Consider the following 56935-nt stretch of genomic DNA (forward strand, 5'->3'; position numbering starts at 1 on the left):
CCTGTTGCAAGCGAACCCGCGCGACCATCTGGTGGCGGCGGCCATGGGCCGCATGCACCTGAGCCTGAACGAACCCCAAGCGGCGCGCCAGTACTTCGAGCAAGCCGTGTGGGCGCACCCGACGGATGGCACGGCCTGGCTGGGCATCGCCGCTGCGGCGCTGCTGCGCGGCGGCGACGAGCGCGATGCCGTGAACCTGGTGGCGCTGGCGCACCTGACGGCTTACCGCTACGCCGTGGAGCATGCCTTGCCGGCCGAGCCGGGCAGACCGGCCGACAATGGCGTCGCGCGCATGGCGCAGCGCATGGACCTGGCCGCCAAGGTGCTGCGCCTGGCCCAGCCCGGCGCCTACCAGAAGCGCTGGGACAAGGTGCTGGCCGAAGGCGCGCTGCTGGCAGTCAAACTCAAGGCCATGCCGCCCTTGCGGGACCAGGTCGCCAGTGTGCAGCGCGAAACGATGACGACGGTTGCCTATGGCGTGCTTGATGAAAAGCACGCAACGGGTGAAAACCGCTTGACCTTGACCATTACCGCCGACGGCACCCTGAGCTATGCGGCGGCCGAATTGCCGATGGAAGCGATGCTGAACAAGGTACTGCTCGATAGCGTCAAGCGCTGGACCTACTTGCCGGCCGTGCAGCACGGTCAATTGCTGGAGTCGAAGGTGGTGGTGCTCGTGCGCTACCGCGATGGCCGGGTCAGCTTTGTGCCGGGCGGCGTGGCCGTCACGGCGGAAAATTAGAGGAATATCATGAAAATCAAGATCTTATGCGCCGTGGTGGGCGCGTCCTCATTGTGGCCCGGGATGGCCCAGGCGGAGATCGTGCAGCGCCAGGTGGTGACAGCCATCGCCAGCGAGCAAGATAGCGAAGGCGCCGACGTGCTGACCGTGGCTGCGAACACGGCTTGCGGCGGCCGCCAAGTGCGCATGGATGCGCGCTCGGTCGATCTGGACGATGGGCCGTACGAAGCGATGAAAGTCCGGCTGGCCAAGCAGATCCGCAGCAAGACGCCCGTGCTCGTCACCGTGAAAAAATGCCCGGACGATGCGAGCGTGCCCATCGTGCGCCAGATCGCGGCATGCACGCCAGCGGCCTGCGCCGATGGCCGGGCGCGGCTGTACCTGCACGAGCGTTTCTTCCCCATCGAGCAGGAAAAGGCGCCGAACGTGCTGGTCTTGCCTTTGCCAAAAGGCAAGCTGCCGGGCACGTGGAAGGTGGAGATTTATAGCGTGGCCGGCCACAAGCTGCGCCTTTCGGGCCAGGTCAACCACGCCGATTATGCGCAGGGCGAGCTGGTGGGCGGCTATGTCACGTATTACCCCGACGGCAAGACCGAGCAGGAAGTGGCGCAGGATGGACAGGGCCGGCAGCACGGCGTCATCAGTCTGTATCGTGCCGATGGCACGCTGGATCTGCGTGGCAGCTGGCGCCATGGCTTGCCAGGAGGGAAGCACCAGCAATATCACCCCACGGGCAAGCTGCGCGAAGCCAGCGTGTACCGCGACGGCAAGCAGCTCGACGGTCCCGTGCAGACGTTTGACGCGAATGGCAAGCTGAGCACCAGTTTTGTGCTGCGCGGCGGCGTCATGGAAGGTGAATTGCTCGCGTATTTCCCTGACGGAAAAGTGGCGAATCGCACGCAAGTGCAGAAGGGCAAGTTCAATGGCAGCAGCACGAATTACTACCCCGATGGCGCCGTGCCAGCCAGCATGACGCAGCGCGACGATCTCCCCTCGGGCGAAGCGCTGGAATTTTATCCGGACGGCAAGGTGCAAACCCGCCAGCAGTATGGAGACAACGGTGGCTTGCTCAGCGTCCAGCGCTACAGTGCCCAGGGCGTGCTGGTGCTGGAAAGAAAGTGGGATGCGCAACTGCGCGAGCAGGGCACGTCGCGCTCGTGGTACGAGAACGGCAAGCCCGAGCATGCGATCGAGTATGTGAACGACCGGCGCGACGGCTGGAGCCGCAGCTGGGGCCAGGATGGCAGCTTGAAGAGTGAATGTAAGTATGCGGCCGGCAAGGTCCAGGGGGAATGTGGCGAAGCGCCGCCAGCGCCGGCACTGTTGCGCAAAGAGCAAACATGGCGCGCACTGTGAAGCATGTCCTACTCGCCATGCTGCTGTGGCCGGCGCTGGCCCATGCCGAGATCGAACAGCGGCAAGTGGTCAGTGCCATCAAGGCGACGCGCGGCGGCGATGTGCTGACCCTGGCCAGCGACAGTGGCTGCGGCGGGCGGCAAGTGCGCATGGATGCCATGTCCATGGGCCTGGACGCGCAGCAATACGCGGCCATGAAGCAGCAACTGGCCAAGCTGATACGCGACAAAACGCCCTTGTTGATGCGTATTAAATCCTGCCCTGCGCCAGGCAAGGTTGGGGCGCTCGCCATGCCCGATGTCGGCAAGCTGGGCGGCTGCGAGCAGCAAGCCTGTGCCGATGGCAAGGCGCGCTTGTACCTGAATCACAATCTGACGCGCGGCGAAGTCAAGGAACATGCGCGCTATGCGCTGGTCGTCCCGCTGCCGCCAGGCAAGACACCGGGTACCTGGCAAGTCGAGGTGGTGCACGCGCGCGAAGGCGAGCCGAAGCGGCTGATAGGCCAGGTCAACGATCCCGATTATTTGCGCGGCAAGCTGGTGGGCAACTACAGCATGTACTACCCGCATGGCCAGTTGGAAATGCAGGTGGAGCAGGATGGGCGCGGCGTGCAAGAGGGTGTGCAGACCGTATATCGCCCCGACGGCCAGATTTCCATGCGCAACACGTGGCGCAATGGCGTGCAGGAAGGCGAACAGCGGACCTATCACGATACGGGCAAGCTGAACGAGGTCAGCCAGTACAAGAATGGCGCCCGCGCCGATGGCCTGGTGGAAACGTTCGATCAGGATGGCAAGCTGCGCACGCGCATGACCTTATTGAAAGGCCAGACGGATGGCGAGTTGTTGCTGTTCTATCCCGATGGCAAGGTGGAAAGCCGCAGCGTGTATGTGAACGGCATCCAGACGGGACCGAGCACTGCGTATTTCCCGGATGGCAAGGTGCAGCGCACTGCCAACTACGTTGACGGCAAGCCTGTCGGCGACAGCATCGAATATTATCCGGACGGCAAGGTGGCCAGCAAGCGCACGCATAGTGGCCATTATGTGTTGCGCAGCGAACAGCGTTTCAGCCATGCCGGCGTATTGATGGTGCAGAAACAGTGGAACGCGGGCGGGCGCGAGGAGGGCGCGTTGCGTTCCTGGTTTGCGAATGGCAAGCCGCGCCAGCTGATCGAGTATGTCGATGGCGAGCGCCAGGGCTGGACGCGGCACTGGCGGGAAGATGGCAGTGTGGAAAGCGAATGCCGCTATGTGGCGGATGTGGTGCAGGGGGAGTGCACGGGGGCGTCCGCGAAGATGTCGTACACGGAGGATGGGATTGAGTTCGAGATGCCGGAGCAGTGAAGCATGTCAATTAACCCAAGACAAGGACTGGGGTCAGACCCGTCGGGTCTGACCCCGGCTCTTTGCCTGAGGGTTCGGTGATGCTATCGGCTTACAAATAGTCTAGGACTGAGGCGTAACATTAGCGGTGCGGCGGCGTCAGCACGCTGGCAATCGCCTTCGGCAACGTTTCCGGATAATCGCGGCTGAAGTGCAGGCCGCGGCTTTCGCGGCGGGACAGGGCGCTGTTGACGATCATCGAGGCCACGTCGACGAGATTGCGCAGTTCCAGCAAATCGTGCGTGATGCGGAAGTTGCGGTAGTACTCGTCGATTTCCTCTTTCAGCAGGGCGATGCGGTGCTGGGCCCGTTCCAGGCGCTTGGTCGTGCGCACGATGCCCACGTAATTCCACATGAAGCGGCGCAGCTCGTCCCAGTTGTGGGAAATCACCACTTCTTCATCCGCATCCGTGACCCGGCTTTCATCCCAGTCGGGCAGATACGGCGTGCCCAGCTTTTCCTTGCTTTCGATGTCTTGCGCGCAGGCGCGGCCGATGACGATGCATTCCAGCAAAGAGTTCGACGCCAGGCGGTTCGCGCCATGCAGGCCCGTGCATGCCGTTTCGCCGACCGCATACAGGCCAGGCAAGTCGGCGCGGCCCGACAAATCCGTCACGACGCCGCCGCATGTGTAGTGGGCGGCGGGGACGATAGGGATAGGCTGCTTGGTGATGTCGATGCCCAGTTCCAGACAGCGGGCGTAGATGGTGGGGAAGTGTTCGATGAGGAATTCGGCCGGCTTGTGGCTGATGTCCAGGTGCACGTAATCGAGGCCCCGTTTCTTGATCTCGAAGTCGATGGCGCGCGCCACCACGTCGCGCGGCGCCAGTTCGGCCCGCTCGTCGTGGGCCAGCATGAAGCGGGTTCCCGCTGCCGCGCCCGCTTCAGGCGGCAGTTTCAGCAAGCCGCCTTCGCCACGGATGGCTTCGGTGATCAGGAACGATTTCGCATACGGGTGGTACAGGCAGGTCGGGTGGAACTGGATGAATTCCATGTTCGACACGCGGCAACCGGCGCGCCAGGCCATGGCGATGCCGTCGCCGCTGGCCGTGTCGGGATTCGTTGTATATAAGTATACTTTTCCGGCGCCGCCCGTGGCCAGCACGGTGTGCTCGGCGGCAAACGTCAGTACTTTACCGGTTTGCTCATCCTGCACGTACAGGCCATGGCAATGCGGTTGGGCATTGCGCTGGGTCGGCTTCATGCCCAGCTTGTCGGAAGTGATCAGATCGATGGCGCAATGGTGTTCGAACAGGCTGATGTTCGGGTGGGCGCGGACTTTTTCTTCCAGGGTCACTTGTACGGCGTGCCCGGTGGCATCGGCCGCGTGGATGATGCGGCGCTGGCTGTGTCCGCCTTCGCGGGTCAGGTGGAAACCCAGTTCGGCCGTGGCGTCGCGTGTAAACGGCACGCCTTGCTCGATCAGCCATTCGATCGCTTCGCGGCCGTGCTCGACGATGTAGCGCGTGGCGCTCTCGTCGCACAGGCCGCCGCCCGCGATCAGGGTGTCTTCGATGTGCTGCTCGTGGCTGTCGCCCGAGTCCAGCACGGCCGCGATCCCGCCTTGCGCCCAGTTGCTGGCGCCATCGAGCAGCGCGCGTTTGGAAATGATCGCGACGGTGCGCGTCTCAGCTAAATGCAGTGCAACCGATAAACCCGCCAGGCCACTGCCGACAATCGCTACATCAAATTTCATGACATTTATCTTTTTTTAGGGGAAGCATACTATATGCCATTTCCCCTCATTCGGTAATGTATTGAGATAAATTCTGCCAGCGAAAGATAGCTGGGGCTGTAGCTTGTGGCGCATCAATGTCTTCTTGGAACAGTTCGCCATGATGGCAAGACCAGCAGCGGGCCGCCTTGCGCGCGGCCTGATGCTTTTTGCCGCAGGGGGAACCATGATCCGCATCTTCAGCCACTATGTCTCGAAAACAGCGTTTATCCTGCTGTTGCTGGAAATCCTGATCCTGCTGCTGTCGGCCACCCTGACGTCCTTGCTGTGGCTGGCGGATGGCAGCCACCTGGTGCGGGCGAGCGAGGTCTACCTGTCGTCCTCTATCTTTGCGCTGGTCATCGTCTTGAGCATGAGCGCGCTGGGCATGTACCAGCACCGTTCGCACGAAGACATCCGCAACACTTTATTACGCATCCTGCCCTCGTTCGCGCTGGGTTTTGCCGTACTCAGCGTGTTGATACGCTTCATTCCAGCCTTGCATTTCGGACGCGGCAGCGTGCTGATCTTCGGCCTGGGCGCCATCGGCGTGCTGCTGGCACGTCTGCTGGTATTCAAATCCTCGCAATCGGCGCTGATGAAAGGCCGGCTGATCCTGGTGGGCGGCGGGGCGCTGGCGCGCGAGTGCATGGACTTGGCGGCCAGCAAGATCGGTTTCCACCAGTTTACGGTCGTCGGCTGCATCGATGTGGCGGGCGAGCAATGCTGCGTGCCGGCCTCGGCCTTGCTGCCGACCGGCCTTTCCTTGCTGGCCACTGCCCAGCGCCATGCCGCGCATGAAATCGTCGTGTCCGTCAGCGACCGGCGCAATGGCGCGTTTCCTGCCAAGCAACTGTTGGAATGTGCGCTGGGCGGCGTCAAGGTGATCGACGCGGCCACGTTTTTCGAGCGTGAAGCGTGCCAGATTCGCATCGACTCATTGCAACCGAGCTATCTGATCTATGGCGGCGGCTTTGATCAGAGTTTTTTCCGTGCCACGTCGAAGCGTTTGTTCGACCTGGCGGCCAGCGGGGTCATCTGCCTGGCGTCGCTGCCCGTGATGCTGGTAACCGCCCTGTGCATCCGTCTGGAAGACGGCGGCCCCGTGTTCTATCAGCAAGAACGGGTGGGGCGCGACGGCCAGCCATTCAAGGTGCTGAAATTTCGCAGCATGCGCTGCGACGCCGAGCGAGACGGCACGCCCATCTGGGCGCTGGCCAACGATGCGCGCATCACGCGCGTGGGCAATCTGATCCGCAAGCTGCGCATCGACGAACTGCCGCAAATGCTCAATGTGTTTCGCGGTGAGATGAGTTTCGTCGGCCCCCGCCCCGAGCGCGCGTATTTTGTCGAGCAGTTGAAGGAGCAGGTGCCGTACTACAACATTCGTCACAGCATCAAGCCTGGCATCACGGGCCTGGCGCAGGTGCGCTACCAGTATGGCGCTTCCGTCGACGATGCCGTCAAGAAGCTGCAATACGATTTGTATTATGTGAAAAACAATAGCCTGTTCCTCGACTTGCTGATCCTGCTCGACACGGTGCAGGTGGTGCTGTTTGGCAAGGGCAGCCGATGATGCGGGACCAGTCGGACTGGCTGGCGGCGCCCGACGCGGCGGCTCTCAGCCATGGCCTGGCGTCGCTGGCCTTCTTCGTGCTGGCGCTGCTATTGATCAGCAACTGGCGCGCGCGGCAAAACGTGCGCGCCTTGCTGGTAGCGTGCCTGGCGACGGGCGGCTGGGCGACGGGCACGGTGGTGCTGGTGCTGCTGGGACAGCGCATCGCGCTGGCCGGCGACGCGCTGGAATTGCTGCGCACCCTGGCCTGGCTGGTGTTTTTGCTGCTGTTGATTGAACCGTCGCGGCCCCGCTTGCGCCTCGTGCTGGCCGGCATCGTCCTTACGGCGCTGGCACCGTGGCTGCTCTCCATGGCCTCATCCTGGCTGGCGCTGCCTTTGCCGGCGCGCATCATCGCCAGTGTCTGCCGTTTGCTGCTGGCCGTGCTGGGCATGTTGCTGGTGGAACAGTGGTACCGCAACACGCCGCCCTTGAAACGCTGGGGCATCAAGTTTGCGTGCCTGGGCGTGGGCGGGCTGTTCGCCTATGATTTCTATCTGTACAGCGACGCCTTGCTGTTTCGGGCGGTCAATGACGACATCTGGGCCGCGCGCGGCATCGTCGACGCCCTGTGCGCGCCGCTGCTGGCCGTCTCGGCCGCGCGCAATCCGGGCTGGGCGCTGGGCTTGTCCGTCTCGCGCCAGATGCTGTACCGCTCGGCTGCCTTGCTGGGCTCGGCCATCTATTTGCTGGCCATGGCGGCCAGTGCCTATTATTTGCGCTATTTCGGTGGCACCTGGGGTTCATTGATGCAGATGGCTTACCTGGGCGGCGCGGCCTTGCTGCTGGCGGGCGTGCTGTTTTCCGGCAGCCTGCGCGCCAAGCTCAAGGTGTATATCAATAAACATTTTTACAATGCCATCTTCGATTACCGCGAGGAATGGCTGAGATTTACGCGCGCGCTGTCGGAAGATGGTCCGGCCCTGGGCGAACGCACGATACAGGCGATGGCGCAGCTGGTGGAAAGCCGCGCCGGCGCGCTGTGGATATTGCGCGAACAGGGGCAGTTTGCCCCGGCCGCCAGCTGGAACTGGCCGCCGGGCACGTGGAGCGAGCCGGCGCTTGGCCCCCTGTGCCAGTTCCTGGAGGCACGGCAGTGGGTGATTGACGTGCCCGATTGCCGGCACAATCCGCGGCAGTACGGCGGCTTGCGCTTGCCGCCCGCGCTGCTGGCGCTGCCCGATGTGTGGCTGCTGGTGCCCTTGATGCTGCATGGCCAGCTGTTCGCCTTTGTCGCACTGGCGCGGCCCCGCACGCACATCAGCTTGAACTGGGAAATCCTCGACGTGTTGAAAATTGCCGGCAGCCAAGCCGCCAGCTACCTGGCGCATCGCGAATCGCTCGATACCCTGACGGTGGCGCGCCAGTTCGACTCGTTCAACCGCATGTCCACCTTCATCGTGCACGACCTCAAAAACCTCGTGTTCCAGCTGTCGCTGCTACTGAGTAATGCTGAAAAGCACCGCGCCAATCCGGCTTTCCAGGAAGACATGCTGGGCACCTTGGATCATTCCGTGCAGAAAATGAAGACCTTGCTGCAGAAACTGGCGCGCGGCGAAGCGCCGGAAGCGCCCGCGCCGCTGCTGCTCGACGGCTTGCTGCGCCAGGCCGTGGCCGCCAAGGCCAGCCTGGCGCCGGCGCCCCGGCTGGAAATCGTCGATGGCGAGCTGACGGTGCTGGCCAACCGCGCGCGCCTGGAACGGGTGCTGGGTCATTTGATCCAGAACGCCATCGAAGCGACAGCCAGCGATGGCAAGGTGGCCGTGCGGCTGCGGCGCGAGCAGCACATGGCCGTCGTCGAGCTCGACGATACGGGGCAGGGCATGAGCGAACAGTTCATCCGCGAACGCCTGTTCAAACCGTTCGATACGACCAAGACGGCGGGCATGGGCATCGGCGTGTTCGAAAGCCGCGAATACCTGCGCGAAGTGGGCGGCAGCCTGGAAGTGCGCAGCGAGCCGCAGGTGGGCACGACGTTTCGCGTGGTCCTGCCGCTGCACGCGGCATAGGGGTGCAGTACTATGGCAAAACAAAAACTGCTGGTCATCGAAGACGATCCTGGCCTGCAAAAGCAGCTGCACTGGAGTTTTGACGGCTATGAAGTCTTGCTGGCGGGCGAGCGCGAGGCGGCGCTGGCGCTCGTGCGGCGACACCAGCCGGCCGTGGTGACGATGGACCTGGGCTTGCCGCCCGACCCGGACGGCGCCACGGAAGGCCTGGCCACCCTGCGGCAAATCCTCGCGCTGGCGCCGGACACGAAAGTCATCATCCTCTCCGGCAACCAGGAACGTGCGCATGCCTTGAAAGCCATCGCCCTGGGCGCCTACGATTTTCACCAGAAACCGTTCGAGGCCGACATGCTGGGCCTGGTCATCGCCCGCGCGTTTTATCTGCACGCGATGCAGCAGGAAAACCGCCGCATGTTGCAGACCCAGGCGGATTCGCCCCTGGCCGGCATCGTCAGCCGCGACCCGGGCATGTTGAAGCTGTGCCGCAGCGTGGAAAAAGTGGCGCCCTCGTCGGCCAGCGTGATGCTGCTGGGCGACTCGGGCAGCGGCAAGGAACTGATCGCGCGGGGCTTGCACGCGCTGTCGAGTCGCCATGCGCAACGCTTCGTTGCCATCAATTGCGCGGCCATCCCCGAAAACCTGCTCGAGAGCGAGCTGTTCGGCTATGAGCGGGGAGCGTTTACGGGCGCGGCCCGGCAAACCCTGGGCAAGATCGAACTGGCCCACGGCGGCACTTTCTTTCTCGATGAAATCGGCGACATGCCGATGGGGCTGCAGGCGAAACTGCTGCGTTTCCTGCAGGAGCGGGTCATCGAGCGCGTCGGCGGCCGCGCCGAGATCGCCGTCGACGTACGCATCGTCTGCGCCACGCACCAGGATTTGAAGGTGCTGGCAGAGCAGGGGCGTTTCCGCGAAGACCTATTTTACCGCCTCAGCGAAATCGTCCTGCGCATTCCGCCGCTGCGCGAGCGGGCCGGCGACGCGGCCTTGCTGGCCCACCATTTCAAGAACAAGTTCTGCGCCAGCGAAGGCCGCAGCAACCTGCATTTCAGCACCGGCGCGCTGCAGCTGATCGAAAGCTACGGCTGGCCCGGCAATGTGCGCGAAGTGGAAAACTGCATCAAGCGGGCCGTCATCATGAGCGACGGGCCGCAGATCGCCGCCGACGACCTGGGCTTGCCCGCCAGCGCCCAGGCTGCGCCCCAGGATGAACCGCTGAACCTGCGCCAGGCCCGCGACGGGGCCGAATACAAGGTGATGGTGCGCGCGCTGGCGCGGGCCGACGGCAATATCGCCAAGGCGGCCGAACTGCTGGGCGTGAGCCGGCCCACCTTGTACGACCTGATGGGTCATCACGGCATCAAGTCGCAGGTGAATAGCTGAGTGTATTAAAAATCAAGATTGTGTAAGGCGTCGCACATACGCTGGCGCCGCCATGGCGCATCCTTGCCTCATCTACAACAAGGAGGCGCCATGAACGCGATCAATCTATTGATGCAGGACCATAAGGCCGTGAAGGCCCTGTTTGCCCAATATGAAGGCTTGAGCGACCGCTCATTTGCCACCAAGAAAAAGCTGGCCGACCAGATCTGCCAGGAACTTACCGTGCACACGCAGCTGGAAGAAGAAATCTTCTACCCGGCCGTGCGCCGCCCCATCCACGACGGCGACCTGATGGATGAAGCCCTCGTCGAGCACGCGAGCGCCAAGGAGCTTATCGCGCAAATCGCCGCCATGGACCCGGCCGACGACCTGTACGACGCCAAGGTCAAGGTGCTGTCCGAGCAGATCGAGCATCACGTCAAGGAAGAGGAGGGCGACATGTTTCCCAAGGTGCGCGAGACGGCCGTCGACCTCGACGCGCTGGGCCAGGAAATGGCCGCGCGCAAGGAACAGCTGACGGGCGTGGCCGTCTGAACGGCTTAAAAAATCAACAACCAAGGGAGTATTCCATGCAAGCTACACAATTGTCCGTGTCGGACCTGAACAATCCGGGCGTCTCCTGGGGCGCCGTGCTGGCGGGCGCGGCCGCTGCGGCCGCCTTGTCCTTCATCCTGCTGATCCTCGGCGTGGGCCTGGGCCTGTCGTCCGTGTCGCCATGGTCGTTCAACGCGACCGCCATCGGTGTGTCGACCATCGCCTGGCTGGCCTTCATGCAACTGGCCGCGTCCGGCATCGGCGGCTACATGGCGGGCCGGTTGCGCGTGAAATGGAGTGCCATCCACACGGATGAAGTGCATTTCCGCGATACGGCGCACGGCTTGCTGGCCTGGGCCGTGGCCACCCTGATCACCGTGGCCGTGATGGCCGGCGGTACGCGCGCCGTACTGAGCGGCGCCATCGATGCGGGCAGCGGCGTGGCGGCGGCCATTGCACCCGCGGCGGCAGCGGGCGCAGGTGCTGCCGGTGCTGCAGGCGCTAATGCAGGCGAGGGCGGCGGGGCCAATCCGCTCGACTATTTCTCGGACATGCTGCTGCGCGCACCTGCCGTGCCTGCTACCACCCCTGCCGTGCCTGCTACCACCACCACCGGCACCCTGGCGGTACCTACGGCCAATGCCAGCACGGCCGACCAGCGCATGGAAACCGGCAGGATCTTCGCGACAAGCCTGTCCGCAGGCAGCCTGGCCGCCGATGACCGCGCCTACCTGGGCCAGGTCGTGGCCAGCCGCACGGGCTTGACGCAGGCCGAAGCGGAAGCGCGGGTCGACGCCGTCTACGGCCGCGCAGCCAAGGCCGCCGCCGATGCCAAGGCGCGTGCCCAGCAGGCGGCCGACACGGCCCGCAAGGCCGGTGCCCACACGGCACTGTGGATGTTCGTCGCCTTGCTGCTCGGCGCTTTCGTGGCCAGCCTGGCGGCAACGTTTGGCGGCCGCCAGCGCGACCATGAGCGCGTGCTGCGCCACGTCACCATCTGAACCCTGTCTCTATAAACTATATAAATCAAGGAGTCCTCCATGCGTTCCATCCTCTTGCTGCTGCTGGGCATTCCATTGCCCATCGTCATACTGATCGCCCTGTTCGTCCGCTGACAAGGCCAACACAAGAACCGGCGCCCGCTGCAAGGTGGGCGCCGGTTTTTGCGTGAAAGCGGGCGCATGTGTAAGATGGCGCCATCTTTCCACCGAGACCATCCATGAACGTGACCTCCATCCGTCCCTTGCTGAAAACCGCCGCCATCGCTGCCTTTGCCTGCACTGTGCTGGCCGCGTGCTCCACCCTGATCGGCCCGCGCGATGTGAATGTGTCGCTGAGCAAGATGCAGCAAGGCCTGGAGCGCCGCTTTCCCATCGACAAGCGCGTGCTGTCCGTGCTGGACGTCAAGCTGACCCACCCGCAACTGTCCTTGCAGCCCGAGCGCGAACGAGTGGCTCTCAGCGTGGACGCCAGCGTCCTGCCGCCGTTCATCCGCCAAAGCTGGCGCGGCAGCCTGGCCATGTCGGGCCGCCTCGTGCTGGACGCCCAGCGCAACGCGGTCTACCTGAGCGAAGCGAGCGTGGACAAGGTGACCATCGACGGCATGGATGAAGCCCAGCAGCGCCAGTTCGCCAAGGTGGCCAGCCTGGTAGCCGACCAGCTCATGCATGAAACGCCGATCTACACGTTCAAGCCCGACGAATTGCGCTATGCGGGCGTGCAATTCGTGCCCACGCAGCTCAGGACCACCAGCAATGGATTGACGGTGACGTTCGAGCCGGTGAAGTAAAAAGGCAGAGCCGAACAGAGACAGCCCCGTGGATTCGCCTGGCCGGCATGGACATATATTGTGCTATAGTAACATTTACTTAAATAGTAACATTTACTTAACTTGGGGCGGGCGATGATGAATATCAGCACGGTGGGAATCCAGCCTGGGGCATTATCGGTCGCGCAAGGCAACAAGACATCATCGGACAAGACATCGTCGGACCAGGCCCATACCACCCGGGCACCGGCCGGCGCTGGCGCCGTGACCGACGACGTCGTGATTTCCACCCTGGCCGGGCGCCTGTCGAAGGCCGCGACGGCCACCAGCGCCACCGTCCAGGGCTACGATCATGCGGCGCTGGGTGCGTGGGTGAAGGACAATACGACGGAGATTCTCTATCCACTGGACGCGGAACACAAGGCGGCCGCCGCCAGGCAGGTGCCGGAGCCGAATGACGCGGCCTCGGCAAAGTCGGCCGCTGCCGCTACCGCCTTTGTCGACAGGAAGGGGCCCAATCCCTTTGCCGGCTTGTCGCGCGAGCAATTGTCCACCATTTCGAACGATGACAGCGGGACCTTTACCATCGACGAGCGGCGTGCGGCCTTTACGCAGGCATACGATGAAGAACAGGCCTGGCGCACCCAAGTCGTGGCGCAAGCCATGCAGGAATACAATAGCACCGGCAAGATGACCAATTTCTTCAAGTCGGTGCTGGGCCATTTCAATACATTGCCCCAGCTGGAGCAATCGCAATACCCAGCCAGTTATGCGAGCGACCTGGAAGACAAGATCAAGCTCGATTTTAATTATTTCAATCATGCGGCCGGCGATGGCGGGCCAACGCCGGGCTCGCTTGCGGACCTGCTGAAAAATCAGGGTAAAAAGACCGTGGACCTGTTCGATCTCCTGATCCGCTGATACCTGGAATTGTTCAACTGTCATTGTTGCGGGGCAGGCTGGCGGACTATAATCCGGCCTCCCATGCCTGGACAAGCATGTTCCCCAACATGAAGTGAAAACAATTAAAGGAATCTTCGTGAAACGCTCACTTATCAGCGCCGCCTGCTGCGCCTTGCTCGCCTTATCTTCGCCCTCGCTGTACGCCCAAGCCACCAATCCCGCCGCACCCGTCTCCGGCATCGACCTGAAAACCCTGGACCCGGCAGTCAGTCCCAAAGATGATTTCTATGGCTATGTCAACGGTGTCTGGACCCGCAATACGGAAATCCCGGCCGACAAATCCGTCTGGGGCACCTACATCGAATTGCGCGAAATCGCCCAGGGCCAGCTGCGCGGACTGATCGACGCCACCGTGAAAAATCCCGGCAAGCCCGGCAGCGAGGCGCACAAGATCGCCGATCTGTACACGAGCTTCATGAACGAGAAGGCACGCAATGCGGCCGGCTTCAAGCCCCTGCATGCCGAACTGGCCCGCGTGGCCGCCGTCAAGGACAAGAAAGACTTGCCGGCGCTGCTGGCCTACCTGCAAGGCAATGGTGTTGCCACGCCGTTTTCCGCTTATGTGGCACCCGATGCGCAAGACCCCGAGCAGTACACGGTCAACATCAGCCAGTCCGGCCTGGGCTTGCCCGACCGCGATTACTACCTGAAGGACGACGACGCCAAGCTGCAAGCCGTGCGCGCCAAATACCTCAAGCATATCGAGACCATGCTGGCCATGAGCGGCGACAAGGCCGCTGGCGAACATGCGGCGCAAATCCTCGACATCGAGACGCGCCTGGCGGCAGTGCAGTGGACGCGCGTGCAGATGCGCGACCCCGTCAAATCGTACAACCGCGTCGACTTCGACAAATTCGCGGCACTGGCGCCGGCCTTCGACTGGAACGCCTACTTTACGGCCGCCGGCCTGGCGCCGAAAGCTTCCTCGGCCGTCGTGCGCCAGCCCAGCTTCATGACAGGCTTTTCCGAGACCGTGGCCGCCGTGCCGCTGGCATCGTGGAAGAGCTATCTGAACTGGCGCATCATCGAAAGCTATGCGTCCTACCTGGACAGCGCGACCGTCAAGGAGCGCTTCGCCTTCGACGGCACCGTGCTGCGCGGCGTGCCGCAAAGCGAACCGCAGTGGCAGCTGGCGCTGCGCTTCACGGATAACGCCATCAGCGACGCCGTCGGCAAGCGCTACGTGCAAATGTATCTGCCGCCGGAAACCCGGCCCCGCGTGATGGCCATGTTCGACAATTTCGTCGCCTCGTTCAAGGATGGCATCGAGCAGCTCGACTGGATGGGCCCGGAAACCAAGAAGGAAGCCCAGCTCAAGCTGGCGGCCCTGAAGCCGAAGATCGCCTACCCGAATACCTGGCGCGACTACAGCAGCATGCAGACGCAGCCGAATGACCTGATCGCCAACGTGCGCGCGGCGCGCGCGTGGAGCCGCCAGCAAAACCTGGCCAAGCTGGGCAAACCGGTCGACCGCGACGAATGGTCGATGACGCCGCAAACCGTCAACGCCAGCTACAGCCCGGCCCTGAACGCCATCACGATCCCGGCCGCCATTTTGCAGCCGCCATTCTTCAACGTGAAGGCGGAAGACGCCGTCAATTACGGCTTGCTGGGCATTACGTTTGGCCATGAAATCAGCCATGCCTTCGACGATTCGGGCAGCCAATATGATGCCAAGGGCCGCCTGCGCAACTGGTGGACGGCGCAAGACCGGGCCGCCTTCAAGGCGCTGGCCGCCGGCCTCGTCAAGCAATACGGTGCCTACAGCCCCGTGCCGGGCTACCACATCAATGGCGAGCTGACCCTGGGCGAAAACATCGGCGACAATTCCGGCCTGTCGATCACCTACAAGGCCTACCAGCGTTCGCTCGGTGGCAAGCCGTCGCCCGTCATCGATGGCTTGACGGGCGAACAGCGCCTGTACATCGGTTTTGCGCAGAAATGGCGCGCGAAACTGCGTCCCGAAGCGGCCATCGCCCAGATCAAGAGCGACCCGCATTCGCCGGGCGAATTCCGCGCCAAGGGCACGGTCAAGAACCAGCCCGGCTTTTACGAAGCGTTCGGCATCAAGCCGGGCGACCCGATGTATTTGCCGCCCGAGCAGCGCGTGATCATGTGGTAAATCACGTGGTAAACCCGTAGGGCAGTCGCGCAAGCGCGCCGGGGACTATTCCTTGGCGTGGTTCAGCGTGTACCGGGGCAGTTCCACCGTCAGGTCTTCCTGGGCCAGGCGCGCCTGGCACGACAGGCGCGAGTGGGGCTGCAAGCCCCAGGCCTGGTCCAGCATGTCTTCTTCATTGTCGCCCAGCTCGTTGAGCGAGTCGAAACCCTGCACCACGACCACGTGGCAGGTGGAACAGGCGCCCACCTGGCCGCAGGCGTGTTCAATGTCAATCTGATTGCGCTGCAATGCGTCGCAAATGCTCATGTTTTCCGGCGCGTCGAAGACGGCGCCTTCCGGGGCCAGCTCGGGATGGGGCAGGACGGTGATTTTTGGCATGCGGGATTCTCCTCGTTTATCCTTCAATGCCGCCACTGTGGACCTTCCCGCCTTGGCAAGGTCAAGCCCCTGCGGCATCCTGCGCAACGATGCACTCGTCCAGATGCTCGATCAATTGCAGGAACACGCGTTTATCCGCGTAGTGATTCATCGTGTTACTCAGCAATACATCGCTGGCGGCCGCTGCCACGGCGCTGTGGGCTTGCGCGCAGGCGGCATGCAGTTGTGCCCGATCGAGTTCCAGCAAGGCCGTATTGACGGCTTCGCGTGTGAAATCGTAGGCATCCATGCCGCAGCAGCCGGCGACACAATGGGTTTCCAGCAGGCAGATCAGCGGCCACAGTTCCCCCAGCAAGGGATCGATGTCGATGGCCTGCTCATAGCGGCCATCAAGACTGATGAATTCGATCCATGCATCGTCGCCGATCTGGATATCGTATTGATGGTCGCGTTGCGTCATGTTTCAGCATTCTCCTGGGCAGTGGTATCGCATTATAAAAAAAACCGCCCGAAGGCGGTTTTCTAACGCGGTAATGCAGCGCTTAAATAAAATAGATCAGCGCGATAATGCCCACGACCAGCGCCACGCGGGTGATCTGGTAGGCCGTCTTGTTCCACGCCTTGAAGCGGCGGCGGTACTGGCCCATGGTCCAGGAGATCTGGAACAGCTTGCTCACGCCGCCCACCTGGTCGCCCAGTTCGTTCGGCGAGGCGGCGGCCGTCATCAGGGTGCGCCCCAGCCAGCGGTTCAAGCCTTGCGCCCAGCGGTAGCGCATCGGGCGCTCGATGTCGCAGAACAGGATGATGCGGTCGCTGTCGGCATCGTTGCGGGCCCAGTGGATATACGTTTCATCGAACATCACGGCCTGGCCGTCGCGCCAGCTGTGGCGTTCGCCATCGACGTCGATGAAGCAGCGGTCGTCGTTCGGCGTCTGCAAGCCCAGGTGGTAGCGCAAGGAGCCCGCGAACGGGTCGCGGTGCGGGTTGAGCTTGCCTCCTTGCGGCAGTTCCGCGAACATGGCCGCCTTGATCGACGGAATCGATTGCAGCAAGGCATAGGTTTGCGGGCACATCTGCTGCGCCGACGGATGGTTCGCGTCATACCATTTCAGGTAGAAACGCTTCCAGCCATATTTGAAGAAGGAATTGAAACCGACGTCATTGTTCTTTTCGGCGGCCTTGATCTTTTTCATTTCCTGCATGCGCAGCGCTTCATCGCGGATGATTTGCCAGTTCTGCTGCAGCGGCGCCAGTTCCGGGAATTGATCGACGGCCAAATACGGCGTGGCCGGCACCTTGGAAAAGGTGTGCATGAACAGGTTCAGCGGCGCCATGAACGAGGAGTGATCGAAGATCTGGCGGCGGAACGGCAGGCGCACCTTGCCCCGAAAATGAATATGTAAAACAGAAAACACAAAAATGCCCAGCAAGGCCCACTTCATACACAACCTCGTTTTTTAAGAATGGGGCAATTATAACCAGTTAATGCCATGGCCACCCCGGGCCACGGTGAAGGAAAGATGAAGCGGCACGCGCGGACGCTCTGTCCTACAATGGCCTTTTCTACACACTATCCGAGGTAACAATGGAAATCTGGCACGCACCGCTCGACCTGGCCATCCTCAACGCCGCCAGCGAGGGCACGGCCATGCGCCACCTGGGCATCGAATTTACGGCCTTCGGCCCCGACTGGATCGAGGCGACCATGCCCGTCGACCACCGCACCATGCAGCCATTCAAGCTGCTGCATGGCGGCGCCTCCGTCTTGCTGGCCGAAACCCTGGGCAGCATGGCCGCGAATGCCTGCCTCGATTCCAGCCGGCACGTGAGCGTGGGGCAGGAAATCAATGCCAACCACCTGCGCGGCGTGCGCGGCGGCCACGTGACGGGGCGCGCCACGCCGATCCACCGGGGCCGCACCAGCCAGGTCTGGGAAATCCGCATCACGGGCGACGACGGCAAACTGTGCTGCATCTCGCGCATCACCATGGCCGTCATCGACGCCCCGGGCGCGGGCTGATGCGGCGGCTCTTGACTTGCATCAAGGCATGAAAAGCGAGCGCGTGAAATCATAAAAAACGCTGTTCGCTTATAATTCAGTGTGCTGTTGTATGGCGTAGCGGAAAGTCCCGCGCGCCTGCATTGCCCGACATTAGAAGCTGACTGCCCAAAAAACGCCAGTTAGAGACCCATCCTGCAGCATGCGGGAAAGGCACACGACGGCGAGCAGATCGCCTGGTTCTAGCGGAACCGGCAAACAATCAACTTTATACAGGGCAATAACAACAATGATGTCATTCAATCGTTTGACGATAGGCGCGCGCCTGAGCGCAGGCTTCGGGCTGCTGGTCTTACTCATGCTGGTGCTGGCGGCCTTCGCGCTGCTGCGCATCGGCGCCATCTCCGGCGCCATGGACGCGCAAGAAAAAGTCCAACTGGAAAAACTCGAACCGCTGTATGTGGCGCGCGAAGCGCTCGATCAGACGGGCCTGGCCGCCCGCAACGCATATATCTTCCACGACCAGGCCGCGGCCGAGAAAGAGCTGGCCATCCTCGACAGCCAGAAGGCCCTGTACCTGGACGCGCTGGCCCGGCTGGCGCCGCAGTTCGCCGGCGATCCGCAGTTCGAGAAAGTCAGCACGGGCCTGAAAGCCATGGCGCAGGAATTGCAGCGTCCGCGCCAGTTCCGCGCCGCTGGCCAAATGGAACAGTACGGCACCTTCCTCGTCGAGGAGTGCAGCCCCCTGCGGCGCCAGATCGTCGCCGACATCGATACGGTGCTGAAAAACGTGCAGCGCGAATCGGAGCAGGCCAGCGTGGCCGCGCGCGCCATCTACGGCCAGTCGCTGCGCTGGATCGGCGTGCTGGCCGCGCTCAGCGTGCTCATTTGCATTGCGGTGGCCACCGTCATCACGCGCGGCCTGCTGCGCCAGCTGGGCGGCGAACCGGCGTATGCGGCCGCGATTGCCGGGCGCATCGCGCTGGGGGAGTTGGCCATCGACGTGCACACACGCCATGGCGACGACAGCAGCCTGCTGTTTGCCATCAAGACCATGCGCGACAACCTGGCCGCCATCGTCGGCAAGGTACGCCATGGAACGGAAAGCATCGCCACGGCCTCGACCGAGATTGCCACGGGCAACCGCGATTTGTCGCAGCGCACGGAGCAGCAGGCCGGCTCGCTCGAAGAAGTGGCTTCATCGATGGAAGAACTGATTTCCACCGTGCGCCAGAATGCGGACAACGCGCAGCAGGCGAACCGCCTGGCGCGCGAAGCGTCGAAGGTGTCGGAGCAGGGCGGCAAGGCGGTGGCCGAAGTGGTGCACACCATGGGCCTGATTAATGCCTCGTCGAACAAGATCGTCGACATCATCGGCGTGATCGACAGCATCGCCTTCCAGACCAATATCCTCGCCTTGAACGCGGCCGTCGAAGCGGCGCGCGCCGGTGAGCAGGGACGCGGTTTCGCTGTCGTCGCCACCGAGGTGCGCAGCCTGGCGCAACGGTCAAGCGCTGCCGCGCGCGAAATCAAGGCCCTGATCGACGATTCCGTCAGCAAGGTCGGCACGGGCACGGTGCTCGTCGAGCAGGCGGGCGCCACCATGCATGACGTGGTGGCCGGCATCGGCAGGGTGACGGGCATCATGGCCGAGATCAGCCACGCCACGCAGGAGCAGGGCGCCGGCATCGAGCAAGTCAACCGCGCCATCGTCGACATGGACAGGGTGACCCAGCAAAACGCGGCCCTGGTCGAGCAGGCGGCCGCCGCCGCGCACGAATTGCAGCAGCAGGCGGCGCAGCTGGAACAGGAAGTGGGCATCTTCAAGCTGGCCCCGCCGGCCAACGGACCGCTGCGCCTGGCGGCCTGAGGCCGATGGCGCTTTGGCGCGGCGCGCGCCAACCGGCATATTCCGCGCTACAATGAGCGCTGGATCACCGCCAGGACGAGTCATGCAAGTGCGCAGCAGCCATGATCTATCCAGCCCGGACGACGACAAACCGGCGCCGCCCGTGCTGCAGCTGGCCCTTGCCGGTCTCGGCTGGGGCTTGCTCACCTGCATGCTGTGCTTTGCCATCCTGTTCGTGACGAAATGGCTGTTGCCGCCCGAATACTGGGGCGCGCACACGGGCCTGTCCAAGTTCAAGCGCGAAATGTCGCTGCCCCTGCTGGTGTTCTGGGTCGTCATCTATTCCCCCATCCTGGAAACCTTCCTCGGCCAGCTGCTGCCGCTGGAAATCCTCCGGCGCCTGGGCGCCAGCCGCCAGCTCAGCGTTTTTATCGGCGCCATCCTGTGGGCCATCGTGCATTTCATCAGCGGCGGCCTGCTGCACGCCATCGTCGCGCTGGGGTCGGGCGCCATGTTCAGCTTTGTCTACCTGCGCTACCGCGGCCCCAGTGTGGCCGTTGCCTATGCGACAACGACATTTGCGCGCGCCTGCAACAATATCGCCATCCTTATCGCCGTGTTCTACGGCCTCGACGCCTGAGTCGCACCATTCCGAAGCAAGTACGGCACCAGCGCCGCCAGCGCCACGGCCAGCAGCGCCAGGCCGACCAGCAACTGGCGGAAGGCGGCGTCATAGCTGGCGCGCAGCAGCGCTTCCTGGCCGCCCAGCAGCTGTGTTGCTTGCTGGATATCGCCGAGCGCGGCGCGGCTGGCGGCGGCCAGCACGGGCAGTTCGGCCGGCAGTTGCTGTGCCAGGCCCGCACCGATCAGGCCGGCCAACAAAGAGCCCGCCAGCGCCAGCGCCACCCCATCGGCGCTGACGCGCACGGTATTGAAGATGCCCGTCGCCATGCCGGCCCGCTCCGTTTCCACCACGCTCAGGGCCATGCCATCCATCAAGCCCCACGGCAAGCCGATGCCCACGCCGATCAGCAGCAGGGGGCCGGCCAGCGCCGCGGTGCCGCCATGGCCCAGTACCTGGGCCAGCCAGGCCAGGCCCGCCGCGGCCAGCAGCAGTCCCGCTGCGCACAGGGCGCCCGTCTTGACCCAGCGCGACAGCAACGCCGCCAGCACGGGCACGAGCAGCAGCGGCGCGGCCAGGGCGATCATCAGACGGCCAGCGGCCAGCGCGGACATGTTGTCGATACCGATGAAGCGCCCCGGCAGCATGACGATGAGCACGATGAACAGGAAGGCGGGCGAAGCGGCCAGCACTTGCACGGCGACAAAGCGGCGCTGGCGGAACAGCGACAAATCCAGCATGGGCCGCGCCGTCCGGCGCTCGATGACGACAAAGGCAAGGAACAGCAGCACGGATGCGGCGAGGGACAGCAGCACGGCGCCGTTGCGCCAGCCGTGTTCCGGCGCCAGCAGCATGCCCAGAGTCAGCAGGCCCAGTGCGGCGCTGAAGCTGATGGCGCCAGGCCAGTCCAGCCGGCCCTGGCCGCGCGCCGGATCGGCCGGCACGCTGACCCATACCAGCAGCATGCCGATGGCGCCCAGCGCGGCCGTGGCATAAAAGATGGCGGGCCAGCGGGCCAGCGCCAGCATGGCGCCGGCCGCCAGCGGACCGAAGGCCAGGCCCAGGCCGAACGTCGTGCCCAGCACGCTCATCACGCGGCTGCGCGCCGCGCCGTGGAACAATGGCGCCAGCGACGACATGGCGGCGGCGAACGCGGCCGCGCCGCCCAGGCCCTGCACGAAGCGCAGCGCGGCGATCCATGCCACCGATGGCGCGACGGCGATGGCCAGGGTCGCCACGCAAAACAGCGCCAGCCCCGCCAGCCAGACGCGGCGCCGTCCCAGCACGTCCGTCAGGCTGCCGGCCACCATCATGGCGCTGCCATAGCTGAGGATATAGGCGTTGATGACCCAGTTCAGGGCGGCGGCGCTGCCGTGCAATTCGGCGCCGAGGGCGGGCAGGGCGACGGCCGGGCCCGTGAAGCACAGGGGTATCAGCAAGCCCGTCAGGCAAGCGGCCAGCACTTGCAGCGGGAGTGAAAGAGGTGAGGAAGAGGACATGGGTGTCGGATATGAAAGAAAGAGGGGCGAGTATGGCGCGCCTATCATTGAAGAAAAATGGGCTAAACTGATCAACATATCGGACACAAATGTCTTGAGTGGAGTGTGAATGGATAGCTTGGGTGGCATCGCCATGTTCGTGCAGGTGGCCGACAGCGGCAGTTTTTCGGCCACGGGCCGGCTGCTGGGCCTGTCGTCGTCGGCCGTCGGGAAAAGCGTGGCGCGCATGGAGGCGCGGCTGGGCGCGCGCCTGTTCCAGCGCAGCACGCGGCATCTGGCCTTGACGGCGGAAGGGGAAAAATTCCTGCAGCGCTGCAAGCGCATCCTGGCCGAGGTGGAAGCGGCCGAGCGCGAACTCGGTGAATCGGGCGGCGCGCCCAGCGGCCGCCTGCGTATCAGCCTGCCACGCTACAGCGGCCTGTTCGAAGCGGCCATCGGTGCGTTCATGCAAGCCTATCCCGCCATCGAACTCGACCTCGATTTCTCCGACGCCATGGTCAACATCGTCAGCGACGGCTTTGACGCGGCCGTGCGCACGGGCGAACTGGCCGATTCAAGCCTGATGCGGCGCAAACTGTGTACGTTCCGGCGCCTGCTGGTGGCGTCGCCCGCCTACCTGGCGCGCCACGGCCGGCCCGCCGATGGCACCGAACTGATGCGGCATCAGCGCCTCGATTACCGCTTTCCCGCCACGGGCCGTTTGGAACAGTGGCCGCTGATGGACGAGGCTGCCCAGCCGGCGCCCGGCATGGTGTGCAACAGCGTGGAAATGCGCGTTTTCCTGGCTGTGCAGGGGCAGGGCATCGCCTACCTGCCTGCATTTGCCGTGCAGCGCGAGCTGGCGGCGGGGCAACTGGTCTCGCTGCTGGACGAGCATACGCAGGCGCGCACGGCATTCTGGCTGCTGTGGCCGGCCAGCCGTCACCTGCCGCCGCGCTTGCGCGTCTTCATCGATTTCCTCGTGCAGCAATTACAGGATCAAACTTTTGGAGCTTTGCCATGACGGCGGATTCTTCCCTGACGCCCTTGCAATTGCATGTGGCCGGCGCCACCGTGCGCCATGCGCACCCGTTTGCCATGCCGGCGCTGCCGCCGCAGGAACCACTGACGGCGGCCTTGCGCGACGACTGGGTGCGGCCCCTGTACATGGGCTTGCACCAGCCTCAGGCGCTGGCGTGTGCGCAGCGGCTGGCGCAAGCCGACGCCACCGTCATCGCGCGCCTGCTGGGGCAATTCGACTGGCGCAGCCGCACGGCGGGCGCCTACCTGGCCGCACTGACCGGGCAGTCCGCGTTTACGGATCAGCTGGGCGGCCTGCTGCTGGCCAGCGAGGTCTGCTACGCGGGCAGCGCGTATTGCCTGGCGCTGGCCGTTTTCGACACGCCAGCCAGCCGCGACTACCTGCACCGTTATCTTGCACATTACCTTCGGCAGCCGCAGTTGCACTTTGATCAGGAGCAAGCGATGGCGGCCATTGCCTACCTCGATGGCCAGCATGGCCGGGATGAGGCGGCCCGCCACGCTCCGGCCTGGACCGGTTTCGCCGCCAGCCGCCCGGGCCTGGCGCTGAACGATGCGCTCGCGCAATTTACTTCCCGCATGGCCGCCTTGCGCGCCTTGCAGGCCGCAGCGGCTGGCAAATAAGCGCCATCTTCCCAAACTGTGGCGCCGTACGTATTGTTGGCGGCCTACTTCGCGCTTTCCATGGATTCCACTGTGTCGAAAATAGGCGCCAGCGCGCTTTCCATGGCGCCGGCGGTCGCGTCGCCGCTCTGGTTGGTGATGATGAAGACCCCAAGCTCATATTGGGGAACGACGTAAGCGTAGCTTTGCGCACGTGGCACGCCGCCATGGTGCACATAATGCGTGCCCAACTGGCGATTGCTGCCGATATTCCAGAAATAGCCAATGCTGAAGTCATCCTGAAAGCGCACCAGCGGCTTGTGCGATTCGGCAGCCGCGCGATGGGCGCTCAATTGCAGGCGCAGGTACTTCGCCATATCGGGCATGGTCGACTTCAGGTTGCCGGCGGCTCCCCAGGGCAGTTGCGGCATCGGTGTCGTGATGACGGGATTGTCGCTGTGGTAGCCGGGCGCCAGCCGGCCGGCATCCTGAGCTGCGATTTCCAGCCTGGTATCGTGCATGCCGGCTTCGCGCGCGATGAATTGCGTGAGCAGGACTGCATAGGGCATGCCGTAGATTGTTTCGAGTGTGTGCGCAATGAGTTCGGTACCGGCGCTGGAATAGGCGTAGTCCTTGCCAAGCGGACCCTTGATGCTGACTGCATGTAAATCCTGCCAGAATTGCTGTTGCCCGTAGTTGGCGTAGGCTGCATTGAGCTTTGCCGGCGTGGCGTGTGCCGTGAAATCCTGCAATATGGCGTTCACCTGCAATGGCAGCATGCCCGGCATGGTGCTGGTGTGCGTGATCAAGTGGCGCAAGCGCACGGGCTGGCCTTGCCACTGCAGGTTCGGGTAGGCGGCCGGCAGGTAGTTTTGTATGGGATCGTCGAGCGCCGCCTTCCCGTCCAGCACAGCGTTCGCCAGTAGCAGGCCGGCAAAAGTCTTGCTGACTGAGCCGATTTCATACAGCGTTGTATCGTTCGGCGGATTGCCTTTGCCGGCCTCCAGCTCGCCCTGATGCAGCATGAATTCCTTGCCGCGATAAACGACGGCAATCGAGGTCGCGTGCAGCAATGGTGACTGCAGCAGGGTGGTCGCGGCCTGGCGCATGGCCGCAGGAATGTCGTGCGCAGGTGCCGTGGCTGCTGGCTTGCAAGCTGCCAGCTGCAGTGTCATTACAGTGATGCTTGCGGCGAGTTTGGTCATCATGCGCACCATCGAGGGGGGAGGGGCATTCTCGCACAATGGCTATAGCGGTGGCAGAAAAAACTGGGCAAAGGTCTCCTCTTCTTTCCCCCATGCAGTGTGACATTTGCATGACAAATAACAGTGCCTGTCCCGATTGCGCGTCATTAAGGCGTGCATGCGAGGCGACGCTCAAGCGCTCGCCGTCCATGCGCCAAAAGTGCCGGACCGTTGAAGGTGCACGCTGAATGGCAAGTGGATGCGGCCGGAACTTTTGCCTTGCATGCCGGCCTGCGCCGGCATATTCAATCTTGGTTTTAAGTTTAACGACAGGAAACTGCAACATGACTGAAAACAATGCATCTGGCTCCAGCGTCTCCGCCATCGACGCTTACCTGAACAGTTCGGCAGCCGCCGCACAGCGCTTCACGGGTACGGCGAACGCGGATATCCTCAGCGGCACCACGGGCGCCGACGTGCTCGAAGGCCTGGCTGGCGACGATACGTATTACGTCAACCACAGCGGCGACGTGATCGTCGAACTGGCCAACGGCGGCAGCGATACCGTCTACACCAGCGTCAATTACACGGTGGCCGACAACGTCGAGAACGTGCGCCTGACCGCAGGCGGCCTGACGGTAACGGGCAGCGCCAATACCAATAACGTCTTTTTCGTTGATGCGGCCGGTGGCAACAGGATCGATGGCGGCGGCACGGGCAACACGGTCAACTACGTGGCGTCCAGCACGGGCGTGACGGCGACCTTGTCCGGAGCGAATGGCCCGGTGACGGCGCCGCCCGGCAGCGACGTGCTGCTCAATATCGCCAACATCGCCGGCAGCAAGTTCGATGATGTTCTGACCGGTAACGAGCTCAAAAACGCCCTCGTGGGCGGTTTTGGCAACGATATCCTGCGCGGCGGCAAGGGCGACGATACCCTGGCCGGCTTGCAGGGCGACGACACGTATATTTTTGCCCGTGGCGACGGCGCCGACATCATCGTTGACGGGGAAGAGGCGGCCAGCCATAACGTCGTCTCCTTCCTGGCCGGCGTCAGCGCCGACCAGCTGTGGTTCCGCCAGGTGGGCACGGCGCTGGAAGTGAGCACCATCGGCACCGGCGACAAGATCACCATCAACGTCTGGTTTTCCAGTGCGGCGCCCCGCATCCAGGAATTCCGCACGGCCGATGGCCGCGTGCTGCTGGGCAGCGACGTGCAAAACCTCGTGCAGGCAATGGCGGGCCTGGCGATGCCGGCCGCTGGCCAGCTGACCTTGCCAGCGGCAACGGCCACCGCCCTGGCGCCGGCGCTGGCGCAGAACTGGCGTACGGAAGGACCGAACCAGCCCGGCAATGGCGTCTTTACCGGCACGGTGAATCCGGACATCATCCAGGGCACGGCGGGCGCCGACGTGATGGCGGGCCTGGCCGGCGACGACACGTATTACGTCAACCACAGCGGCGACGTGGTGGTGGAACAGGCTGGCGGCGGCCGCGATACCGTCTATGCCAGCGCGAACTACACGCTGGCCGCCAACGTCGAAGAGGTGCATGTGAGCGCCGCCGGCCTGACGGTGACGGGCAACGGCAATGACAACGTATTCCACGTCGATGTCGCCGGCGGCAACGTGCTGCGCGGCACCGGCACGAACAGCACGGCCACCTATGCGGGTTCCAAGGCGGGCGCGACAGCCAGCATCGTTTCCATCAACGAATCCCATGCGGCCCGCCCCGGCAGCGATGTGCTGGTCAATATTTCCAGCGTGACCGGCAGCGGCTATGACGACGTACTGTCCGGCAACGAGCTGGCCAATACCCTGGCCGGCGGTCTCGGCAACGATACCTTACAAGGCGGCAAAGGCAGCGACGTGCTCACCGGCGGCCTCGGCGACGACACCTATGTCTTTGCGCGCGGCGACGGCGCCGATGTCATTACCGAATCGTCCGCCGATGCCAATTACGACACCATCGCCTTCCTGGCCGGCGTCAACATCGACCAGCTGTGGTTCCGCCAGGTGGGCAATGACCTGGAGGTGAGCACCATCGGCATCACGGACAAGATCACCATCCGCGCCTGGAACGCGGCGGTGCCGAACATCGAGGAATTCCGCACGGCCGCCGGCCACGTCATGCGCGGCGCCGACGTGCAACTGCTGGTGCGGGCGATGTCGAACCTGGCGCCGCCGCCGCTGGGCCAGCTGACCCTGCCTGCCGCCACGGCCGCTGCCCTGGCGCCCGCGCTGGCCCAGGCCTGGCACTTCAACGGTCCCACGCAGCCGACGGGGCAAACATTCGTCGGCACGGCGGGCGCCGACGTCATCAATGGGAGCACGGGCGCCGACCTGCTGCAAGGCCTCGGTGGCGACGACACGTATTACGTCAACCACAGCGGCGACTTCATCGACGAACGTGGCAATGGCGGCAACGACACCGTGTACACCAAGGTCAACTACACGGTGGCCGACAACGTCGAGTACGTGCGCCTAGCGGCACCCGGCCTGACGGTGACGGGCAGCGCCTATACCAACAACGTCTTCCATGTCGGCACCGCCGGCGGCAACGTGCTCGACGGTGGCGGGGCGGGCAATTCGCTGTTCTACGCCACTTCCACTACGGGTGTGACGGCCGCCTTTGCGCCCGTTGGCGGCCCGATGACGGCGCGCGCAGGCAGCGACGTGCTGGCCAATTTCAACGCCGTCTTCGGCAGCAAGTTTGATGACGTGCTGACGGGCAATGAACTGAAGAACATCCTGGTGGGCGGCCTCGGCAACGATACCTTGCAAGGCGGCAAGGGCGATGACGCGCTGGCCGGTACGCTGGGCAACGACACCTATGTCTTCGCCCGCGGCGACGGCACCGACATTATTTCCGAGGCGAACGAGGCGGGCAGCCGCGACGTGGTGTCCTTCCTGGCCGGCGTCAGCGCCGAGCAGCTGTGGTTCCGCCAAGTGGGAACCAACCTCGAAGTGAGCACCATCGGCACCAATGACAAGATCACCGTCAATGGCTGGTATGCGGCAGCGGGGGCGAGCATCGAGCAATTCCGCATGGCCGACGGGCGGGTCTTGCTGGGCAGCGATGTACAAAAACTCGTGCAGGCGATGGCGGGCCTGACGCCGCCAGCGGCTGGCCAGCTGACCTTGCCTGCAGGCACGGCGGCCATCCTGGCGCCGGTGCTGGCGCAAAACTGGCGTGCCGCGCAGCAATTCAGTGCCGTCAGCCAGGACGGAATCGGCGGCTGGCAGGCGGATTCCGCGCAACTGGTGCAAGCGATGGCTGGCTTTGCCGTGCCGGCGGCCGCATCGGCGCCATGGTCAGGCCACGGCAATCCGTCGATGCAGATCCAGCTGGCGGCAGTCCATTAATCAGTTGACATAGCCAGATCCACCCTCCGCAGCCGGGCCGGGGCGACCTGCCACGGCCTGGCTGCGCCATTGAATCTCTGATATTGCCCGATGACAGTCCTCTCCCACCGCAACGATACGCCGTCCATAGAAAAAACTGTGCCCGACACGGGCTTGCTGTCGCTGTTGCTGATGGCCAGCCTGCACGGCATCGCAGCCGATGGCGCCCAGCTCAAGCATGCTTTCGGACAGGCCGTGTTCACGCGGCAAACCGTGCTGCTGGCCGCCAGGCGACTTGGCTTGACGGCCAAACTGGTGCGCCAGGCGCCCGAAAGGCTGGCACAAGCGCCGCTGCCGGCCATCGCCATCGATACGGATGGCCGTTTCTTTATCCTCGGCAAGGTCGAGACGGACGCTGACGGCGTGAGCAAGGTGCTGGTCCAGCATCCGGGCCAGCCGCCGCAAATCCTCGGTCGCGAAGCTTTTCTTGCCGCTTGGACGGGCGAGCTGATCTTTTTCACGAGCAAGGCCAGCTATGCGGGCGAGACGGCCCGTTTCGACTTCAGCTGGTTCATTCCCGCCGTCGTCAAATACCGCAGGCTGCTGGGCGAAGTATTGCTGATTTCCTTCGTGCTGCAGCTGATCGGCCTGGCCACCCCCCTGTTTTTCCAGGTGGTGATGGACAAGGTGCTGGTCAACCATGCGATGAAAACCCTGCACGTGGTGGCCATCGGTCTCGTGTGCGCCATCGTCTTCGAAGCCGTGCTTGGCCTCATCCGCACCTATGTTTTCGCGCGCACCAGCAGCAAGATCGACGTGGAACTGGGCGCGCGCCTGTTCCGCCATTTGCTGGCCTTGCCGATCGCGTATTTCCAGGCGCGCCGCGTGGGCGATTCCGTGGCGCGCATCCATGAACTGGAAAATATCCGGTCTTTTCTCACCGGCAACGCCATGACCCTGGTGCTGGACCTGCTGTTTTCCTTCATTTTCATTGCCGCCATGCTGTGGTACAGCGCGGCGCTCAGCATCGTCGTGCTGGCCTCGATTCCCGTCTACGCGGCCCTGTCGATGCTGCTCACGCCCGTGTTGCGTGGCCGCTTGAACGACAAATTCAACCGCAGCGCGGAAAACCAGTCCTTCCTGGTTGAAACCATCAGCGGCGTCGATACGCTCAAGGCCATGGCCGTCGAGCCGCGCTGGCAGCAGCAGTGGGAAAAGCAGCTGGCCGGCTATGTCTCGGCGGGCTTGTCGGCAAACAACATCGGCATGCTGGCCAGCGGCGGCGTGACGCTCGTGAGCAAGCTGGTGACGGCGGCCATCATGTGGTGGGGCGCCACCCTCGTCATCGACGGCAAGATGACGGTGGGCGAACTGGTCGCGTTCAATATGCTGGCCGGACAGGTGGCATCGCCCATCTTGCGCCTGGCGCAGCTGTGGAACGATTTCCAGCAGGTGGGCATCTCCATGAGCCGGCTCGGCGACATCCTCAACGCGCGCGTGGAAGCGGGCAGCCAGAAGGCGCGCCTGCCGCGCATCGCGGGCGCCATCGACTTCCAGCAAGTGGGTTTCCGCTACCGGCCCGATGCGGCCGAAGTGCTGCGCAATGTATCGATTTCCATCGCGCCCGGCGAAGTGATCGGCATCGTCGGGCGTTCCGGTTCCGGCAAGAGCACCTTGACGCGGCTGGCGCAGCGCCTGTACATTCCCGAACGGGGCAAGGTGCTGATCGACGGGCAGGATATCGCCGTCATCGACACGGCTTCGCTGCGGCGGCAGATTGGCGTGGTGCTGCAGGAAAACATCCTGTTCAACCGTTCCGTGCGCGACAACATCGCCCTGAGCGACCCGGCGCTGCCTATCGACGCCGTCATCGCCGTGGCGAAACTGGCGGGCGCCCACGATTTTATTTGCGAATTGCCAGAAGGCTACGACACCATGGTGGGCGAGCATGGCACGGGCCTGTCGGGCGGCCAGCGCCAGCGCATCGCCATCGCCCGCGCCCTGATCGGTGATCCGCGCATCCTGATTTTCGATGAGGCGACGAGCGCGCTCGACTATGAATCGGAAAAGATCATCCAGGACAATATGCGCGGCATTTGCGCGGGGCGCACCGTGCTGATCATCGCCCACCGCCTGTCGGCCGTGCGCGAAGCTAACCGTATTGTTGTCATGGAGCGGGGGCAGGTGGCCGAACTGGGCACGCATGACGCGCTGCTGGCGCAGCCGGGCGGCATCTACGCCCATCTGTACAGCCTGCAGCAGGGCACGCACGGGAGCGCAACAGGGGACGCAACATGAGCGCCGGCCACCGCCTGGCCGCGTATGGCGAGCTGTTGCAACGCTACGGCCAGGTGCTGCGGCACAGCTGGCGCCAGCGCGCCGCCTTGAGCGGCCCCGTGCTCAGCGAAGACGAGGCGGCTTTCCTGCCGGCCGCGCTGGCGCTGCAGGAGCGGCCCGTGTCGCCATCGCTGCGCCTGACGGCCAGGGTGCTGATGCTGCTGGTCGGCTGCGTCGTGCTGTGGGCGGTCTTCGGCCAGGTCGACATCATCGTCAACGCGGCCGGCAAGATCATTCCGTCCGGCAACACCAAGACCATCGCCTCGGTCGACGTGGCGGCCGTGCGCGCCCTGCACGTGCGCGAGGGGCAGGCCGTGAAGGCGGGCCAGCTGCTGGTGGAACTCGACAGCCGCGGCCCGGATGCCGAGCGCGACAAGGCCGCCGGCGACGCCGTGGCGGCCGCGCTGCAAATGGCCCGCTCGCGTGCTTTGATCGCCGCCATCGACAGCTTGACGCTGCCCAAGCTGGCGGCGCCCGACGGCGCTTCCGCCGCCCAGCGCGAGGAAGCGCAGGGCCACCTCGATGGCCAGTACGCGAATTTCCGCGCCAGGCTCGCGCATCTCGATGGCGAGATTGCCCGCTATGCCCAGGCGCTGCCATTGGCGGCCCAGCGCGCCGGCGACTACAAGGCGCTGCTGGCGACGCGCGACGTGGCCGAACACGCGTGGCTGGAAAAGGAGCAGGCGCGCATCGACCTGGCCGGCCAGCTGGCGTCGGCCCGCAGCGAGCGCGCGGCCCTGGTGGCGCAGACGCGCAAGGACGCCTACGACGCGCTGACGGAAGGGGCCAGGGTGGCGGCGGCCAGCGGCCAGGACGCGCGCCGCGCCGGCGCCCGCGGCAGCCTGCTGCGCCTGACGGCGCCCGTCGACGGCACGGTGCAGCAACTGAAGCTGCATACGGTGGGCGGCGTGGTGCCGGCCGCGCAGGCGCTGATGCAGATCGTGCCGCGCCAGGGCAAGCTGGAAATCGACGCCGTGCTGGAAAACCGCGACGTCGGCTTCGTGCAGGTCGGACAGGCGGTGGCCATCAAGGTCGACGCCTTCGATTACACCAAGTATGGCACCGTGCCCGCCGTCGTCAGCAGCGTCTCGCGCGACGCCGTCGAGGATGAAAAGAAGGGCCCCGTGTATGCCGTCAGGATCACGCTGCGGCAGCCGTCCATCATCATCGACGGCAGATCGGTGCCCTTGACGGCCGGCATGGCCGTGCGCGCGGAAATCCGCACGGGGACGAGGAGGGTGATCGAATACGTGCTCTCGCCGCTGGTGCAGCACCAGAAGGAGGCGCTGCATGAACGCTAGATGCCGCGCCATGGCCACCATCGCCATCGCCGCCAGCTTGCTGCTGGCCAGTGCTGCGGCGCAGGCGGGCGAGTTCGAGGCCGCGCCATGTCCGTCCGCGTACGAGGCGGGCGTGCCCTTGACCCTGCCGGCGGCCGTCGACCTGGCCCTGTGCCACAACGCGCAGGTGCACGGCGCCTGGGCCGGCATCCGGCTGCAGGCGGCCGGCGTGGGCGAGGCCAGGGCCGCCTTTCTGCCGACCCTGAATGCAGGCGTGAGCCGGGTGCACGACCGCACGGCCTATCCGGGCGCCAGCACGCCGTCCGGCAGCTTGAACAGCAATACGGGCTCGCTGAATCTGTCCTGGCGTTTGTTCGACTTCGGCGGGCGCGCGGCGGGCCAGCGTTCGGCGCAGGCCTTGCTCGACGCGGCCCTGGCCAACCGCGACGCCGTGCTGCAAAAGACGCTGGCGGCCACCGTCAGCGCGTATTTTGACGCGCAGACGGCGCGGGCCAACGTGCGGATGCGCGAGGAGTACCGGGCGCTGGCGAATGAAACGGTGCTGGCCACGCAGCGCCGCGCGCAGCGGGGGCTCGGCTCGCACAGCGACACCCTGCAGGCGACAAGCGCGCTGGCCAAGGCGGCCCTGGGCGCCAGCCGCGCCGATGGCGAATTCCAGAAGGCGCGCGCCGTGCTCGTCTATACGCTGGGCTTGCCGGCCGAGGCGGGTGTGATCCTGGATGACGATGCGGATGCCCCGGTGGCGGGGTTGAGCGAAGATTTGCACACCTGGCTGGCGCTGGCCCAGGCGCGGCACCCGGCCATCGTGGCTGCGAAGGCGCAGCTGGCGGCCGCGCGCGAACGGGTGGCCGTGAGCGAGTCGGAAGGCCGTCCCAGCATCGACCTGACGGCCAATATCTACCAGAACGGCCGCCCCAACCAGGGCTTGTCCGCCGCGTCCACGCGCGAAACCCTGGTGGGCATCTCATTGAACATTCCCCTGTTCGACGGTTTTGCGCGCCACTACAAGGTGCGCGGCGCGCTGGCGCAGGCCGGGCAAAGGGAAGCCGAGGCGCAAGACGTAAAGCAGCAGACTCTGATGGAACTGGTGAAAACGCATGCGGAGGCGAGTACGGCGCTGGCCAACCTGGCTGCCTCGCAAGCGTGGCTGGACGCGGCGCGCGATGCCCAGGCCAGCGTGCAGCGCAAGTTCGGCCTGGGCGCGGCCGACATCCTGGAAATGTTGAACACGCAGTCGGCGTTGCTCGAGGCGCAGCAGGAGCGCATCCGTTGCCAGGCGGAATGGCGCTCGGCCCGGCTGCGGCTGCTGGCCAGCGCCGGTGTGCTGGGACGGGAGGCCATTGCAGGGCGCTAACAGGCGCATTCCGCGCGCCATGCTGGCGCGATAGTGATTATATTAGCGAAGCTAATCCACACACCGGACTAGGGAGACATCATGCACAGCATACAAAAGATTACCCCGTGTTTATGGTTCAACGGCCACGCCGAGGCGGCGGCCCTGTTTTATACGGGGATCTTCCCCAATTCGAAGATCGGCCAGATCCTGCGCTATGGCGAGGAGGGCAAGGAAATCCACGGCCAGGAACCGGGCAGCGTGCTGACTGTCGCGTTTGAACTCGACGGCCAGACGTTCACGGGCTTGAATGGCGGACCCTTGTTCCAGTTTTCCGAAGCGATCTCGTTCCAGGTCAATTGCGAAACCCAGGACGAGGTCGACCACTACTGGAACCAATTGTCCGAAGGCGGGCCCCTGGAAGCGCAGCAGTGCGGCTGGCTCAAGGACCAGTTTGGCGTGTCCTGGCAAATCGTGCCCACCATCATGGTCAAGCTGCTGGGCGATCCCGACCCGATCAAGGCCCAGCGCGTGATGAAAGCCATGATGGGCATGAAAAAGATCGACATCGACGAGATCAAGCGGGCGTACGCGGGCTAGCCTGGTCCGTCAGGCAGCGGTGCGCCCTGTCCAAGATGGCCGGCTTTTGTTATAGTCCCAGCCATCTTTCCATCCGCCTACAGATCCTGCCATGACCACTAGCACCAGTAGCACCATCGCGCCCCGTACCTTCGGCACGCCCCTGTCTTCCACCGCCATCAAAGTCATGCTGCTGGGCTCGGGTGAACTGGGCAAGGAAGTGATCATGTCGCTGCAGCGCCTGGGCGTGGAAGTGATCGCCGTCGACCGCTATCCGAACGCGCCGGGCCACCCGGTGGCGCACCGCTCGCACGTGATCGACATGAGCGACGGCGTGGCCCTGGCCGCCCTGATCGAACTGGAAAAGCCGGACCTGATCGTGCCCGAAATCGAAGCCATCGCCACCGACACCCTGGCGGCGCTGGAAGCGGCCGGGCAAATCACGTGCATCCCGAACGCGCGCGCGGCCGTGCTGACGATGAACCGCGAAGGCATCCGCACGCTGGCGGCCGAGACCCTGGGCGTAGCCACGTCGCCCTACCGCTTCGCCAGCAGCCTGCGGGAGTTGCAGCTTGCCTGCCAGGAGATCGGCTTTCCGTGCGTCGTGAAACCCGTAATGTCGTCGTCGGGCAAGGGCCAGTCCAAGCTCGATGGCGCCGCGGACGTGGACGCGGCGTGGGCGTATGCGGCCAGCGGCAGCCGTGTCGATACGGGCCGGGTCATCGTCGAGGGTTTCATCGACTTCGACTACGAAATCACCTTGCTGACGGTGCGCGCCGTCGGCGCTTCGGGACAGATCGAGACGCAGTTCTGCGAGCCGATCGGCCACTTGCAGGTGCATGGCGACTACGTGGAATCGTGGCAGCCGGCCCGCATGTCGCCGCTGGCCCTCGAGCGCTCGCGCGACATCGCGCGCAAGGTGACGGATAACCTGGGCGGCCTGGGCCTGTTCGGCGTGGAGCTGTTCGTCAAGGACGACATGGTATGGTTCTCGGAAGTGAGCCCCCGTCCGCACGATACGGGCATGGTCACCATGGCCAGCCAGGTGCAGAGCGAATTCGAGCTGCACGCGAAAGCCATCCTCGGTCTGCCCGTCAACGTGGCGCTGCGTTCGCCCGGCGCCTCGGCCGTCATCTACGGCCAGCTGGAAGCGAAAGGCATCGCCTTCGAAGGCGTGGCCGACGCTCTGAGCGTGCCGGGCGCGGACTTGCGCCTGTTCGGCAAGCCGGAATCGTTCGCCCGCCGCCGCATGGGCGTGGCGCTGGCCACGGCCGGCGATATCGACACGGCCCGCGCGCGCGCCGTGCTGGCCGCATCGAAAGGCAGCCCGCATGACGGCTCGTGCCAGACGCCAGCCTGCCGCAGGCCGACGCCGGCGGCGACGACATCAAGCGCAAGCTGCGCGGCTACATCGCGCGGCGCAACCTGGCCGGCGCCGCCAACGATTGCAAGTGGAACGAACTGCTGGCCTTCATGCGCGGACGCACCGACTGGGCGCCGTCGTACCGTTACGGCTCCGTCACCGGCTATGTGTCGCGCTGGGATACGGAATGGGATTACCATCCGCCGTTCCCGTTCCTGGGCGTGGAATGGTTCGATATCAGCCTGTATTCGGAAGAACACGTGGCCATGCTGCTGCCCAAGAAAATCATCGACCACGGCGTGTGGATCGTGCCGGCGCTCGAGCGCATCGGTTTCGATTTCGAAGTGCGGGACCGGGTGGCGCGTATCTGGGGCTATTTGCCCCGCAATTATCACGACTTCCCAACCGCCGACTAATTCAAAGACTCTCTCATGCCTGAAAACCTTATTCCCCAGGTGCCGCAACCGGACGACGCCGTCGTCGGCAAGGAAGCGGGCGCGCAGATGCTGGCCACGGCGTGCGCCGCGCGCGACGCCTTCTATGCCACATTGGGCGCCGTTGACGCCGACGTGCTGGCGCCGCTGGTCAACCCGGCCTTCATGGGCGGCCCGCGCTGGCCATCGTTGCGTCAGGCCTGGCGGGTGATCCGCCGCAATGATTCCATCCTGATTGCCAGCGATGGCTTGAGCGACCCGTTCGAGGATGACGACGACGTGTTTGTCCCGCGCGGCCACCTGCTGGAAGTGTGCATCGAGGCGCCGCTGTCCGCTTTCAATGGCGATCTGGTGCAGGCATCGTGGCTGTTCGATCTGGTCTACCAGGTCAGCCAGAACGTGGCCGACCATGGCTCCATCGATTTGCTGGTGCAGCGCCACGGCAGCGTGTCGATGGCGCTGGACTTGCAAGACGCGCCCAAGGGCCTCGAAGACGAGAATGAACAGGTGGGCGTGCTGCTGGCCCAGGGCGCGGGCACGATTCCCCCTTCGTTCGGCACACCGTTCGGCGACGTGATGCTGCTGACGCTCACAGTGCTGCAGCCGGCCGAACTGGCATACATCAGCGAGGCGGAAGACAAGGCCCAAGCGCGGCGCGACCTGGCCGCCGCGCTGGCCGCGTCGCCGGCCGGGCATTGGAGCGTGGCCCAGCGGCCGGCCGTCATTCCCCGCTAGGTTCTTCGACCGGCGGCATTGCCGGTTCTTCCGCTTTCGGCGCTTCCTTCGCCTCCACGACGACGGGCGCCGGCGGCGGCTCGCGCCATTTGCCCGCCGCCTTCAGCTTGTTCTTCAGCCCCGGCAAGGGAAAACCCAGCGCATAGGCTTTTTGCGCGTGCGCGCTGGCTTTCTCGTATTCCTTCTTCTTTGCATACATCAGGCCCAGGTTGTACTGGATGGTGGCCTGATCCGGCGCCAGGCGGCTGGCAGCGTCCAGCTGTTCCAGCGCCATCGCATCCTGGCCCGTCGACAGCAAATAGCTGCCATACACCATGCGCGCCGTCACGTCGTGCGGCGCGAAGGCGATCGCCCGTTCGAAGTAGCAGCTGACTGTGTAGCGGGCGCCCACCGGCTGCGCGCTTTTCAGGCGCAATCCCAGCTTGGCCATCGATGCCAGCGCCCGGTGGTGGTTCGGGAAGTGTTCGAGCGTGTAGCTGATGTCGGCGCCCAGGCTGCCCGTCATGCCTTGCGTGAGCGTTTCCACGGCGCGCGAAAAATGGAATTTTTCGACCACGGACAGACCGTCGCGGTCTTCCGCGCTCGTGTAGTCGCCGCCCGGCGTGCGCTTGACGTAGGGCGGGCACTCGGCGGCAGTAGCGCTGGCGCAGCAGGCGGCGAGGGTGCAGGCTAACAAGCAATGCTTCATGTCGGACTCCTGTGGCTGACCTGGTCGAGCAAATCGGCCAGGGCGTTGCTGCGGGCTTGCCGCGATTGCAGGGCGATGGCGGTGGGGCTGGCCAGCGGGGCGCGGCCCTGGCGCGCCAGTTCCAAAAAACGCAGCAGCGCGCGTGCGCAGTCGCCGCTGGACGCCAGCTGGCCGATGGTGTCGATGCCGCAGTGGCGCAGCTTGGCCGCGCTGTCGCCGGCCAGGTCGGTCAGCGCGAGGATAGGGCGGCGGCAGCGCAGGTATTCATACAGCTTGGCGGGAATCTGTCCGTTGCAGTTGGCCGCCTGCAGCAGCAGCAAGCCGTCGGCGGCCAGCATTTCCTGCAGCGCCGCGCCGTGCGGCTGCAAGGGTTCCAGGCTCACCAGATCCAGGATGCCGTATTTCGCCAGCAGGCCCGCCAGCCACGCATCGTGGCCCGTGGCGCGCAGCACCAGTTGGAAATTGCGGGCGTGCAGCACGCCGTCGTGGCGCAGCCGGGCCAGCGCTTCGAACAGCGGCTGGGGATCGCGCTCGGACGGGTAGATCACGCCGCTATGCAGCAGAAGAAAGCGGCTGCGGTGGCCGCGCGGCCCGGCCAGCGGCGCGGCGTCCTCGTCATCGTCGTGGCCATTTTCGATCAGGCAGAAGCGCTCGCGCCCCACTTGCGCCAGGCGCCGCTGGTGCGCCGCGATGGCGCCAGGCGTGGTGCAGACGATGGCCGCGCTGCGCGCCGCGATGCGCTGTTCGATCCACGCATGCATGCGGTGCAGGCGCGGCTCGGGCGGATACGGCGCCAGCGGGTCGCTGTCGTCGAGCATGGGGTCGCGCTGGTCGGCGATCCATGGCAGGCCGCTGAGTTTTTGCAAGGTCATCGCGATCAGGTGCGCCGTGGCGATCGGGTACGTCGACCAGATGGCGTCGGGGCGGTATTCGCGGATCATGCGCAGGCCGGCCGGCACGGCGCTCAGCCACCAGGAACTCCAGCGGTCGGGCAGCGCCAGGCAGCGCGGATAGCGCCCGGCGATGGACAAATGGCGCGCCGCGTCCAGCGCCAGGGTGCGCCGCACGGTCGCTTGCGCGACTATCTGCGCCAGTTGCGTATTGCCCCGCTGCGCATACGCGAGCGGCGAGGGGCTGAGCACGAGCGGCTGCCAGCCGCAGTCGGGCAGATGGCGCGCAAAGCCCAGGGTGCGCAGGATGCCGCTACCGCCGGCAAACGGCGGAAAATGGTAGGCGACCATCAGCACCCGTTTTGGCGGCCGCGTTACCAGGACTGCAGCCACCGTGCGCACAGCTGTTCGACCTCGCCACGCCAGGCGGCGTTGGCGAACGTGTGGTTGGCGCCAGCGACCTGCGCCTGCGTCCATTGCGGGCGGGCGGCCACGGCGCGCCAGGCTGTGTCGCCATCGAGCAGGGCTTGCCACTCGTGCGCACCCAAGTCGTCGCCGCTGAGGATCAGCAAGACCTTGCCCTGGAATTGCGCCAGCGCCCGCAGCAGGGCCGGCGCGGGCGCATCGTCTTCCTGCGTTACCGGTTTGTGCGTGGCGGCCGCCACCTGCCGCAGCGAGGCCAGGCTGGCACCCAGCTGCAGTCCGCCGCTGGCCAGCTTGCGCCAGAAACCGCCTTGCAGCAGGCGTGGCAGATAATAGTGGCGCAAGGTGGCGCGCGCCAGGCCGGCGCTGCTGCGCACCCAGGGGTTGAGCAGGATCAGGGCTTTGACGCGCGCGTCGTGCGGCGCATGGCAGGCCGCTGCCGTGGCGCCGTCGCACAAGCCCCACAGCGCCACTTCGCGCAAGGCCGGCACGGCGTCGAAGAATTGCGCCAGCGCGCCGGCGATGTCGGGACCGGCCGCGCGGTAGTCGCGCGCGCTACCCTCGCTGTCGCCCATGCCGCGCAAGTCGAAACGCAGCACGGGCCAGCCTTGCGCGGCCAGGGCGCGTGCCAGCAAGACGAACTGGCGGTGGCTGCCGATCCGGTACTGCGGCCCGCCCGTGACGATCAATACGCCGCGCGGACCCGGTGCGTCGGGCAGGCTGAGGATGCCGATCATGCGCGCCTGCGCCTCGCCGTCGTCAGCGGCACTGCGAAAGCGCAGGGCAAGTTCGCGCACGGCGTGCGCCGCGAGGTGCTGCTGGCCGCTGTCGCGTTTCATGGCGGCGTCCTTTCCTCGTCGAGCCAGTCGCGGCACAGCGTGCGCGTGGCGTCCAGCAGTTGCGGACACGCGAGCAGCTCGCCGCTGTGCCAGAACGGGCCGTCGCCAAAACTGGCAACGTGCACGGCGGCGCCCTGGTCCCGCCATTGCCGCGCCAGCGGCGGCAAGGGCGCGGCTGCCTGCTCCGGCCCCCGGTAATCGAGCCAATAGACAGGAACGGCAGGCTGCAGCGCGGACGCGCTGACGTCATCGATGGCGTGCGCCAGCGCGGGCGCCAGCAGGTAGCCGGCCACTTCCACAGCTTCACTTTCCGCCAGTGCGGCGCGCGCATGGCCGGGCGCTTCCTGCCCGCCGCCGGCCAGCATGCCGGCCGCCAGGCGCAGGCGCAGGAAACGGTCGATGACGCGCCGTCCGTCGAGTTCCGGTTGCCACAGCAGCAAACGGGCCAGGGGCAGCGGCGGGTTGCTGGCGAAATCGAGGGCCAGCAGGGCGCCCAGGCGCAAGCCCCACACGGTCAAGGGGCCGTTGACCCGCTGCGCCAGCCACGCGCACGCCAGGTGCAGGTCGTTGTGCCAGATGTCCCAGCGCGCTTCGCCAAAGTCGCCGCTGCTGTCGCCGCAGCCGAACAGGTCGATCTGCAGCACGCTGTAGCCGGCCGCGGCAAAGGCGCGCGCCTGCGCGGCCGCCACGTGGCGGCTTTTATTCAATTCTTCCGCGAACGGATGCACGTAGAGGATGCCGCCGCGCGCGGCCTGGCCCGGGGGCGGCAGGTGCAGCAAACAATAGCGCTGGCCGCCGCTGGCGGGCAGGAAGAAGGGCAGCAACGGCAGCGCGTCGGTGAGGGCGCGGTTCATGGTCGTAGCTTTGCAAACACGAAATCGTGCAGGGTGCCCACGGTGGCAAAGTGGCGCGCGTGGATGTCGTCGTCGGCGACGATGATGCCGAAATGGTCTTCCAGCGCCGCGATCACGCCGATCACGGCCATCGAGTCGAGTTCCGGCACGCTGCCCAAGAGCGGCGTGTGGGCTTCCAGCGCGCGCCCGTTCAAGCCCAGGGTGGTGTCGAGGATGTGCTTTACTGCTTCAAGATGCGGCATGTCAGCTCCAGGGAAGGGTAGTGCGGCAGGGACGACGTATCGAAGGCCAGGCAGGGAATATCGTCGGGACGGCGCGACAGGTGCACATACGGCGGCAGGCTGGCGGCCATCCATTGCCAGCGCCCGCAGCGGATAAAGGTGGCCGTGCCCAGCGCGTGCGTGCCCAGGCGCGCGTGGGCGCCCAGCGAGGCACGGTTGAAACGCGAGATGCGGCTGCATGACCAGCGCACGCCCTGCGCGTACAGCACGGCGTTGGCTTCTTCCCACAGGCGCGCGAAGACGAGGCCACCGCGCTGTTCGGGCTGCACCCACACGTCGAGGTCCCACGACGACTGGTTTGAGGCCAGCGCATAGCGGGCGCGCACCTCGTCTTCCTGGCAGCCGTGGCGCAGCAGCCAGATCCAGCCAACCATGCCGGACTTGTCTCGCGCCAACAGGCATTGCGCGCCTTGGCGGTAGCGTTCGCGCAGCGCACCGGGCCGGCGCTCGGGCCCGGGCGGCAAGTCCGCTTCCGCCAGGCAGGGCGTGACCGCAATCGACTGGCCGCGCCCGCGGCACAGCGAACCGGGCGCCACGGCCTGCGCCACGAACTGGTAGCGGTACAGTGCGCAGCGTCCGCCCGGCACCGTTGCCAGCAGCCGCGCCACGGCCAGCCAGGCGCTGTCGCGCCAGCCCAGCTGGGCGACGCTGGCGGCCAGCCGTTGCAGCAAGGGAAATTGCGGGGACAGGGCCATGGTAGTGACGGATGGGGCGGCTATGCAGCCAACGCTGTCCATTAGAGCGCAGCGGCCAGTGAGCGATGTTGCGCGGTCTCAAGCATTGCGCCAGATAGGCCACCGTCCGTGGGGAGAGGTGCTTGCTTGATAAAAATCAACACTGCCGCGCCCGTTTGTCCCAATCATAGGGGGATGCATGGCAATCATGGCAACCCTGGGGCGACACGATGGCGACACTGATACACGATCTGATCTTTGAAGCGGCGCAGCGCGCGCCCCACGCGCCGGCCCTGTCGTGGCAGGGCGAGGAGCTGAGCTATGCCGCGTTGGCGCAGTCCGTGCGCGAGGCGGCCGCGACCCTGCTGACCCTGGGCTTGCAAGGTGGCGCGCGTGTGGCCGTGTACCTGGAAAAACGCCCGGAAAACGTCAGCGCCATGTTTGGCGCGGCGGCGGCCGGCGGCGTGTTCGTGCCCGTCAATCCGCTGCTCAAGCCTGACCAGGTGGCGTATATCCTGGCCGACTGCAACGTGGCCATCCTCGTCACGTCGCGCGAACGCCTGGCGCAGCTGGGCCCGGCGCTGGCCGCCTGCCCGGACTTGCGGACGGTGCTGCTGACGGGCGAAGCGGAGGCGGAGTCCAGCCTGGGCAAGCTGCGCGTGCTGCCGTGGAACGCGCGCTCCGCCGTTTGCGTGCCCGCGCCTCAGCCGCATGCGGCGATCGACATGGACATGGCCGCCATTTTATATACCTCGGGCAGCACGGGGCGGCCGAAAGGCGTGGTGCTGTCACACCGCAACATGCTGGCGGGCGCGCTCAGCGTGTCGGGCTATCTGCGCAACACGCCGCAGGACCGCATCCTGTGCGTCTTGCCGCTCAGTTTTGATTACGGCCTGAGCCAGCTGACGACGGCGTTTGCCAGCGGCGCCTGTGCCGTACTGATGAATTATCTGTTGCTGCGCGATATCGTCGAAACCGTCGAGCAGGAAGCCATCACGGGCCTGGCCGCCGTGCCGCCGCTGTGGGTGCAGCTGTCGCAGCTGAGCTGGCCCTTGTCCACGCCCTTGCGCTACATCACCAATTCGGGCGGCGTGATGCAGCGCTCCACGCTCGACCGCCTGCGCCAGTCGCTGCCGCGCGTGCAGGTCTACCTGATGTATGGCTTGACGGAGGCGTTCCGCTCGACCTACCTGGCGCCGGAACAGCTGGAGCGGCGCCCCGATTCCATCGGGCAAGCGATTCCGAACGCGGAAGTGCTGGTGCTGCGTCCCGACGGCAGCGTGTGCGACGCCGATGAGCCGGGCGAACTCGTGCACCGTGGCGCGCTGGTGGCGCTCGGCTACTGGAACGACGCGGCGCGCACGGCCGAGCGTTTCAAGCCACTGCCGCCGCAGGCAAGCGGCCTGGTGCTGCCGGAACTGGCCGTCTGGTCGGGCGACACGGTGCGCCGCGATGCGGATGGCTATCTGTATTTCGTCGGGCGCAGCGACGACATGATCAAGACGTCGGGCTACCGGGTCAGCCCGGCCGAGATCGAGGAAGTCGTGTATGCGAGCGGGCTGGTGGGCGATGCCGCCGCGCTGGGCCTGCCCCATGCCGTGCTGGGCCAGGCCATCGCCTTGCTCGTCACGCCCGCGCCCGGTGTGGAATTGCAGCGCGACAGCGTGCTGGCAGCCTGCCGCGCACGCCTGCCCAGCTATATGGTGCCGCTGTGGGTGGAGATCCGCGACGGCGTGCTGCCGCGCAATCCGAACGGCAAGATTGACCGCCCCTTGCTGGCCCGGGAACTGGCGCGCGCGTATGCGGTCCAAACAGGAGACGCGGCATGAAGGACTTGATCCGCTCGAACAGTACGGAATTGCCCTTGCACTCGGCCCTGGGCCAGCAGTTTGCCATGGACGGCGACATGCTGCAGGTCGGCGGTATTTCTTTGCGCCGGCTGGCGCAGAGGGTGGGCAGCACGCCGTTCTATGTCTATGACCGCGCGCACATCACGCGCCGCGTGGCGCAATTGCGCGCTGCCTTGCCCGCTGGCGTGCATGTGCATTACGCGATGAAGGCCAACCCCATGCCGGCCGTGGTGCAATGGCTGGCGGGCCTGGTCGACGGCATCGACGTGGCCTCGGGCGGCGAACTGGCCACGGCGCTCGATACGCCCATGGCGCCGGAACGCATCAGTTTTGCGGGGCCGGGCAAGAGCGATGGGGAACTGGCGCGGGCCGTGGCCGCTGGCGTACTGATCAACGTGGAGTCGGGCGCCCAGCTGGAGAGGGTGGCACTGGCCAGCGAACGGCTGGGCATGACGGCCAGGGTGGCCGTACGCGTGAATCCTGATTTCGCCTTGCGCCGCACGGGCATGCGCATGGGCGGCGGCGCGCAGCCGTTTGGCGTCGATGCGGCCCTCGTGCCGGCGCTGCTGGGCCGCATTGGCCAGCTGGGGCTGGATTTTCACGGTTTTCACCTGTATGCGGGCTCGCAAAGCCTTTCGGCGACTGCCCTGGCTGAAGCGCAGGCCTTGAGCGTGCAACTGGCCCTGCAACTGGCCGACAGCGCGCCATCGCCCTTGCGCACCCTGAATATCGGCGGCGGCTTCGGCGTGCCGTATTTTCCCGGCGACCAGGCGCTGGACCTGGCGCCCGTGGCGGACGGCTTGCAGCGGCAGCTCGATCTGCTGGCCCTGGCGGCGCCCGGCGCGCGCCTGAATCTGGAACTGGGCCGCTATCTGGTGGCCGAGGCGGGCATCTATGTGTGCAAGGTAATCGAGCGCAAGCTGTCGCATGGACAAGTATTTCTCGTCACGGATGGCGGCTTGCACCACCACTTGGCGGCCTCGGGAAATTTTGGCCAGCTGATCCGCAAGAATTACCCGGTTGCCATCGGCAACCGGCTGCACGGCGGGGCGCGCGAAGTGGCGTCTGTCGTGGGGCCGCTGTGCACGCCGCTGGACTTGTTGGCCGACCAGATGGAAATGGCGCGCGCCGAAGAGGGCGATTTGGTGGTCGTGTTCCAGTCGGGCGCGTATGGCTTGACGGCCAGCCCGACGGCCTTTCTCGGCCATCCGCTGCCGGCCGAGGTGCTCGTATGAGCGGCCTGTGCGGTTGGCTTGCGGCGGCTGGCGGGGCTGCGGGTTCTGTCGCCGCCGATGCCGATGCCAGTGGCGCCGCGCTGGCCGGCATGGCCGTGCCTCTGTCGCGTTTTGATAGCGCCCCCCTGATTGCCTGCGTGAGCGAAGTGGGCGGCGTGGCCGTGGCCGCCATCGACGGCAGCCGCCATGTATATCAGCAGGATGGCTTGCAAGTCGCCATCTGGGGCCGGCCCATGCTTGACGGTTCGGCCGATGACGTGGCAAGCCGCCTCGCTTCCCTGTGGCTGAGCCGGGGCGTGGCGGCCTGCGCCAGCCTGTCCGGGCCATTTGCTATGGCCATCCTCGACGCCTTTTCCGGTTCGGCCCTGCTGGCCGTGGACCGCGCCGGAATCCACCCCCTCAGCTATGCGGGCAATGCGCAAGGCCTGTTCTTTGCCTCCTCGCATGACGCCTTGCTGGCCCATCCGTCCGTGCGGGGCGCGCTCGATCCGCAGGCGCTGTATCACTACCTGTTTTTTCACATGGTGCCTGGCCCGGCCACGGCTTATCTTGGCCAGCAGCGCTTGCTGCCCGGCGAATACCTGCATGTGCGCGGCGGCAAGCAATGCAAGGGCAGCTACTGGCAACTGGCCTTCCACGAGCCGGCAGCAGGGCGCACGCGGGCCAGCTTTGCCAGCAACAAACAGGAATTCCTGCGCCTGCTGCGCCAGTCCGTGGAAAGCAGCCTGGGCGCGGATGGAGCGGACACGGGCGCGTTTCTCAGCGGCGGCACGGACAGTTCCACCGTGGCCGCCATCATGGGACAAGTGACGGGCCGGCCCGCGCGCACGTATTCCATCGGTTTTGACGCGCCCGGCTATGACGAAATGGCGTATGCGCGCCTGGCCGCCAGCCACGCGGGCAGCATCCACCACGAGCGCTACGTGACGCCGGCCGATGTGCTGGCCGCCATTCCCGCCATGGCGGCCATCTTCGACCAGCCTTTCGGCAACGCCTCGGCCATTCCCGCCTTTTACTGCGCGCAGATGGCGCGCGAGGATGGTGTAACGCGCCTCTTGGGCGGCGACGGCGGCGATGAACTGTTTGGCGGCAATGAGCGCTATGCGCACCAGGCCTTGCTGTCGCAATACGAGCGCTTGCCCGCCATGTTGCGCCAGGCCATCATCGAACCGCTGCTGTTCCGCGCACGCACGGGCAAGTCGTGGCGGCTGGGCGACAAGGCGCGCCGCTACATCGAGCTATCGAGCCTGCCGCTGCCGGCGCGGCTCGACAGCTACAACCTGCTGCTGCGCCATGGCCACCGCACGGTATTGGAAGCGGGGTTCATCGACACCATCGACCCCGGCATGGCACCCGGTTGCGTGAATGGTGCGTATTGGGAGCGGCAAGGCCAGGGCTTGAGCCAGATCAATGAGCTGCTGGCCCTCGACATGCGTTTTACTTTGGCCGACAACGACCTGTTCAAGGTGCGCAAGGCGTGCGAGCTGGCTGGCGTGGAAGCGGCGTTTCCCTTCCTGCATGATGCGATGGTGGCGTTTGCCGCGCGACTGGCGCCGCGCGACAAGCTCGACGGCATGCGGCTGCGGCCTTTCTTCAAGCGGGCGCTGGCGGAAATCCTGCCACCGGCCATCGTGCGCAAGAAAAAGCACGGCTTCGGCCTGCCTTTCGGCCTGTGGCTGCACAGCCACCCGCCGCTGCGCGAGTTTGCGTTTGACAACCTCACGCAGCTGCGCGGGCGCGGCATCGTGCGGCCCGCCTTCATCGACGATCTGCAAGGGCGCTTGCTGGCGGAACACCCGGCCTATCACGGCACCATGGTGTGGCTGCTGCTGATGCTGGAACAGTGGCTCAGCCAGCATCCGGGCGCGCTGGGTGCGCTTGCCGGCGGTTTTGCCGCATGCGCCACAGAAACGCCAGGCGTCCTCGATCCCACGGCGTAAAGCGGGGCAGCTGCAACAGGTCGAGCCCCGCGCCGGGGCGCGCCACGCCCCAGTCCGTGGCCACGGCCGCCTTGAAACCGAGGCTTTTGACCATCGCCACGTGCGGCGCGCCATAGTCGCGCCCGGCCTTGCCGTTCGGATATGCAAACAGGGTGACGGGCGCCTGGATCAGACTTTCCAGCTGGCGCTTGCCGTCGGCGATGTTTTGCCGCGCCGCGTGGTCCGGCAAGGTGGACAAAATCGGATGGCTGTCCGTGTGCGCGCCCACCTCCATGCCGGCCGCATGCAACTGGCGCAGCTGCGCCGTGCTCAGCATGGCGGGCGGACCTGCCAGGACGCCCGCCTGGCGGCGTATCCGCATGGCCAGCTGCTGGCGCCGGGCGAACGGCAGGTACTTGAGCTGCCCCAGCAGCGTGGCGATGGCAGCTTGCCGCTGCGCCAGGCTGGCGACTGGGAACGTCCCCAGCTCGTGTTTGCGCAAGTCCAGCACGGGCCCGGCCGCCTGGCGCACGGCGTCGATCACCGTGTCGTTCCACATCTGCCCGCCGTCCAGGTAGCCCGTGGCGATGAAAAACGTGGCGTGCATGCCATGGCGCTGCAGCAGCGGCAGGGCAACTTGCGCATTGTCCGCATAGCCGTCGTCGAAGGTGATGCAGGCGGCGCGCTGCGGCAGGTTGCCGTTCTGCAAGCGCTGCACGGCATCGCTCAGCGATAGCGGCGTATAGAAACATTTCAACAAGCGCAGCTGGCGTTCGAACAGCACGGCGTCCACTTCGCCGGGAAACAGCGGGTCGGGCCGCGCCAGCACGCGGTGGTAGATCAGGATGGACAAGGTGGCTGTCATGGCTGCTCCACGATGGCGGCCCGGGGCCTGGCCTGGCGGGAAGTAGAGGTGAGGGTGGGCACCTGCCGCTCGACGATGATGCGCGTGGCGATCAGGGCGGCCATCAGGTAATACGGCATGTCGAAATACAGCAGGCTGAGGAAGGCGCCGCCCACGGCAAAGCCGATCAGGCTGGCCTGGCTCATGGTGGCCAGGCCATGCGCCCAACGCAGTTCCGGCTTGCCCCGCGTGCGGCGGATGATGGCGGCGGCCGTGCGCCAGGTGGCGATGCCCAGCGCCAGGTAAATCAGCAAGCCGACAAAGCCGTGTTCGCCCAGCGCCTGGAAATAGATGCTGTGCGCCGCATGCACGTCCATGGGGTTGGGCGCATAGCGGGCAAAGATGGCCGCGTCGGAAACGTCGAAGCCGCCGCCTGGAAAACGGTCGCGCGCCAGGTTCCAGGCCATGCGCCAGGCGTTCAGGCGGCCCATGGCGGAGACGTCGTCCTGATAGGTGTTGATGGTGTCCATGCGTTCGGCCCAGCGCTCGGGCATGAAGGCCAGCAGCAGCGGCGCGACGGCGCCGAGCAGCGCGCCCAGCACCATCTTGCGGTCGCTTTTCAGCCACATGAACAGGCCCATGGCGGCAATGGCCAGCAGCCCGCCGCGCGAATACGAGCCCAGCGCCGCCAGGGCCGACAACAGCATCGCCGCGGACAAGCCATGGCGCACCCAGCGTTTGTCCGTGTTTTGCTGCAGATAATACATGAGGGGGATGGTGATGATCAGGGCCAGGGCCAGTGCATTGTTATCCCCGATAAACGTTTCTTCCGGCCCCCAGACCCGGTCCGTGCCGCCGCTGCGGATGGTGAAGATGCCGCCTTTCACGCCGTAATAGCCGATCGACCCCACCAGCACCCAGACCAGGTGCACGATGTCGCGCCGCGTGCGTATCACCATCATGATGACAAAGCTCATCAGCATGATCTTCATCACCTTGTTCCACTGCACCCATGACGATTCCGGAATCAGGGCGAACGGGGCCGTGACATTCATCCACATGACGAATAACAGCAGCAGCACGCTGACGGGCGTGAGCGGCAGGTTTTTCGGCTCGCGCGTCATCACGAGGCTGATCAGGGTGGCGATGGCGATGATGAAGGCGAACGGCATGTGGGTGGCAAAGCCCCAGCCCTGCGTGTGCGGGTTCATCACGCTGACCCAGACCCACATCAGGCCGCCGGTGGCCGGTGTCTTCAGGATGAAGGGCAGGGAGCCCAGGATGATGATGGTAATCAGTATGTCGCGCATGAAGGGAGACGCTCCTGGTTGTGCCCGGGTTGGCAAGGTCTTGATGCCTGTCAACGGGCTGGCGGGCAGGCTCAGTACACTGGATCAACACTGCTTGAGTACATAGTTTTGTCATGGTAAGACCAAGGAGGCATGTCCTTGTTGACCGTTCTCATGGCGACCTACAATGGCGCCGGCACCTTGCCACAGGTATTGCGCGCCTACATGGGGTTGCGAGCCCCCGTGGGCGGCTGGCGCCTGATCATCGCCGACAATGGCAGCACGGACGCGACGGCCCAGGTGATCGCCGACTTCCGCGGCAGTTTGCCCTTGCGTTCCGTCTACGTGGCGCGGCGCGGCCGCAGTCCCGCCCTGAACGGGGCCGTCGAACACGCCTTGTGTTCAAGCGGCGATGGCGGCGAGCTGTTCGTGTTTGGCGACGACGATGCCATGCCCGCATCGGACTGGCTGTGCCGCTTGCAGGACAGCGCGCGCGCTCACCCCGGCTACGCCCTGTTCGGCGGCGCCATCGTGCCCGCCTGGCGCGAGCAACCGGCGGAATGGCTGCTGCGCCTGACCCCCGTTGGCCTGACGTGGGGCATCACCAGCCCCGATTTGCGCGACGCGCCCATCTATCCGGGCCTGGTCTGGGGCGCCAACATGGCGATACGCCGCCGCATCTTCGAGGCGGGTGCCCGCTATGACGAAAGCATCGGCCCGCAAGGCGCCAACTACGCCATGGGCAGCGAAACCCGGCTCAACCTGGAGATGCATGCGGCAGGCAATCCTTCCTGGTTCTGTCCGCAAGCGAAAGTGGCGCACATCATCCGCGCCCCTCAAGTACAGCGCGCCTGGATACTGCGCCGCGCCATGCTGTTTGGCCGCGGCCAATGCCGGCTGGCGACATTCGCACCGAGCGTGGAGTTGCTCGGCGTACCGCGCTGGATGCTGGGCCGATACGTGCGCGACTCCCTCGGCGCCGTGCGGGCCTGGCTGCGGCGCGACCACGCCGACCTGTTCCTGCGCCAGTGGGAACGGGCCTGGCTGCGCGGCTTTTTCCATGAAGCGTGGCGCGGACGGCGCAAACGCTTGCCGCGCATCGTCATCAGCAGTTATTCGGGCGAGCTGGGCGGCATGGAACTGCGCATGGCGCAAGAGGCGAAAGTGCTGGGCGCGAGCGGCTATGACAGCGTGCTGGCCCTGCGGCGCTTTCCCGGTTTTACTGCCTGGGTGCAAGGTTTGCGCGCGCAGCATCTGCAGGTGCGCGTGTACGAGCCACCCTTGTTTCTCGAACACTGGGCCTGGCGGCGCTGGAACTGGCTGCGCGCCAGGGTCACGGGAGCGTGGCGGCTGCGGCGGCTGAGGCCCGACCTCGTCCACGTGGCGTTTTGCTGGACCAGTTATGGCGCTTCCATCCTGTGGCTGGCGCGGCAATGCCGGCTGCCGGCCGTGATCAGTGTGCACAATGCGTTCCCGCTGGAAGCGTTCAGCGACTGGCAGCGGCCCCGGCTGCAGGAAGCGTTCCGCACCGTCAAAGGCGTGTATGCCGTGTCGCCGTCGGCCATGCGGCATTTCCTCGCGCTGTACCGCGGCATGCTGAACCCGGAAACGCGGCTGGCCGTCATTCCCAACGGTGTCGATACGGATACTTTTATCGCCTCTCCCGAACGGCGAATACTGGCGCGCAAGCAGCTGGGGCTGCCGCCGGACGCGCTCGTGCTCGGCTGCGTGGCCCGGCTCTCCGCGCAAAAGCGCCCGCAGGCGCTGCTGGCCCTGTTCGCCAGGCTGGCCGCGCAATTTCCCAATCTATATTTAGTGCTGGTGGGCACGGGGCCGCTGGAAGCCATGCTGCGGCTGCAGGCGCAGCAATCGGGCTTGCAGGACAGGATCGTGTTTGCCGGCTTCCAGCAGCGCATCGAGCTGCTGATGCCGACCTTCGACCTGCATGTGCTGCTCAGTAAAAACGAAGGTTTCGGCATCGCCACGATTGAGGCCATGGCCTGCGGCGTGCCGGCCGTGGGCACGGACGTGCCTGGCACCCACGATATTCTGAACGATAGCGAAGGCGGGCTGCTGCTGCCGCTCGACGACGAGCACGCCGCTTGCGCGGCCGTGGCGCAACTCTTGATGGATGCGCCCCGGCGCGCCCGCATGGGACGGCTGGCGCGCGAGGAAACCGTGCAGCGTTATTCGATGCCGCGCCTGGAACGCCAGCTGCGCGCGTTTTACGCCGGCCTCGTGTAGGCGCGGGCGGCCCGCATGAGCGCCACCCGTCACTCGTTTTTCTTTTCGTTCGCCGAAAAATACACGGTGCTTCTGCTGGGCATCGTCGCCACCATGGTGCTGTCGCGTTTGCTGACGCCAGCCGAAGTGGGCGTGTATTCGCTGGGCGCCGTGCTGGTGGCGCTGGCGCAAGTGGTGCGCGACTTTGGCGTGGGGCAATACCTGATCCAGGAAAAACAGCTCGATACCGTGAAATTGCGCGCCGCGCTGGCCACCAGCCTGCTTGTCGCCTGGCTGCTGGCAGGGTTGGTGCTGCTGGCCAGCGCACCGCTCGCGCATTTCTATGGAGAACCCCGGCTGACCCTCGTGCTGCGCTTGCTGGCCATCAATTTCCTGTTGATACCGTTCAGCGCCTTGGCGTTACCGATGTTGCGCCGGCAACTGCGCTTTCGCGCCATCTACGCCATCAATGCGGCCAATAGCGTCGTCAACCTGCTGGTGGCCGTGCTGCTGGCGCTGCAGGGCTACAGCTACATGAGCATGGTGTGGGCGGCGCTGGCCGGTTCCTGCGCGTCGCTGCTGGTGAGCCTGCTGGTGCGGCCCAGGGAGCTGCCGTGGCTGCCGGGGCGGCGCGGCATGGGCGATATCGCCCGCTTTGGCGCGTATGCGACGGGGGGTGGCCTCGTCGATGAGGCGGGCGTGGCGGCGCCGGACCTCATCATCGGCAAACTGATCGGCATTGAAAGCCTGGCCCTGTTCGGCAAGGCGCAAAGCGTACTGAATATCTTTAACCAGGCCATCACCAGCGCGATTTCTCCCGTCGTGTTTCCCCTGTTCGCGGCCCGCGCAAGGGGGCAAGGGGGGCAGGGCGGGGCGGAGCTCGTATATTTGCGCACGATCAGCTACATGACGGCGCTGGCCTGGCCGTTTTTTCTCTTTCTCTTCTGCATGGCTTTGCCCTTAGTCAAGGTGTTGTATGGGACGCAATGGCTAGGCTGTGTGCCCTTGATACGCATCATGTGCCTGTCCTCGGCCGTCTATAGCATGTTCAGCATGGCCCGCTACCTGTTCGTGGCGACGGGCCAGCTGCATGCGCAGGTGCGGCTCGATGCCTGCGCCGGCGTCATCAAAGTGGCGCTGCTGCTGGCCGCGGCGCCGTTCGGCCTGATGGCCGTGGCCTGGGCCGTGGTGCTCAGCAATGTGCTGCGCAGCTGGCTGAACTACAAATGCCTGCGGCGCTTGAGCGCACTGGACTGGCGCATCCTGGCGCGCGCCTTGCGCAAGAGTCTGCTGCTTTGCGTTGTCAGCGCCGTCGCGCCCGTCGCTTCGCTGCTGTGGCTGCCAACGGACACCCCGGCGCTGCTGGCGCTGATGGGCACGGCGCTGGCTACCTTGCTGTGCTGGCTGGCCGGTCTGTTCCTGTTGAAACATGAGCTCGCTGGCGAATTTCTGTTGTTGCAACGCAAGCTCGCTGGCCGTTGGCTGGCAGTCAAATGCACGAAAGGATGACCATGCGTGTCGGTATCTTGTCCTACCCGATGCTGTTCCAGCGCGACGGCGGCTTGCAGATCCAGGTACGCGAAACCATTGCCGCGCTGAACCGGCTGCCCCAGCAGCCGGCGCGTCCGCTGGAGGTGGAACTGGTCGACGCCAACCATCAGCGGCTGGCCGATTTCGACGTGCTGCACGTGTTTTCGGCGAGTAATGGCACCTACCGCATCATGGAAATGGCCAGCGAGCAAGGCGTGCCCGTCGTGCTGTCGCCGCTGCTGTCGCCGGGCTGGGGCCGCGCCAGCGCCTGGCGCGCGCGGCTGGCCGACCGGCTGGCGGGGCGCCTGACGGAATGGATGGTGCAAACGAGCTATGCACAAACGCGGCGCGCCTTGCAGCTGGCCGACGTGGTAATCGCCCTGGGCGAGGCCGAGCGCGACGCCATCGTGCAAGGTTTCGGCATGCCACCCGACGCCATCCGCGTCTTGCCAAATGGCATCAACCCGCATTTCTTCACGGCCAATGGCGACCTGTTCCTGCGCGAAACGGGCATCGCCGGGCCCTTCGTGCTGATGGTGGGCAGTATTTCGCCGTATAAAAACCAGCTGGGACTGGCGCAGGCGCTGGCGGGCGCCGGCTTGCCCCTGGTGCTGATCGGCGCCGCGCCGCGCGAACAGCAGGCGTATCTGCAACTGCTGCTGGACTTGCCGCACGTCAGCTGGCTGGGCGCGCTCGACCATGCCGACCCGCTGCTGGCCAGCGCCTACCACGCGGCAGCCGTCGCGGCCTTGCCCAGCCAGGGCGAGGTGTTTCCCCTGAGCGTGCTCGAAGCGCTGGCGGCCGGAACGCCCGTCGTCATGACGGCACAAAGCGCGCTGGATTTGCCCGATTCCGCGTTTGCGCTGCGCAAGGTGCGCTGGGACGACGGCGCCGCGCAGCGCCAGGCCATCCTCGAACTGCTGGCGCTGCCGCCTGAGCGCTCCCGCGTGCAAGCCCTCGTGGAACGTTTTACGTGGGAAAGGGTGGCGGCCCAGATTGCCGATTGTTACTACCAGGCGCAGTCGCAGCCTGCCAGGAGGCAACATGCTGTTTAACTCCTTCGCCTTCCTGTTCGGCTATCTGCCCATCGTGCTGGCCGGATACTTTCTGCTGGACCGCCTGGCTCCCGCCGCAGGTACGTCCGCCAACTGGCGCCGCCTGGCCCCCGCGACGTGGCTGGCGCTCGCGTCTTTATTCTTCTATGCCTGGTGGGACGCGCGCTACCTGCCGCTGCTGCTGGCGTCGATCTGCGTCAATTATGGCGCGGGGCGGCTGATCGGTGCGCGCGCGGGAGCGGCCCGCAAGCGGGCGCTGGTTGTGGCGCTGGCGCTGAACCTGGGGCTGCTCGCCTATTACAAATATGCGAATTTCTTCATCGACAGCGTCAATGCCGTCGCCGTGGCCTCGGGTGCTGGCGCTGCCAGCCTGCCGTGGCACGGCCTCGACATCATCCTGCCGATCGGCATCTCGTTTTTTACCTTCACGCAGATCGCCTTTCTCGTCGATTGCTACCGGGGCGAGGTGCGCGAATACCGCTTCATCCATTACGTGCTGTTCGTCAGCTATTTCCCCCACCTGATCGCCGGGCCCGTGCTGCATCACCGCGACATGATGCCGCAGTTCGCCGACCCCGCCAATGCCCACCCGCGCGCCGCCAATTTCGCCATCGGCCTGTCGATTTTCACGATAGGCCTGGCAAAAAAGGTGCTGATCGCCGACAACCTGTCGCCGCTGGCCATCCCCATCTTCGCGGCAGGCGCCGAGCCGACCCTGATCGAAGCGTGGATCGGCGTGCTGGCCTACACGTTCCAGCTGTATTTCGACTTTTCCGGCTATTCCGACATGGCCATCGGCCTGTCGCGCCTGTTCGGCGTGAAATTGCCGCTGAACTTCAACTCGCCCTACAAGGCGGCCAATATCGCCGACTTCTGGCGCCGCTGGCACATGACCTTGTCGCGTTTCCTGCGCGACTATTTATATATCCCGCTGGGCGGCAGCCGGCGCGGCGAAGCCATGCGCTACCGCAACCTGATGCTGACCATGCTGCTGGGCGGCCTGTGGCATGGCGCCGGCTGGACGTTTGTCATATGGGGAGGCTTGCACGGCCTGTACCTGGTGCTGCAGCAGGCGTGGCAACGGGTGTTTGGCGCGGCGCCGGGCTACTGCTGGCTGCGCTGGTGGCCCGGCGTCCTGACCTTTCTTGCCGTCATGCTGGCCTGGGTCTTCTTCCGCGCGCCCGACGTGGCCACGGCCTGGGACATCACGGGCGCGCTGGTGGGGGCGAACGGAGTGAGCCTGCCGCGCGGCCTGGCCAGCCAGGCATCGAGCCTGGCGCAGTGGGGCCTGCATCCCGCGTTCGACGGCATCCGCTGGATCGAACTTGCCGGTCCCGGCTTGCCCGTGCTGCTGGCGGCGATGCTGCTGGCCTTCAAGGCGCCCAATACGCAAGAAATATTCTTTCTCTATGAGCCTGCGATTGAAAGAATCTTTCAGCCCGCAGGGCGCTGGTCCTTCAGCTGGCGGCCCACCTCGCGCTGGAGCGTGGGCTTGGCCGCGCTGTTCGTCGCCTGCATCTTCGGCATGAACCGGGTCACCGAATTTCTTTACTTCCAGTTCTGACCATGGACACCGCCGGCCGCCGCTATCTTGTTTGTTTCCTCGCCTGCGTCTTCCTCGTGCTGGGCGGCATCTCGTTGCTGAACTACCAGGTCGACCCCTATTTGCTGCACCAGTGGGACAGTCCCCTGGTGCAGCGCCCGCGCCAGTTGAATGAAAAGCTGGGCGCCTGGGCCAAGACCTATGCCGTGGCGCGCTACCGGCCGGCCATCATCTACATCGGCAATTCGCGCACGGAACTGGGCTTGCCGACGGGCGTGCGCGCCTTGTTCGACGGCAAGAGCATCTTCAACAGCGCCGTGTCCGGCGCCTCGATTGGCGACGCCATCCGCCTGGCCGAGCATGCGGCCAGGGTCAGCCGCGTCGAGACCATGGTTTGGGGCATCGACGCGCCGACGTTTTCCCTGGACATGGGTGCGGCGCGGGTGGAAGACAGCCTGACGGGCGCCCGGCACGGCTTTTTCGCCCAGCGCGCCCTCGTCAACCTGAAGCGCGGCCTGACCCTGGACATGACGGAGGACAGCGTGCGCATCCTCACCGGCAATGCGGGCGATGTCTGCCGCTCCAACCTGGCCCGGTATGGGCAGCGCGACGAGACCTGCACCCTGAAAGGCATACGGCACTGGCTGGGAACGAAGGACGCCATTCCCGTACGGCTGCAGGAGTTTGGCGATGGCCAGGGCCCGACGCCGCCCTCGATACCCGCGTTTGATGCCAGCATAGCCAAGCTGTGCAGTAGCGGCGTGCGTCTGCGCATGTACATCAACCCCACGCACGCGCTGACCCTGTACGCGCTGCACTGGCGCGGCAAGTGGGAGGCCATGCAGGCCTGGCAGCGCGGCCTGGTGCAGATCACCGAGCGCCACCGCCAGCAGGGCTGCGACGTGCGCCTGGTTGATTTTTCCGGCTTTAACAGCATCACGACGGAAGCGACCCCGCTCGTCAGCGGCAAGCCCGACATGCATTATTACTGGGAAGTGTCGCACTACCGGGACAATGTGGGCCGCTTGATCCTGGCGCGCCTGTTTGGCGGCGACACGCCGCCGCCAGCCGATTTCGGCGTGGAACTGACGCAGGCCAACGTCGACGCCCACCATGCGGCCACGCGCGCGGCGCGCGACCGCTATCGCCTGGAACATGCGCGCGAAGCGGCCTATACGGAGCGGGTGCTGGACGGGCCGCTGATCCGGCGTTGATGCAAAGCCCCACATAGCCGCCATTTCTCTACTTCCAATGCCGACCATGGATACCAATGCCCGCCGCTACCTCGCCATCTTCCTTGCCTGCGCGCTGGCCGCGCTGGCCTTCGTTTCCGCCGTCAATTACCACGTCGATCCGTACTTGCTGCACCAGTGGGACAGCCCGCTGCTGCAGCGCTTGCGACCGACGACCGAAAAACTCAGCGTGTGGAGCAAGACGTATGCCGTGGCGCGCTACCGGCCAGCCATCGTCTACATCGGCAATTCGCGCACGGAAATGGGTTTGCCGGCGAGCAGCATGCGTACCTTGTTCGACGGCAAGAGCGTGTTCAACAGCGCCGTCTCGGGCGCCTCGATCGGCGAGGCCATCCGCCTGGCAGAACACGCGGCCACGGTCAGCCATGTCGACACCATGGTGTGGGGCATCGACGCGCCCTCGTTCTCGCTGGAACTGGGCTCGGCCGGCGTGGAGCCGGGATTGACGGATCCCGCTCCCGCGTTTTTCGCGCGGCGCGCCTTGCTCAACATCAAGCGCGGCCTGACCGTGGACATGACACAAGATAGCTGGCGCATCCTCAGCGGCACCTATGACGGCGTCTGTCTGTCCAGCCTGGCCCTGTACGGCCAGCGCGACGAGTCCTGCCTTACCAGCCGCAACCGCGTCTGGGTCGGCACGGCGCGCGCCTTCAAGCCGCGCCTGCAGGAATTCGGCGACGGCCTGGGCCCGACCGCACCCGCGCTGCAAGCCTTCGATGCCAGCGTCGGCAAGCTGTGCCGTGGCGGCACGCGCCTGCGCTTGTACATCAATCCCACGCACGCGCTCACGCTCGACGCCCTGTACTGGCGCGGCAAGTGGGACGCCATGGAAGCCTGGCAGCGCGATCTGGCGCAGATGGCCGGACGCTACCGGCGCCTGGGCTGCGACGTGCGCCTGGTTGATTTTTCCGGCTTCAACAGCGTCACCAGCGAGCCTATCCCGCAGGTGACGGGGGCGGGCGCGATGCGCTATTACTGGGAAGCGTCGCACTACCGCGACAATGTGGGCCGCTTCATCCTGGCGCGCCTGTTCGGCGGCCCCGAGCAGCCGCCGGCGGACTTCGGCGTCGAGCTGACGGAAAGCGGCATCGCGGCGCACCAGGCGGCCATGCGCGTTGCGCGCGAGCGCTACCATGCGCAGCACGCCGAGGAAACGGCGTATCTGCGCCACGTGCTGACCTTGCCCCGCGAACCCCAATAGGCGGCCAAGAGAGCCAGGCGTACACCGTGGGGCAGGGCGCTTGCGCTATGATGGTGTTTTGCCATCCAGCAAGTTCCAGGACGCCCCATGAAAATCGCCTTCTTTGCCAGCCAGCCCTACGACCGCCGTTTCTTCGATGAAGCCTTGCCGTCCCAGCCCGATTCCGCCGGCAT

46 protein-coding genes and 1 pseudogene (2 of these 47 only partly in view) are annotated in these 56935 nt (G+C 65.3%); 33 read left to right on the top strand and 14 right to left on the bottom strand.

Annotated features, from left to right (window positions below; genetic code table 11):
• The 3 genes in view from AC4BCN_RS14955 to AC4BCN_RS14965 are tightly spaced (at most 9 nt apart) and all read left to right on the top strand, a layout consistent with a single transcriptional unit that may run on beyond the window.
• Positions 1–742, top strand: the 3' end of a protein-coding gene (locus tag AC4BCN_RS14955; RefSeq protein ID WP_490491068.1) for a hypothetical protein. 1610 nt of this gene lie to the left of the window's left edge; the window shows 742 of its 2352 coding nt (coding positions 1611–2352); the start codon falls outside the window, past its left edge; its stop codon occupies positions 740–742.
• Between the two features lie 9 nt (positions 743–751).
• On the top strand, positions 752–2098 hold the full coding sequence (locus AC4BCN_RS14960) for a toxin-antitoxin system YwqK family antitoxin (RefSeq protein WP_490491069.1): 1347 nt from the start codon (positions 752–754) through the stop codon (positions 2096–2098).
• Positions 2083–3444: a toxin-antitoxin system YwqK family antitoxin gene (locus AC4BCN_RS14965; protein ID WP_490491070.1), complete on the top strand. Its 1362-nt coding sequence runs from the start codon at positions 2083–2085 to the stop codon at positions 3442–3444. The genes AC4BCN_RS14960 and AC4BCN_RS14965 overlap by 16 nt, the downstream gene beginning before the upstream one ends.
• A gap of 121 nt (positions 3445–3565) precedes the next feature.
• On the opposite strand, the gene nadB is transcribed toward AC4BCN_RS14965, so the two are convergent.
• A complete protein-coding gene (nadB, locus tag AC4BCN_RS14970) occupies positions 3566–5179 on the bottom strand; it encodes an L-aspartate oxidase (protein ID WP_128141599.1) in 1614 nt (537 codons plus the stop codon).
• 205 nt (positions 5180–5384) lie between these two features.
• Here nadB and AC4BCN_RS14975 point away from each other — a divergent pair, with 205 nt between their 5' ends.
• From AC4BCN_RS14975 to AC4BCN_RS15010, 8 genes are all read left to right on the top strand, one after another.
• A complete protein-coding gene (locus tag AC4BCN_RS14975; protein ID WP_139088882.1) occupies positions 5385–6773 on the top strand; it encodes a TIGR03013 family XrtA/PEP-CTERM system glycosyltransferase in 1389 nt (462 codons plus the stop codon).
• A complete protein-coding gene (gene prsK, locus AC4BCN_RS14980; RefSeq protein WP_490491071.1) occupies positions 6770–8821 on the top strand; it encodes an XrtA/PEP-CTERM system histidine kinase PrsK in 2052 nt (683 codons plus the stop codon). The genes AC4BCN_RS14975 and prsK overlap by 4 nt, the downstream gene beginning before the upstream one ends.
• A gap of 12 nt (positions 8822–8833) precedes the next feature.
• A complete protein-coding gene (gene prsR / locus AC4BCN_RS14985; protein ID WP_490491072.1) occupies positions 8834–10204 on the top strand; it encodes a PEP-CTERM-box response regulator transcription factor in 1371 nt (456 codons plus the stop codon).
• A 90-nt stretch (positions 10205–10294) separates the two neighbouring features.
• Positions 10295–10738: a hemerythrin domain-containing protein gene (locus AC4BCN_RS14990; RefSeq protein WP_338678612.1), complete on the top strand. Its 444-nt coding sequence runs from the start codon at positions 10295–10297 to the stop codon at positions 10736–10738.
• Between the two features lie 35 nt (positions 10739–10773).
• A complete protein-coding gene (locus tag AC4BCN_RS14995; protein WP_490491073.1) occupies positions 10774–11739 on the top strand; it encodes a hypothetical protein in 966 nt (321 codons plus the stop codon).
• 218 nt (positions 11740–11957) lie between these two features.
• A complete protein-coding gene (locus AC4BCN_RS15000; RefSeq protein ID WP_490491074.1) occupies positions 11958–12527 on the top strand; it encodes a DUF1439 domain-containing protein in 570 nt (189 codons plus the stop codon).
• Between the two features lie 114 nt (positions 12528–12641).
• Positions 12642–13427 carry a hypothetical protein gene (locus tag AC4BCN_RS15005; RefSeq protein ID WP_490491075.1) on the top strand — a complete coding sequence of 262 codons (786 nt, stop codon included), beginning with the start codon at positions 12642–12644 and terminating at the stop codon, positions 13425–13427.
• 118 nt (positions 13428–13545) lie between these two features.
• A complete protein-coding gene (locus tag AC4BCN_RS15010; RefSeq protein WP_490491076.1) occupies positions 13546–15591 on the top strand; it encodes a M13 family metallopeptidase in 2046 nt (681 codons plus the stop codon).
• 45 nt (positions 15592–15636) lie between these two features.
• On the opposite strand, the gene fdx is transcribed toward AC4BCN_RS15010, so the two are convergent.
• The 3 genes from fdx to lpxO form a co-directional block, all read right to left on the bottom strand.
• Entirely contained in the window at positions 15637–15969 is a 333-nt protein-coding gene (gene fdx / locus AC4BCN_RS15015; RefSeq protein ID WP_072453711.1) for an ISC system 2Fe-2S type ferredoxin, read from the bottom strand.
• A 61-nt stretch (positions 15970–16030) separates the two neighbouring features.
• Positions 16031–16429 (bottom strand): DUF6331 family protein, encoded by a 399-nt coding sequence (locus AC4BCN_RS15020; RefSeq protein WP_485883041.1) that lies wholly within the window; start codon positions 16427–16429, stop codon positions 16031–16033.
• Positions 16430–16511: 82 nt separating this feature from the next.
• The gene (lpxO, locus tag AC4BCN_RS15025; RefSeq protein WP_034748499.1) at positions 16512–17411 is read right to left on the bottom strand and encodes a lipid A hydroxylase LpxO; all 900 of its coding nucleotides are present in this window, start codon (positions 17409–17411) and stop codon (positions 16512–16514) included.
• Positions 17412–17554: 143 nt separating this feature from the next.
• Here lpxO and AC4BCN_RS15030 point away from each other — a divergent pair, with 143 nt between their 5' ends.
• The 3 genes from AC4BCN_RS15030 (at position 17555) to AC4BCN_RS15040 (ending at position 20457) form a co-directional block, all read left to right on the top strand.
• Positions 17555–17989, top strand: coding sequence for a hotdog fold thioesterase (locus tag AC4BCN_RS15030; protein ID WP_072453709.1), 435 nt, complete (start codon positions 17555–17557; stop codon positions 17987–17989).
• A 268-nt stretch (positions 17990–18257) separates the two neighbouring features.
• Positions 18258–19838, top strand: a complete 1581-nt coding sequence (locus AC4BCN_RS15035) for a methyl-accepting chemotaxis protein (RefSeq protein ID WP_490491077.1) — start codon at positions 18258–18260, stop codon at positions 19836–19838.
• Between the two features lie 82 nt (positions 19839–19920).
• Complete coding sequence (locus AC4BCN_RS15040) at positions 19921–20457, top strand: hypothetical protein (RefSeq protein ID WP_490491078.1); 537 nt, start codon at positions 19921–19923, stop codon at positions 20455–20457.
• Here AC4BCN_RS15040 and AC4BCN_RS15045 read toward each other — a convergent pair.
• Positions 20439–21938 (bottom strand): MFS transporter, encoded by a 1500-nt coding sequence (locus AC4BCN_RS15045; RefSeq protein ID WP_490491079.1) that lies wholly within the window; start codon positions 21936–21938, stop codon positions 20439–20441. The genes AC4BCN_RS15040 and AC4BCN_RS15045 overlap by 19 nt on opposite strands.
• A gap of 109 nt (positions 21939–22047) precedes the next feature.
• Between AC4BCN_RS15045 and AC4BCN_RS15050 the strand changes: the two genes are divergently transcribed.
• On the top strand, positions 22048–22941 hold the full coding sequence (locus AC4BCN_RS15050; RefSeq protein WP_490491080.1) for a LysR family transcriptional regulator: 894 nt from the start codon (positions 22048–22050) through the stop codon (positions 22939–22941).
• A complete protein-coding gene (locus AC4BCN_RS15055) occupies positions 22938–23582 on the top strand; it encodes a DUF6000 family protein (protein ID WP_490491081.1) in 645 nt (214 codons plus the stop codon). Before AC4BCN_RS15050 ends, AC4BCN_RS15055 begins: the two co-directional genes overlap by 4 nt.
• A gap of 44 nt (positions 23583–23626) precedes the next feature.
• On the opposite strand, the gene AC4BCN_RS15060 is transcribed toward AC4BCN_RS15055, so the two are convergent.
• Positions 23627–24736, bottom strand: coding sequence for a serine hydrolase domain-containing protein (locus tag AC4BCN_RS15060; protein WP_490491082.1), 1110 nt, complete (start codon positions 24734–24736; stop codon positions 23627–23629).
• 353 nt (positions 24737–25089) lie between these two features.
• Here AC4BCN_RS15060 and AC4BCN_RS15065 point away from each other — a divergent pair, with 353 nt between their 5' ends.
• From AC4BCN_RS15065 to AC4BCN_RS15095, 7 genes and pseudogenes are all read left to right on the top strand, one after another.
• Positions 25090–28110, top strand: coding sequence for a calcium-binding protein (locus AC4BCN_RS15065; protein ID WP_490491083.1), 3021 nt, complete (start codon positions 25090–25092; stop codon positions 28108–28110).
• Between the two features lie 90 nt (positions 28111–28200).
• Positions 28201–30387 carry a type I secretion system permease/ATPase gene (locus AC4BCN_RS15070; protein WP_490491084.1) on the top strand — a complete coding sequence of 729 codons (2187 nt, stop codon included), beginning with the start codon at positions 28201–28203 and terminating at the stop codon, positions 30385–30387.
• Complete coding sequence (locus tag AC4BCN_RS15075; RefSeq protein ID WP_490491085.1) at positions 30384–31727, top strand: HlyD family type I secretion periplasmic adaptor subunit; 1344 nt, start codon at positions 30384–30386, stop codon at positions 31725–31727. The genes AC4BCN_RS15070 and AC4BCN_RS15075 overlap by 4 nt, the downstream gene beginning before the upstream one ends.
• Positions 31717–33081, top strand: a complete 1365-nt coding sequence (locus AC4BCN_RS15080; RefSeq protein WP_490491086.1) for a TolC family protein — start codon at positions 31717–31719, stop codon at positions 33079–33081. Before AC4BCN_RS15075 ends, AC4BCN_RS15080 begins: the two co-directional genes overlap by 11 nt.
• Before the next feature lie 81 nt (positions 33082–33162).
• Positions 33163–33660: a VOC family protein gene (locus AC4BCN_RS15085; protein ID WP_425323991.1), complete on the top strand. Its 498-nt coding sequence runs from the start codon at positions 33163–33165 to the stop codon at positions 33658–33660.
• Between the two features lie 91 nt (positions 33661–33751).
• Positions 33752–34969, top strand: a pseudogene (gene purT, locus AC4BCN_RS15090) (formate-dependent phosphoribosylglycinamide formyltransferase); the annotation flags it as partial.
• A gap of 464 nt (positions 34970–35433) precedes the next feature.
• The gene (locus AC4BCN_RS15095; RefSeq protein WP_490491087.1) at positions 35434–36171 is read left to right on the top strand and encodes a hypothetical protein; all 738 of its coding nucleotides are present in this window, start codon (positions 35434–35436) and stop codon (positions 36169–36171) included.
• On the opposite strand, the gene AC4BCN_RS15100 is transcribed toward AC4BCN_RS15095, so the two are convergent.
• From AC4BCN_RS15100 to AC4BCN_RS15125, 6 genes are read right to left on the bottom strand one after another with little or no spacing between them, the layout of a single operon-like run.
• Positions 36158–36859: an ABC transporter permease gene (locus tag AC4BCN_RS15100; RefSeq protein WP_490491088.1), complete on the bottom strand. Its 702-nt coding sequence runs from the start codon at positions 36857–36859 to the stop codon at positions 36158–36160. The genes AC4BCN_RS15095 and AC4BCN_RS15100 overlap by 14 nt on opposite strands.
• Positions 36856–38100, bottom strand: coding sequence for a glycosyltransferase (locus AC4BCN_RS15105; protein WP_490491089.1), 1245 nt, complete (start codon positions 38098–38100; stop codon positions 36856–36858). The genes AC4BCN_RS15100 and AC4BCN_RS15105 overlap by 4 nt, the downstream gene beginning before the upstream one ends.
• A gap of 23 nt (positions 38101–38123) precedes the next feature.
• A complete protein-coding gene (locus AC4BCN_RS15110) occupies positions 38124–39011 on the bottom strand; it encodes a hydrolase 1, exosortase A system-associated (protein WP_490491090.1) in 888 nt (295 codons plus the stop codon).
• On the bottom strand, positions 39008–39865 hold the full coding sequence (locus AC4BCN_RS15115) for a hydrolase 2, exosortase A system-associated (protein ID WP_490491091.1): 858 nt from the start codon (positions 39863–39865) through the stop codon (positions 39008–39010). The genes AC4BCN_RS15110 and AC4BCN_RS15115 overlap by 4 nt, the downstream gene beginning before the upstream one ends.
• Complete coding sequence (locus AC4BCN_RS15120; protein ID WP_128141571.1) at positions 39862–40107, bottom strand: acyl carrier protein; 246 nt, start codon at positions 40105–40107, stop codon at positions 39862–39864. The genes AC4BCN_RS15115 and AC4BCN_RS15120 overlap by 4 nt, the downstream gene beginning before the upstream one ends.
• On the bottom strand, positions 40086–40841 hold the full coding sequence (locus AC4BCN_RS15125) for a GNAT family N-acetyltransferase (RefSeq protein WP_490491092.1): 756 nt from the start codon (positions 40839–40841) through the stop codon (positions 40086–40088). Before AC4BCN_RS15125 ends, AC4BCN_RS15120 begins: the two co-directional genes overlap by 22 nt.
• Before the next feature lie 209 nt (positions 40842–41050).
• Between AC4BCN_RS15125 and AC4BCN_RS15130 the strand changes: the two genes are divergently transcribed.
• The 3 genes from AC4BCN_RS15130 to AC4BCN_RS15140 are packed head-to-tail and all read left to right on the top strand — an operon-like array spanning position 41051 to position 45845.
• Positions 41051–42649, top strand: coding sequence for an acyl-CoA ligase (AMP-forming), exosortase A system-associated (locus AC4BCN_RS15130; protein ID WP_490491093.1), 1599 nt, complete (start codon positions 41051–41053; stop codon positions 42647–42649).
• Positions 42646–43905, top strand: coding sequence for a pyridoxal-dependent decarboxylase, exosortase A system-associated (locus tag AC4BCN_RS15135; RefSeq protein ID WP_490491094.1), 1260 nt, complete (start codon positions 42646–42648; stop codon positions 43903–43905). The genes AC4BCN_RS15130 and AC4BCN_RS15135 overlap by 4 nt, the downstream gene beginning before the upstream one ends.
• Positions 43902–45845: an asparagine synthetase B family protein gene (locus tag AC4BCN_RS15140; RefSeq protein ID WP_490491095.1), complete on the top strand. Its 1944-nt coding sequence runs from the start codon at positions 43902–43904 to the stop codon at positions 45843–45845. Before AC4BCN_RS15135 ends, AC4BCN_RS15140 begins: the two co-directional genes overlap by 4 nt.
• Here the strand turns inward: AC4BCN_RS15140 and AC4BCN_RS15145 are convergent.
• Both AC4BCN_RS15145 and AC4BCN_RS15150 read right to left on the bottom strand, forming a co-directional pair.
• Positions 45754–46689, bottom strand: a complete 936-nt coding sequence (locus tag AC4BCN_RS15145; RefSeq protein ID WP_490491096.1) for a polysaccharide deacetylase family protein — start codon at positions 46687–46689, stop codon at positions 45754–45756. The genes AC4BCN_RS15140 and AC4BCN_RS15145 overlap by 92 nt on opposite strands.
• Entirely contained in the window at positions 46686–47978 is a 1293-nt protein-coding gene (locus AC4BCN_RS15150) for a putative O-glycosylation ligase, exosortase A system-associated (protein WP_128141566.1), read from the bottom strand. The genes AC4BCN_RS15145 and AC4BCN_RS15150 overlap by 4 nt, the downstream gene beginning before the upstream one ends.
• Positions 47979–48116: 138 nt before the next feature.
• On the opposite strand from AC4BCN_RS15150, the gene AC4BCN_RS15155 reads away from it, so the two are divergent.
• The 7 genes from AC4BCN_RS15155 to AC4BCN_RS15185 form a co-directional block, all read left to right on the top strand.
• On the top strand, positions 48117–50201 hold the full coding sequence (locus AC4BCN_RS15155; protein WP_490491097.1) for a glycosyltransferase: 2085 nt from the start codon (positions 48117–48119) through the stop codon (positions 50199–50201).
• 15 nt (positions 50202–50216) lie between these two features.
• Positions 50217–51689: a lipopolysaccharide biosynthesis protein gene (locus tag AC4BCN_RS15160; RefSeq protein ID WP_490491098.1), complete on the top strand. Its 1473-nt coding sequence runs from the start codon at positions 50217–50219 to the stop codon at positions 51687–51689.
• A gap of 2 nt (positions 51690–51691) precedes the next feature.
• A complete protein-coding gene (locus AC4BCN_RS15165; RefSeq protein WP_490491099.1) occupies positions 51692–52765 on the top strand; it encodes a glycosyltransferase family 4 protein in 1074 nt (357 codons plus the stop codon).
• Positions 52755–54329: an MBOAT family O-acyltransferase gene (locus AC4BCN_RS15170; protein ID WP_490491100.1), complete on the top strand. Its 1575-nt coding sequence runs from the start codon at positions 52755–52757 to the stop codon at positions 54327–54329. Before AC4BCN_RS15165 ends, AC4BCN_RS15170 begins: the two co-directional genes overlap by 11 nt.
• A gap of 2 nt (positions 54330–54331) precedes the next feature.
• A complete protein-coding gene (locus AC4BCN_RS15175) occupies positions 54332–55522 on the top strand; it encodes a hypothetical protein (RefSeq protein WP_490491101.1) in 1191 nt (396 codons plus the stop codon).
• Positions 55523–55568: 46 nt separating this feature from the next.
• Positions 55569–56762, top strand: coding sequence for a hypothetical protein (locus tag AC4BCN_RS15180; protein WP_490491102.1), 1194 nt, complete (start codon positions 55569–55571; stop codon positions 56760–56762).
• A gap of 87 nt (positions 56763–56849) precedes the next feature.
• Positions 56850–56935, top strand: the start of a protein-coding gene (locus AC4BCN_RS15185; protein ID WP_490491103.1) for a 2-hydroxyacid dehydrogenase. It continues 919 nt past the right edge of the window; only the first 86 of its 1005 coding nucleotides appear in the window; its start codon is at positions 56850–56852; its stop codon lies beyond the right edge, outside the window.

The sequence above is a fragment of the Janthinobacterium sp. Bl 1 genome, from assembly GCF_058215535.1.

What these genes read in the sequence shown, in the direction of transcription:
- AC4BCN_RS14960 (WP_490491069.1), top strand. Translation starts at nt 752, where the DNA reads ATGAAAATCAAGATCTTATGCGCCGTGGTGGGCGCGTCCTCATTGTGG.
- AC4BCN_RS14965 (WP_490491070.1), top strand. Translation starts at nt 2,083, where the DNA reads ATGGCGCGCACTGTGAAGCATGTCCTACTCGCCATGCTGCTGTGGCCG.
- nadB (WP_128141599.1), bottom strand. Translation starts at nt 5,179, where the DNA reads ATGAAATTTGATGTAGCGATTGTCGGCAGTGGCCTGGCGGGTTTATCG.
- AC4BCN_RS14975 (WP_139088882.1), top strand. Translation starts at nt 5,385, where the DNA reads ATGATCCGCATCTTCAGCCACTATGTCTCGAAAACAGCGTTTATCCTG.
- prsK (WP_490491071.1), top strand. Translation starts at nt 6,770, where the DNA reads ATGATGCGGGACCAGTCGGACTGGCTGGCGGCGCCCGACGCGGCGGCT.
- prsR (WP_490491072.1), top strand. Translation starts at nt 8,834, where the DNA reads ATGGCAAAACAAAAACTGCTGGTCATCGAAGACGATCCTGGCCTGCAA.
- AC4BCN_RS14990 (WP_338678612.1), top strand. Translation starts at nt 10,295, where the DNA reads ATGAACGCGATCAATCTATTGATGCAGGACCATAAGGCCGTGAAGGCC.
- AC4BCN_RS14995 (WP_490491073.1), top strand. Translation starts at nt 10,774, where the DNA reads ATGCAAGCTACACAATTGTCCGTGTCGGACCTGAACAATCCGGGCGTC.
- AC4BCN_RS15000 (WP_490491074.1), top strand. Translation starts at nt 11,958, where the DNA reads ATGAACGTGACCTCCATCCGTCCCTTGCTGAAAACCGCCGCCATCGCT.
- AC4BCN_RS15005 (WP_490491075.1), top strand. Translation starts at nt 12,642, where the DNA reads ATGATGAATATCAGCACGGTGGGAATCCAGCCTGGGGCATTATCGGTC.
- fdx (WP_072453711.1), bottom strand. Translation starts at nt 15,969, where the DNA reads ATGCCAAAAATCACCGTCCTGCCCCATCCCGAGCTGGCCCCGGAAGGC.
- AC4BCN_RS15020 (WP_485883041.1), bottom strand. Translation starts at nt 16,429, where the DNA reads ATGACGCAACGCGACCATCAATACGATATCCAGATCGGCGACGATGCA.
- lpxO (WP_034748499.1), bottom strand. Translation starts at nt 17,411, where the DNA reads ATGAAGTGGGCCTTGCTGGGCATTTTTGTGTTTTCTGTTTTACATATT.
- AC4BCN_RS15030 (WP_072453709.1), top strand. Translation starts at nt 17,555, where the DNA reads ATGGAAATCTGGCACGCACCGCTCGACCTGGCCATCCTCAACGCCGCC.
- AC4BCN_RS15035 (WP_490491077.1), top strand. Translation starts at nt 18,258, where the DNA reads ATGATGTCATTCAATCGTTTGACGATAGGCGCGCGCCTGAGCGCAGGC.
- AC4BCN_RS15040 (WP_490491078.1), top strand. Translation starts at nt 19,921, where the DNA reads ATGCAAGTGCGCAGCAGCCATGATCTATCCAGCCCGGACGACGACAAA.
- AC4BCN_RS15045 (WP_490491079.1), bottom strand. Translation starts at nt 21,938, where the DNA reads ATGTCCTCTTCCTCACCTCTTTCACTCCCGCTGCAAGTGCTGGCCGCT.
- AC4BCN_RS15050 (WP_490491080.1), top strand. Translation starts at nt 22,048, where the DNA reads ATGGATAGCTTGGGTGGCATCGCCATGTTCGTGCAGGTGGCCGACAGC.
- AC4BCN_RS15055 (WP_490491081.1), top strand. Translation starts at nt 22,938, where the DNA reads ATGACGGCGGATTCTTCCCTGACGCCCTTGCAATTGCATGTGGCCGGC.
- AC4BCN_RS15060 (WP_490491082.1), bottom strand. Translation starts at nt 24,736, where the DNA reads ATGACACTGCAGCTGGCAGCTTGCAAGCCAGCAGCCACGGCACCTGCG.
- AC4BCN_RS15065 (WP_490491083.1), top strand. Translation starts at nt 25,090, where the DNA reads ATGACTGAAAACAATGCATCTGGCTCCAGCGTCTCCGCCATCGACGCT.
- AC4BCN_RS15070 (WP_490491084.1), top strand. Translation starts at nt 28,201, where the DNA reads ATGACAGTCCTCTCCCACCGCAACGATACGCCGTCCATAGAAAAAACT.
- AC4BCN_RS15075 (WP_490491085.1), top strand. Translation starts at nt 30,384, where the DNA reads ATGAGCGCCGGCCACCGCCTGGCCGCGTATGGCGAGCTGTTGCAACGC.
- AC4BCN_RS15080 (WP_490491086.1), top strand. Translation starts at nt 31,717, where the DNA reads ATGAACGCTAGATGCCGCGCCATGGCCACCATCGCCATCGCCGCCAGC.
- AC4BCN_RS15085 (WP_425323991.1), top strand. Translation starts at nt 33,163, where the DNA reads ATGCACAGCATACAAAAGATTACCCCGTGTTTATGGTTCAACGGCCAC.
- AC4BCN_RS15095 (WP_490491087.1), top strand. Translation starts at nt 35,434, where the DNA reads ATGCCTGAAAACCTTATTCCCCAGGTGCCGCAACCGGACGACGCCGTC.
- AC4BCN_RS15100 (WP_490491088.1), bottom strand. Translation starts at nt 36,859, where the DNA reads ATGAAGCATTGCTTGTTAGCCTGCACCCTCGCCGCCTGCTGCGCCAGC.
- AC4BCN_RS15105 (WP_490491089.1), bottom strand. Translation starts at nt 38,100, where the DNA reads ATGGTCGCCTACCATTTTCCGCCGTTTGCCGGCGGTAGCGGCATCCTG.
- AC4BCN_RS15110 (WP_490491090.1), bottom strand. Translation starts at nt 39,011, where the DNA reads ATGAAACGCGACAGCGGCCAGCAGCACCTCGCGGCGCACGCCGTGCGC.
- AC4BCN_RS15115 (WP_490491091.1), bottom strand. Translation starts at nt 39,865, where the DNA reads ATGAACCGCGCCCTCACCGACGCGCTGCCGTTGCTGCCCTTCTTCCTG.
- AC4BCN_RS15120 (WP_128141571.1), bottom strand. Translation starts at nt 40,107, where the DNA reads ATGCCGCATCTTGAAGCAGTAAAGCACATCCTCGACACCACCCTGGGC.
- AC4BCN_RS15125 (WP_490491092.1), bottom strand. Translation starts at nt 40,841, where the DNA reads ATGGCCCTGTCCCCGCAATTTCCCTTGCTGCAACGGCTGGCCGCCAGC.
- AC4BCN_RS15130 (WP_490491093.1), top strand. Translation starts at nt 41,051, where the DNA reads ATGGCGACACTGATACACGATCTGATCTTTGAAGCGGCGCAGCGCGCG.
- AC4BCN_RS15135 (WP_490491094.1), top strand. Translation starts at nt 42,646, where the DNA reads ATGAAGGACTTGATCCGCTCGAACAGTACGGAATTGCCCTTGCACTCG.
- AC4BCN_RS15140 (WP_490491095.1), top strand. Translation starts at nt 43,902, where the DNA reads ATGAGCGGCCTGTGCGGTTGGCTTGCGGCGGCTGGCGGGGCTGCGGGT.
- AC4BCN_RS15145 (WP_490491096.1), bottom strand. Translation starts at nt 46,689, where the DNA reads ATGACAGCCACCTTGTCCATCCTGATCTACCACCGCGTGCTGGCGCGG.
- AC4BCN_RS15150 (WP_128141566.1), bottom strand. Translation starts at nt 47,978, where the DNA reads ATGCGCGACATACTGATTACCATCATCATCCTGGGCTCCCTGCCCTTC.
- AC4BCN_RS15160 (WP_490491098.1), top strand. Translation starts at nt 50,217, where the DNA reads ATGAGCGCCACCCGTCACTCGTTTTTCTTTTCGTTCGCCGAAAAATAC.
- AC4BCN_RS15165 (WP_490491099.1), top strand. Translation starts at nt 51,692, where the DNA reads ATGCGTGTCGGTATCTTGTCCTACCCGATGCTGTTCCAGCGCGACGGC.
- AC4BCN_RS15170 (WP_490491100.1), top strand. Translation starts at nt 52,755, where the DNA reads ATGCTGTTTAACTCCTTCGCCTTCCTGTTCGGCTATCTGCCCATCGTG.
- AC4BCN_RS15175 (WP_490491101.1), top strand. Translation starts at nt 54,332, where the DNA reads ATGGACACCGCCGGCCGCCGCTATCTTGTTTGTTTCCTCGCCTGCGTC.
- AC4BCN_RS15180 (WP_490491102.1), top strand. Translation starts at nt 55,569, where the DNA reads ATGGATACCAATGCCCGCCGCTACCTCGCCATCTTCCTTGCCTGCGCG.